Here is a 48,367-nt window from a genome sequence, read left to right on the forward strand (position 1 = left end):
ACAGATGGGCCTGGGTCAGGGTACGCAGACGGTAATCGACGCCAGCATCAACGTTCATGATGTCGCAATGCTCTTTAATCGCCGTGATAGCGGGCAGGAAACGAGCGCGTTGCAGGCCGTTTCGGTAGAGCTCATCCGGCGGAATGTTCGACGTCGCCACCAGGGTAATGCCCCGGGCAAACAGCGCTTTCATTAAGCCGCCCAGCAGCATGGCGTCGGTAATGTCCGAGACAAAAAACTCATCGAAGCACAGCACATCGGTTTCGGCTTTAAAGCGTTCGGCGACGATATCCAGCGGATCGCTCTGCCCCTGCAGAGCCGTCAGCTCCTCATGCACCCGCAGCATAAAGCGGTGAAAGTGCAGGCGCTGTTTACGCGTGCCGGGCAGGCTCTGATAAAACAGATCCATCAGCCAGGTTTTGCCGCGTCCGACGCCTCCCCACATATATAAGCCGCGTACCGGCGCCACACTCTGGGGCTCTTTCTTGCCCAGCAGTCGTCCAAATGCGGCTTTTAACCCCCCGGCAGGCGCGGCCTCAACCGGCTTTGTTGTCAGTGCATGCCAGATGCTGTCCAGACGACTTACCGCTTCACGCTGGACGTTATCTGGCTGATGGGTGCCCTCATTCAGGGCCTGTTGGTAACGCGATGTTGGGGAGAGGTTCTGCATGATGTTATTGTTATTCCTTCAATTAATACCCGTCAGACTGCGCAGTTGACGAAAAAAAGGCCGTTCTACAGTACGCGATGATGCGGCGGGATTCCACTTCTAAGGAAATAGCGGTTATAGTGGCATAATCAGGCCCTGGCATGGAGCCGAGCCAACACCCTACGGAACCACAAGACAACGGGAGAAGTTCATGACCTGGGAATATGCGCTAATTGGTTTAGTCGTCGGCATCGCTATTGGCGCCGTGGCCATGCGTTTTGGAAATCGCAAACTGCGTCAGCAACAGGCGTTGCAGTACGAACTGGAAAAGAACAAAGCTGAGCTGGAAGAGTATCGTGAAGAGCTTGTAAGCCACTTTGCTCAGAGCGCCGAGTTGCTGGACAACATGGCGCATGATTACCGTCAGCTTTATCAGCACATGGCGAAAAGCTCCAGCAGCCTGTTGCCGGAGATGAGCGCGGAAAACAATCCGTTCCGCAACCGTCTGGCGGAATCCGAAGCCGGTAACGATCAGGCCCCGGTCCAGATGCCACGTGACTACTCCGAAGGTGCATCCGGCCTGCTGCGCGGTGGCGCAAAGCGCGAATAATCGCATATCGAAAATAAATTTTACGGGCGCAGCCCTTGCGCCCGTCCTTTCTTCCCGACCCCAGCTATTATTTAGTCAAACACTTCATTGTTCAGCGTTTTAAAATTCAATAACATCAGACTGTTTTAGGGCCGTTATTCCTTCATTCCAGGTTGCGAGAGCCAGCATAAATGAACAAGAAAAATCAGCTGTTGAGCGCGTTAGCATTGAGCATCGGATTATCCCTGTCGGCCTCTTATCCGCTGGCCGCCGCACTCCCTTCGCAGGTTCCGGGCGAGGCCGCGCTGCCGAGCCTGGCCCCGATGCTGGAAAAGGTCCTCCCCGCTGTGGTGAGCGTGCAGGTCGAAGGTACCGCCGTGCAGAGCCAGCGCATTCCGGAAGAGCTGAAAAAATATTTTGGCGACGAAGCCCCCGACCAGGCGCAGCCTTTTGAAGGGCTGGGCTCCGGCGTGGTGATTGACGCCGCCAAGGGCTATGTCCTGACCAATAACCACGTTATCAGCCATGCCGATAAAATCAGCGTGCAGATGAACGATGGCCGGGAGTTCGACGCCAAACTGATTGGCGGTGACGATCAGAGCGACATCGCATTGCTGCAGCTGCAGAACCCCACCGGCCTGACGCAAATCGCTATTGCTGACTCCGATAAACTGCGCGTGGGTGATTTCGCGGTGGCGGTAGGTAATCCCTTCGGCCTCGGCCAGACCGCCACGTCCGGCATCGTCTCTGCGCTGGGTCGCAGCGGTCTGAATCTCGAAGGGCTGGAAAACTTTATCCAGACCGACGCCTCCATTAACCGGGGCAACTCCGGCGGCGCGCTGCTGAATCTCAACGGCGAGCTGATTGGTATTAACACCGCGATCCTCGCCCCTGGCGGCGGCAGCGTCGGGATTGGCTTTGCCATCCCCAGCAATATGGCCCGTACCCTGGCGCAGCAGCTGATTGAGTTTGGCGAAGTGAAGCGCGGCCTGCTGGGCATTAAAGGCACGGAAATGAGCGCCGATATCGCCAAAGCGTTCAACCTGAACGTGCAGCGCGGCGCCTTCGTCAGCGAAGTGCTGCCGAATTCCGGCTCTGCAAAAGCGGGCGTGAAATCCGGGGACGTCATTGTCAGCCTGAACGATAAACCGCTGAGCAGCTTTGCCGAACTGCGCTCGCGCATCGCCACCACCGAGCCTGGCGCCACGGTTAAGCTCGGCATTTTACGTGACGGAAAACCGCTGGATCTGCAGGTTACACTGGATAAAAGCACCTCGTCATCGGCCAGCGCAGAGATGATTGCCCCGGCGCTGCAGGGGGCGACCTTGAGTGACGGGCAGTTAAAAGACGGCACCAAAGGCATCACCCTTGATAGCGTCGAGAAGAGCAGCCCTGCCGCACAGGCGGGTCTGCATGAGAATGATGTGATTATTGGGGTGAACCGCGTTCGCGTGCAGTCTATCGCCGAAATGCGCAAAGTGCTGGAAACTAAACCGACCGTTATCGCCCTGCAGATCGTGCGCGGCAACGACACGCTCTATATCTTGCTGCGTTAAGCCTGTACCTGTCCGGACATCGACCCGTGTGATGTCCGGATAAGTCATGCTATGCTGCTTGCGTTCTCCCTTTAACGACGCCCGTATCATGGTTTTGAAGCTAATTCGTTCGGTCGCCATCGGCCTGGTTGTAGGTGGCCTGTTACTGGCCGCGATGCCCTCTTTACGTCAGTTCAATCAGCTGGCTGCGCCGCAGTTCGACAGCGCTGATGAAACGCCTGCCAGCTACAATCAGGCAGTACGCCGCGCCGCCCCTGCGGTGGTCAACGTTTATAACCGTGGGCTGAACAGCACCAGCCATAACCAGCTGGAGATCCGCACCCTGGGCTCCGGGGTGATCATGGATGAACGCGGCTACATTATTACCAACAAACATGTCATCAACGATGCCGACCAGATCATCGTTGCGCTGCAGGATGGCCGCGTCTTTGAAGCCCTGCTCGTTGGTTCAGACAGCCTGACGGATCTGGCGGTTCTCAAGATTAACGCCACGGGCGGTCTGCCGGTTATCCCCATCAATCGTAAACGGACGCCGCATATCGGCGACGTGGTGCTGGCGATTGGTAACCCCTATAACCTCGGGCAGACCATTACCCAGGGGATTATCAGCGCCACCGGGCGTATCGGCCTGAACCCTTCCGGACGCCAGAACTTCCTGCAAACCGACGCCTCCATCAACCACGGCAACTCCGGCGGCGCGCTGGTGAACTCGCTGGGCGAACTGATGGGCATCAACACCCTGTCGTTTGATAAAAGCAACGACGGCGAAACCCCCGAAGGTATCGGCTTCGCGATCCCGTTCCAGTTGGCCAACAAGATTATGGACAAGCTGATTCGTGATGGACGTGTGATCCGCGGCTACATTGGCATCGGCGGGCGTGAGATTGCTCCGCTGCACGCTCAGGGTGGCGGCATCGATCAGATTCAGGGGATTGTGGTGAACGAAGTCACCTCCGGCGGCCCGGCGGCAGAAGCAGGCATTAAGGTCAACGATGTGATCGTCTCGGTGAACGGTAAACCGGCGTTGTCGGCGCTGGAAACCATGGACCAGGTGGCGGAGATCAGGCCTGGCTCTATTATCCCGGTGGAAGTGATGCGTGATGATAAGAAACTGACCCTGCAGGTGACCATTCAGGAATACCCGGCCACCAACTGAGTCAGCAGGCATAAAAAAACCGGAGCATCGACTCCGGTTTTTTATTGCCCCGAGAGGAGAGCGTCGCTTACTTGTTAACGAACTCTTCGCCCAGAACGATATCGTTCTTCAGGGTGTCCAGCATGCCGGCCATCGCCTGCTGTTCAAACGCGCTCAGGGTGCCGATAGATTTACGCTCTTCGATACCGTTTTTACCCAGCAGCAGCGGCTGAGAGAAGAAGCGTGCGTGCTCGCCGTCACCTTCAACATACGCGCATTCCACCACGCCTTGCTCGCCCTGCAGGGCGCGTACCAGAGACAGACCGAAACGTGCCGCAGCCTGGCCCATAGACAGGGTTGCAGAACCGCCACCCGCCTTCGCTTCCACCACTTCGGTGCCGGCGTTCTGGATACGTTTGGTCAGGTCAGCCACTTCCTGCTCGGTGAAGCTCACGCCTGGGATCTGGGACAGCAGTGGCAGAATGGTCACGCCAGAGTGGCCGCCGATAACCGGCACGTCGAGTTCGGTTGGCTGCTTGCCTTTCAGTTCTGCAACAAAGGTGTTGGAGCGGATGATGTCCAGCGTGGTCACGCCAAACAGTTTGTTCTTGTCATACACGCCCGCTTTTTTCAGCACTTCTGCCGCGATAGCAACGGTGGTGTTAACCGGGTTAGTGATGATACCGATGCAGGCTTTCGGGCAGGTTGTCGCTACCTGCTGAATCAGGTTCTTAACGATACCCGCGTTCACGTTGAACAGGTCGGAACGATCCATACCTGGCTTACGCGCAACGCCTGCAGAGATCAGCACAACGTCCGCGCCTTCGAGGGCCGGGCGAGCATCTTCACCGGAGAAGCCTTTGATTTTGACAGCCGTAGGGATGTGGCTAAGGTCTACCGCCACACCAGGGGTTACCGGGGCGATATCATACAGAGAGAGTTCTGAGCCTGCAGGCAGCTGAGTTTTCAGTAGTAGGGCAAGCGCCTGGCCGATACCGCCAGCAGCGCCGAGGACTGCGACTTTCATCCTAAACTCCTTATTATGGTGAGCTAACTTTCTGTTACTCCGTCGCGGCGACCTTAATTCAGCAGATCAATAATTACAATCGTGGTGTTCTAAGAATTAGCGGTCACGCGCTTTTCGCATCTGCCGCAAGGCTATCGGGCGTTATGCGGTGACTAAGCAACGAATCAAGAGGTGGTTACAATACACCCTCGCAAGCCACCAAAACAACATCAATTTGATAACATTTAATTTACTTTTAAGCTTATTTGCGAGGCGTGACGCAGGCATGTTCCTTGATAACGAATTTTGATAAAATCACTCCCTTTCATAACATTATTTCAGCCTAAGATTGGGCAGATAATTTGCATAAAAATTCATCCATGTGCATAATAATGTTGTTTCTACCGCTATATTTCGGGTGATTTATGCGAATCTCTTCTAAACAAGAAGAATTGGTTAAAGCGTTCAAAGCGCTGCTTAAAGAAGAAAAATTTAGTTCTCAGGGTGAGATCGTCCAGGCCCTGCAGGAAGAGGGTTTCGAAAACATCAACCAGTCGAAAGTCTCCCGCATGTTAACCAAGTTCGGCGCGGTGCGTACCCGCAACGCCAAAATGGAGATGGTCTACTGTCTGCCTGCCGAACTGGGGGTGCCGACAACCTCGAGCCCGCTGAAGAACCTGGTGCTGGATATCGACTATAACGATGCCGTGGTGGTGATCCACACCAGCCCGGGTGCGGCTCAACTGATTGCCCGCCTGCTCGACTCGCTGGGTAAAGCGGAAGGTATCCTCGGCACCATCGCCGGTGACGATACTATCTTCACCACCCCGGCCAACGGTTTCTCGGTGAAAGACCTCTACGAAGCCATCCTGGTACTGTTCGAACAGGAACTCTGATCCCCTTCCCTGCTGCCGTCGCGGCGGGGAATCTTCTGCTCCCGCCTCGTTCACCCCTACAATCTGTTATCTGCAATTTAACAAATAGTGCGATTTTCTGCCCAAATACATTCACTCAGTGAATGATAAAACGCAAAATCGCACGAATAATCAAAGTCCCGTATCCCATTAATTTTATTAGAAATAAGTGACAAAACCCCGCTTAAACCCCGATTTTTTATTCCCTGTAGTTATAAAAATGCTTTTGCTTAATACGTGATTACACAAGAAACAATTAGCATGGTATTAATTTTTGCCGTTATTAGTGTATACTTGATTTTGTGATGAGGGTCACGAAACGAAGACCCCAGTAAAGAATATGACGAGGAAAAGAATCATGAAAATCAAAACTACCGTAGCCACGCTAAGCATTCTGTCTGTTCTCTCTTTCGGTGCCTTTGCCGCCGATTCAATCAACGCCGATCAGGCTCAGTCTCGTGAATCTATCGGTACCGTTTCAATCGGTGCAATCGGTACTTCGCCGATGGACATGAACCAGATGCTGAACAAAAAAGCCCAGGAGCAGGGTGCGTCTTCCTACCGCGTGATCGAAGCGCGTACCGGTGACCACTGGCATGCGACTGCTGAGCTGTACAAATAAGTTTTACCAGGCACGACCCGAACTACCCGATATCTCTGTTCAACGGCACCAGGCATAAAAATAGCAGCACAACCCTTCTCGCCGTTGAGCTTGCCCTGTAAGGAATAAAGACTATGAACACTAAATTAATCATCGCCGCAGGTTTCGCTTCCGTTCTCTCATTTGGTGCCAGCGCAGCTGTACATCAGGTGAATGCCGATCAGGCACAAAGCCTGCAACCAATGGGAAGCATCTCTGTAGGTGCAGTTGCTGGTTCTCCGATGGATGTCCGTGAGGCACTGGCAGCAAAAGCTGAAAAAGCGGGCGCCAGCAGCTACCGCGTTACCGAACTGAACACCGGCGACCACTGGCATGCGACCGCCGAGCTGTACAAATAAACCCTCGTCGTATTGATTTACGACTTGCCCCTGCTCCGCAGGGGCTTTTTTATGCCCTTCACTAACGTACGTTAAAGCGAATCTGCCCTTCCAGCTCCTCTTCCGCCTCATCAAACAGCAGGATCAGCGCGCCAAAACGCCTGCGCAGCTTTTCCGGCAAATGGATAAATTCGATTTCAAGCGGTAGCGGCAACTGACTGCTGGTGACGATGTCCCACAGGGAGTCCAGATCCGTCACGCTCTCCTGTCCCATGCCAAAGGCTCGTGAAAATTCACGGTAGAAGTCTTCCTGACTGTCGATTTCATCAAAATCAAACGTATAGATATTCATTGCCAGCCACCCGTCCAGGTGGGCGGCTTAAGCCGCCCTGTCGATTATAATCCCCCGATATGCAGGGTTTTCACTTCCAGGAACTCCTCCAGTCCCAGTACTGACCCTTCGCGACCCAGCCCCGACTCTTTCACCCCGCCAAAAGGCCCAAGCTCTGTAGAAACCGCGCATTCGTTAATCCCAATCATGCCGCTCTCAATGGCCTGCGACACGCGGAACACCCGCTGCAAATTCTGGGTATAGAAATAGGCGGCCAGGCCATAGGGCGTATTGTTGGCGCGCTGGATCACCTCCTCTTCCGAGGTAAAGCGGAAGCAGGCCGCCACGGGTCCAAAGGTCTCTTCGCTGGCAAGTGCCATCCCTTCATGGCAATCCCCCAGTACCGTTGGCTGCCAGAAGTTTCCACCCAGGGAATGAGCCTTGCCGCCCGCCAGCACCGTCGCCCCTTTGGCAACCGCGTCCTCAACGTGCTCGCGCACTTTTTTCACCGCGGAAGCTTCAATCAGCGGCCCGACAACGGTGCCCTCTTCCAGGCCATCACCGACTTTTAAGTCGTTTACGGCGGCGGCGAGTTTGCTGACGAACTCTTCGTACACCGACTCCTGAATATAGAAGCGGTTAACGCTGACGCAGACCTGGCCCGCATTGCGAAACTTGTTGGCAATCGCTCCTTTCACCGCAGCATCAATGTCGGCATCCTCAAAGACGATATAGGGCGCGTTGCCGCCCAGCTCCATCGACACTTTTTTCATGGTTTCTGCAGCATTGCGCATTAAGGTTTTGCCGACCGCCGTCGAGCCGGTAAAGGAGATTTTGCGCACCTCCGGACTAGACATGATCGCGTCGCTTATCTCAGCGGTATTGCCCGCCACTGCGTTAAGCACGCCGTCCGGTACGCCCGCTTTTTTAGCCAGCGTCAGTAGCGCAAAGGCGCTCAGCGGCGTGTTGTTGGCCGGTTTTATTACGCCGGTACAGCCAGCAGCCAGGGCCGGGCCCAGCTTGCGGGTCAGCATCGCCATGGGGAAATTCCACGGCGTGATGGCCGCCACGACGCCAATCGGTTCGCGGGTGGCAAGAATGCGGGAGCCGGGTTTAACCGGTGGGATGATTTCGCCGTTGACGCGTTTGGCCTCCTCGGCAAACCACTGGATAAAGCTCGCCGCGTACTCCACTTCCCCTTCCGCCTCTTTCAGCGGTTTGCCCTGCTCGGTGGTCATCAGCTGGCCAAGCCACTGCTTGTTTTCAATGATGAGTTCATACCAGCGATAGAGGATGGCCGACCGCTCTTTTGCGGTTCTGGCACGCCAGGCCGGGAAAGCACGGCTCGCGGCGGCGATAGCCTCTTCGGTCTCTTTTTTACCTGCTTTTGCCACCTGGGCGATCGCCGCCCCGGTAGCCGGGTTAAGAACATCGAATGTTGTATCGAGCGTTTTCCATACGCCATCGACTAAATATCCGGTCTGAAATAGCGCACTGTCCTGTAGAGCCTGGGTAGTCATGTATCCTCCCAATCCGGGTTTAAGTACTTGCCCGAATAAGTATAGCCATAAAAAAACCGACGCTTATGGCGTCGGTTTTCAGGAGGATCAGCTGTCGGTGAGGGCATTCTGGTAGCGATGCAGCATGCCCACCAGCCGCTGCACCGGTTCGGTCACCTGTCGCGGCGCCTCCCAGATGCGCAGTTTTTCCTGGTAGATCTCCAGTTCGCCCAGCAGCTGGGTAAAGTAGCGTCGGCGCTTGTCGTCGCTGGAGGCGGATATCACATGATCCGCAGTACGTCGCAGCTGGCGGTGGAACGCCGAGAGATCGTCATTCACCGGGATCGGGGCATTGCGCAGACGCTGGTGAGCGATGATCAGCGTCAGGGCCAGGCGGAATTTGGCGATATCCCCCGGGAACTTGGTCAGCAGTAAAAAGAGCTGCTGGTAGAGCGCAGGCAGGTGGTTCTCTTTGCGCCGGGCGGTGTTAGTCGTCATCGCCGAGACGGCAGCAGAAACAAACTGGTTCAGCAGCACGCGTCCGGTTCTGGCCTGCGAGTTATCGCGCACCAGCAGAATCACCATCATCGCCAGGAAACAGCCGACAATCTGCCCCAGCGCGCTGTCGAGAAACTGGCTGAAGTGGAAGGTCATCGGGTTATCCAGCACCAGAATATTGATGGTGCTGGCCAGCGCCCCCAGCGAACCCAGGCGGCGCTTCTGTACCTCGATACCAATAAAGAAGGCCATCACGGCAAGACTGATACAGAGCAGCAGCATGCTTTGCTGGGTCGAAGGAAGAACCACCAGGAAATAGAAGGCGCCAAGCGGCAGCGCTGCCAGGGTGCCGTACAGGAAATCGAGCGCCACCATCCGGGGATTTGGCAGACGCATCGCCAGCGAAGTCACCACCGCAATCATCACCATCGCGCCGCTGCCGGAGGTCCAGCCAGTCCACAGCCAGAACAATGTTCCGAGCATACAGGCGAGCGTAGTCCGCCAGAAGTTCACCATCGCATGGTGACGTTCTGCCGACTCGGCCTTAACCACCACTTCCCCCTGCAGCACCTCCTCTTCGGTGGCGCTGATTTTGGTATTGCCGATCACCCCACGTTTGAGCAGCAGGTAGCGCGTCGCCGCCCCGACCCAGGTATAGATGGTCACCGGGGTGTCGCGCTCGCCGGTCCAGGCGATGACCCGGCGCATACGTTTGAGCTGTTTATGCACATCCTGAACGGTGGTGACGGGGACGGCAAACTGCTCCCGGAAGGTATCGGTGATTGCCTCCGGGCGCGTGTTCTGGATCAGGTAGGTTTCGCAGGCCTGGGTGATCAGCGTTAAGGAGACGGTATTGAGCGCCTTCAGGCGGCGGTTTGCCCGCGACCAGCGGGACGACTCCATATTGAGGTTGCTGCGCATCCCTTCCAGGGCGGTGGTACGACGCACCAGCGCGCTCCAGGCGTTATCCACCTCTTCACTGTCGCCGTGCTTAATGCACAGCTGCATGAGCTGATACTGGGCGACGATCAGCGCGTCCAGTTCGCGATCCACTTCCTGTTTGATCGAGCGCGGGGAGAACAGCAGATCCGCCACGATCGCACAGACGATCCCCATGACGATCTCACTGCAGCGCTCCACGGCAAACTGCGGCGCCAGCAGAGGGTTGGTCTGGATGGTGATGATAATGATCAGCGCCGTATAGCCGGACAGGCCCCAGGCGTAGGAGTTATCCACCCGCACCAGGGAGGAGATCCAGGTACAAAAGCCGGCCCAGATACAGCACACCATCAGCATCAGCAGCGGGGTGCGGATCATCAGGATAACGATAGTCAGCGCGGCGATACAGCCGATAAAAGTGCCGACGATACGCAGCATCCCGCGATAGCGAATAGCGCCGGAGTAAGGTTCACCACCCGCTGCAAACGCCGGGCCCGCGGCGACAATCGCCGCCGTTAACACCGCCCAGCGGGGTGTTTCCAGCTGAAAGTGGAACCCGACAAACAGCGCCAGCACGATGGCGAAGGCCAGCTTAATCGCGAAGCGCAGGTGCTGGTTGGCGATGGAGAAGATACCCATGGCGATTAACCAAACTCACGCAGGCGGTGGGCAATTTTGCGGAACAGCGAGTCGTGGCTGGCATCCCGGTCTTTCTCACCGGTGATCACCACCGTCGCCGTTGTCCCCGCAGGCCACAGGTCACCCTGCTGTTCATCCAGACGAATGCGTACCGGCACGCGCTGGGCCAGACGTACCCACTCCAGATTGGAATCGACCGTCGCCATCCCCTTGCTGTCGCGGGTGGCGCTGGAGTTGGTCACCCCTGCCGACACGCTGTCGACGGTGCCTTTCAGCACCCGGTTGCTGCCAAGGGGGGTGATTTCCGCCCGGTAACCCGGACGAACGTTTTCCAGCTTGGTCTCTTCCATATAGGCGAGCACGTAGAAGGAGTGCTGTTTGACTAGCGCCACGGCGGTGGAGCCGCGGGTAATAAATTCGCCGGTGTAGACGTTAAGGTTGGTCACCCAGCCGTCGGACGGTGCGCGGATCACGGTACGCTCGAGATCGAGCTTCGCCAGATCGCGGGTCGCTTCGGCTTTCGCCTGTTGATGCAGAACGGTTTGCAGCACGTTGTTGGACTGGTCGATCTCCTCCCGGGACATCGCCTGCACCCCCAGCTTATTACGGCGTCCGGCTTCACGACGCTTTTCCGCCGCCAGCGCCTGGTAGTAGGAGACGTCCGCTTCGGCCTGTTCCAGCGCTTTCTGGTAACGTGGCTGGTCGATGGTGAACAGCACCTGATCTTTTTTGACCAGCTGGTTGTCATGCACGTTAACGGCGGTGATCAGCCCCGCCACGTCCGGGGCAATGGCCACGATGTCGGCGCTAAAGCGCGCGTCACGCGTCCACGGCGACTCGGTGTAATAGACCCACGCGCGGAAAATAGCGATGAACGCGAGGATGACCAGTGCCAGCGTAATGGCGGTACGGGAGATTTTTCTTGTTAGTGTTTTCACATCTACCTCAAACAAACATGCGCGATACAAGATAGAACAGGCAGCAATAGAGCGCGGAATTGAACAATGCAGGGTGCCAGACGAAATCATAGATCCCGGTTGGAGCCAGCACCTTTCGCACCAGCCAAAAAATTGCCAGTGATAAAAGTAGTTCGAAGAATATCGGTGGGAACGACAATCCGAACACCACGATAACGGGAAACAGACTCATGTTGACCTTGATTAGAGCGAGCAGGCGAAAGAATTATTCAGCGTACGGCACCGCAGAAGTGGCCAGAAAAGCCGGGCGAGAGTGGCGTAGCTATAATGTATTAATAATATATTAACGTAACTGTTATGCTGTTATCTATCATATGTGATCTAAATCACTTTTAACTCAGAGTGAATAATGGAACGTTTAAAACGGATGTCAGTTTTTGCCAAAGTCGTTGAGCTGGGCTCCTTTACCGCCGCGGCGAGGCAACTACAGATGAGCGTATCGTCGATCAGCCAGACCGTTGCCAAACTGGAAGATGACCTCCAGGTGAAGCTGCTCAACCGCAGCACCCGCAGCCTCGGCCTGACGGAAGCCGGCAAAATTTATTATCAGGGTTGCCGGCGAATGTTGTATGAAGCCCAGTCGGTGCATGAGCAACTCTACGCCTTCAACAACACCCCCATCGGCACGCTGCGCATCGGCTGCTCTTCAACTATGGCACAAAATGTCCTGGCCGAAATGACCGCCGATATGTTGCAGGAGTATCCGGGGCTGACGGTGAATCTGGTCACCGGCATTCCCGCCCCGGACCTGATTGCCGACGGGCTGGACGTGGTGATCCGCGTGGGTGCCCTGCAGGACTCCAGCCTCTTTTCGCGTCGTCTGGGCAGTATGCCGATGGTGGTATGCGCGGCGAAAAAGTACCTCGCCAGAGCGGGAAGCCCGGAGAAACCGGCGGATCTCAGCAATCACGCCTGGCTGGAGTACAGCGTGCGCCCGGATAACGAGTTTGAACTGGTCGCGCCGGAAGGGCTCTCGACCAAACTGCTGCCGCAGGGGCGCTTTGTGACCAACGATCCGATGACCATCTCCCGCTGGCTGGTGGCCGGGGCCGGGATCGCCTATGTGCCGTTGATGTGGGTGATCAACGAGATCAACAGCGGCGAGCTGGAGATCCTCTTCCCGCGCTATCAGTCGGATCCGCGTCCGGTGTATGCGGTCTACACCGAAAAGGACAAGCTGCCGCTGAAGGTGCAGGTGTGTATTAACTATCTGACGGACTATTTTGTGAAGGTGGCGGCGCTGTTTCAGGAGATGCGGGGAAGGAAGGAGTGACGCCTAACAATCCCCTCTCCCTTTGAGGGAGAGGGTTAGGGTAATAAATTTACGCGGTACCGCCGACGGTCAGGTTATCCACCTTCAGGGTTGGCTGGCCAACACCCACCGGCAGGCTCTGCCCCTCTTTACCGCAGACACCGACGCCGTTGTCCAGCTTCAGGTCGTTACCGACCATCGAAATCTGCTGCATCGCTTCGATACCGGAGCCAATCAGGGTGGCGCCTTTCACCGCTTTGGTCACTTTGCCCTTCTCGATCAGATACGCTTCTGAAGTCGAGAAGACAAATTTACCGGAGGTGATATCCACCTGGCCACCGCCGAAGTTCGGCGCATAGATCCCGTACTCAACGGATTCGATAATTTCCTGCGGCGTGGATTTGCCCGCCAGCATGTAGGTGTTGGTCATACGCGGCATCGGCAGGTGCGCATAGGATTCGCGACGGCCATTACCGGTTGGCGCAACGCCCATCAGGCGCGCATTCATTTTGTCCTGCATGTAGCCTTTCAGGATGCCGTTTTCGATTAGCACGTTGTACTGACCCGGGGTGCCTTCATCATCGATGGAGATCGAGCCACGACGATCAATCATCGTCCCGTCATCCACCACGGTGCAGAGCTCAGAAGCGACCAGCTCCCCAACCTGACCGCTGAATACGGAGGTTCCGCGACGGTTGAAGTCACCTTCCAGACCGTGGCCGACCGCTTCGTGCAGCAGCACGCCAGGCCAGCCCGCGCCCAGCACCACCGGCAGCGTACCCGCAGGTGCCGCGACGGCAGAAAGGTTCACCAGCGCCATACGCACTGCCTCTTTCGCCCAGGCGTCGGCACGGACTTCACCGTCCACCGGGTTCAGGAACCATTCGTAACCGAAACGTCCGCCGCCGCCGCTGGAGCCGCGCTCGCGTTTGCCGTCCTCTTCCACCAGCACGCTGACGGAGAGACGCACCAGCGGACGCACGTCGGCGGCCAGAGTGCCGTCCGTCGCCGCCACCAGGATCAGCTCGTACACGCCGCTCAGGCTGGCAGAGACTTCCTGCACGCGCTTGTCTTCCGCGCGGGCCACTTTGTCCACCCGACGCAGGATATCCAGCTTCTCTTCACGGCTCATGCCTTGCAGCGGATCGACGCTGGTATAGAGCGCGGAGTGCTGCACTTCGCCCAGGGTTTTCACCCGGCCATCACCGTGATCGCGCACGATGGTGCGGGCCGCCTGGGCGCTTTGCTCCAGGGCAGTCAGGCTGATCTGGTCCGCATAGGCAAAACCGGTTTTCTCACCGCTGATGGCACGCACGCCGACGCCCTGGTCGATGTTGTAAGAGCCATCTTTAATGATGCTGTCTTCTAAAACCCAGGATTCGTGATAGCTCGACTGAAAGTAGAGATCGCCGTAGTCGAGACGGCGTTCGGTCAGTTGACCAAGAATGGAAAACAGGTCCTGATGGCTCAGGCCGTTCGCTGCCAGCAGATGTTCACTTACCAGGTTCAGACTCATCGTTTTGCTACTCGTTCGTTGCCGTCCACAGGACGTATCTAAGATCTTATCTATTGAGAGTGAGGCAATTAATTGCCCGCGTCAAATCATTGCTGTGCATCTTTGCGTGGCTGACGCAGCACTTCATTAATCTGTGGTTTATCCACCGGGCCGGTGATGTGATAGCGCAGAATGGAGACTTTGCTCCACAGCGGCCCCAGCACTTTACTGGCGGCAAATACCGCCGCGCCGACAATCGGGTTAACGGCAAAGGCCGCCGCCACGCCCACGGTCGCGGAAATTTCCGGTGCCACCACGGCTTCCATATCCAGTTCACGCCGCACCAGATTGACGGAGCCTTTCATGGCGATATCCGCTTCCAGCCCGTCAACCAGCGTGTCGTCGGTGTGCAGCACCCCGTCTTTGATCCACGCGGTGCTGCGAATAGAGTCGAAGTAGAAGCCTTCATTAAAGGTATCGCTGAAGTCAAAACGCAGCTTGCGCAGCAGTGCGTCGAAACTGAGTAAACGCAGCAGCTGCCCGGCATGGCCTGTGCTGAGATCGGCAATTTCACCTTTACCCAGCCGCGCTTTCAGAATGCCGTTCAGCGATGCTTCGTCAGGCTTCCAGGGCATGTCGCGCCAGTGCAGATCGTAATCGACGTCAAACGATGAGCCGCGAACCGGAGTGGCGATGCCAAAATAGTTTGCGGCGGCATCCAGCTTGTTACCCTTGATTTGCCCCTTCAGGGAGGTGCGCTGCTCGCGGGCGCCGTTCACCCACTCGCCGTTAGCGGTCAGGCGTCCGAAGCCGGTATCAATCAGCCCGCCCGCCAGGGTCAGGGTATCGCCCTTGATGGTGAAATCGCCATTAATACGGCCATACTTCTGGCCCCACAGCCAGCACTCGGCACAGCGCAGCTGTAAGTCAGGCCAGCCGCTAAAATTCATCCGCGTAGTGCTGGCTAACGGTGAAACGTTATTGCCCTTTCCGCCCGTGACGGTGGCCGGGTTGTAATAGAGATAGCGGATATCTGCTTGCCACGGCGCGGTATCACGCATCAGCAGGCTGGCGTTGATCTCCCGCCCCTGGGCCTCGACCTTTGAACCGTTGATGGTGGGCTGCGAGACAATGCTCAGGTTGTTCCACTGCTGGCCACCCAGCGTCAGGGCTGGCGTGCGTACCGTGATGTGCTGCGGGAACTGCGCCGCATCATCCACATTTTCTCCTACTCCGCTCTGGAAAAGCGCCAGCCATTCTGCTCCGTCCAGCGGCGGGAGATTCAGCTCCACGCCCGCCTGCTCCGGCAGCGGCGGCAGGGTGCGGCTGTCGGTGGTCCAGATAGCCCTATCCAGCGTCAGCTTGCGGTTCAGCAGCCAGCGGCTGTTAAAGTGATTATCCCCACCGGCATTGCCGGTGAGGGTAAAGCTGTTGAGATCCCCGTCGACGTTCAGCTTCACCGGCAGCGGCTCGCCCGCGCTCTTGTTCAGCGGTGAAGGCAGATCGCTGCTGACGCTCTTCAGGTCGCTACTGATATCCACCCTGTAATGCGCGCTGCCACGGTAAGGCAGATCGATCGCCACCTTGCCGTTCCAGGGCACGCGACCTTCAAGGGACTGGCTGACCACTTTTGGCAGCACATCCATTCGCGCAGGCTGCCAGCTGGCATCCATATTGACCGCCACCTGGTAGGCTTTCTCACCTTCGGTGGTGGAGAAATCGATATTCACCGGCTGGCTGAACCAGTTTGCGGTCAGCGGCCCGCTTTTCAGATCGCCATTCACGAAGCTGAACTGGCCGGTCAGATTTTTCAGCGTGCTGTCCAGCGGCTTGATGAACAGGCTGTTGTTTTTCAGCCTGACGTCACCTTTGGCGGTGGTCATGGTGCCGTCAAACGGGATATCCAGATGTAAGCGAGCATTCACATCGCCATCTAACTGAAGCTGCTGGAGGGTAGCGCCCAGCGAATCATCCAGCGGCGTCTCTTCGAAGTACGGCCCGACGGCTTTTCCGGGCCCGTTGATATCGGCGTCGATCAGCAGTTTTTCTTTTGAGTAATCGGGGATCACCGCGGTCAGATTGCTGGCCTTCACGCCGCCCAGCGCCACACCGTCGGTTTTCATCCACAAGCCGTCGTTGATGAAGTTGAGCTCAATATCAAGGTTTTTAAGCGCCGGCCAGTCGGGCTGGAAGGCATAGGTGGCGTTGCGTAACGGCACCAGCACCTGGAACTGACCTTCGTTGTGCTTATAGGGGAACAGATGGGGATTGCCGCCATAGGCCAGGGTCGCGCTGTCCGCCTGCCCGCCCTGAATGGCGCCGCTCAGGTAATCCACCAGCGCTTTGCCCATCAGGTTTTCAGGAAAATAGCGCCAGGCCTGAGAGCCGTCATCGGTGCTGATGCCCGCCAGGATCCCCAGCCAGGGTTCATCGCCCGCCGGCTGCAGATAGCGGAAATCGCCCCGGGCGTGCACCGCTTTGGCCTTCACGTCGATGTCGCGCCCGTCGAGCTGGAAGCCTTTCTCGTTCTTCAGCCAGTGAAGGGTCGCCGTGCCTTTTTCGATCTCCAGCGGCGCGCGGAAGACGGTTTCATACGGCATTTTTGCATCGTTAATGTGGGCCACCAGACGGCCATCTTCCATGCTGCCTTCCAGCGTGCCGCTGAAGTGCTCGGCACCCGGCAGCATCTCCCACTGCTTCCAGGCGAGATCGGTCCAGGCGATGTTGAAGCGGGTCTTTTCCGTGGCCTGCAGCGGAATATCCAGCGCCAGAGCATTGATTGCTCCCACCGGCTGGGTGGCCTGCCAGACGTCGCCCAGCGCCGGAGAGAGTTTCGCCGCAATGGTCCGCAGCCCGTCGAGGCCGGACAGCTCCAGATTGCTGGCGCGAATACGCAGCTCATCGCTGCGTTTGCTGTCGGCCCCGCCCACGTCCTGCTCAGGGATCCAGGCCAGCGACAGCGCTCCGCGCGGCCATGCTTTGTCGTCCAGGGTAATACGGGTATCCGGAATGGCGAACTGCCAGCCCTCTTTCTCGCGGGTTACGTGGGCGGTGAGGTTATCAACAGAGAGCTCATGCTGACGCGTTTTGCCCGGCCAGGTGGCGCCGCCCTGCTTCAGCCAGAGATCCCCGCTGGCGATCTGACCGTTAGTGAGTGTCATCCAGCCTTCAATGCTGAACTGTGCGGTTTCAAGCTGCATATTCTGCTGCAGCCAGTCCCCCAGCCAGGGTTTGACGTCCACGTCATCGGCCTGCATCCATACTTTGCCGTTATTCAGCAGACCATTATCGTCACGCAGATCCATGCGCACCTGCATCACGCCGTGCTGACCGTTCAGGCTGGAGAGACTGACCTGTCCCTCTGCACGATGGCGCTCTTTGCCGTTAAGCCAGGTTAACTGGGGGATCGCCAGCTCGGCGCGCTGCCCTGAGAGGGTAATAAAGCTAATTTTGCTGTCACGCAGATCGAAATGATCGAACTGGCGCAGAAAAAGATCGCTGACACGGCTTGCTTCGAAGCCCTCACCCTGTTCGTTGCTGCGCAACGGGGAATTGGTCAGAAACTGCAGCTGATAGAAGGTGAGATCGCGAAACTGCCAGCGCAGGTGCAGCAGGCTTTGCCACACGTCCAGCGCCAGGGTCAAACGACTGATTTTAAGGTGGCCGCCGTCTTTCAGCTGCGCGTCAATGTCGCGCACTTCCAGCGTCGGGCCAAAATTCTGCCAGCTCGCGTCAAGCTGGCCTGCCGTAATGGGTAAGCCGGTTGCGGACTCTATCTTCGCCAGCAGCTGCGGGCGCCAGTTGTCCAGATGCGGCAATGCGAGACGCAGCCCGCTTACGAGCAACGCGACAATCACTATCAGCGTTGCCCCTGTAAGCAGTAAAATCCCCGGCAGTCGCCTCACGCCTCTCTCCTTGTCAGCCGTTTTCTCGCAGCACGCTGCGTGTTACATCATCACCACGTCAAACTGCTCCGGGTTATAGAGCGGTTCGATTTGTACTTTCACCTGTTTGCCGACAAAGATTTCCACTTCCGCAAGGGCGTGTGACTCTTCCCCTTTCAGGGCTTCCGCCACCGAAGGAGAAGCATAGACCAGGAAACGGTCGGAGTCGTAGGCGTGATGAACGCGGACGATCTCACGCATGATCTCATAGCAGACCGTTTCAACCGTCTTCACCGTGCCGCGGCCATGGCAGGTCGGGCACTCGTTGCACAGTACATGCTCCACGCTTTCGCGGGTGCGCTTGCGGGTCATTTCCACCAGCCCAAGCTGGGAGAAGCCGTTGATGCTGGTTTTGACGCGATCTTTACTCAGCGCCTGCTCCAGAGAATGCAGCACGCGGCGGCGGTGGTCTTCGTTACTCATATCGATAAAGTCGATGATGATGATGCCACCCAGATTGCGCAGACGAAGCTGACGCGCAATGGCCTGCGTCGCTTCAATATTGGTGTTAAAAATGGTGTCGTCCAGATTGCGATGCCCGACAAACGCCCCGGTATTGATATCCACGGTGGTCATCGCTTCGGTCTGATCGATAATCAGATAGCCGCCGGATTTGAGTTCGACCTTACGCTCCAGCGCGCGCTGGATTTCGTTCTCGACGTCATACAGATCGAAAATCGGCTGGCGTCCGGTGTAGTGCTCCAGCAGGCCCGGCATTTCAGGAATGTACTCGGCGGTAAACTCGAGCAACGCGTCATAGGTCAGACGGGAGTCGACGCGGATACGGTCCAGTTGGGCATCGGCGAAGTCGCGCAGCACACGCTGGGCCAGCGCCAGCTCGCCGTACAGCTGATAGCGCGTCTGGTTGCGTTTTTTACGCTCCATCACTTTGGTCCAGACGCGTTTCAGGTAGGCGGCATCCGAGGCCAGATCTTCTTCGCTGATCCCCTCTGCGGCGGTGCGAATAATAAAGCCGCCCTGCTCGTCGCAGTAAGCGCCCACCACCTTTTTCAGCCGCTCGCGCTCGCTTTCGCTCTCGATACGCTGAGACACGCCCACGTGAGAGGCGCCAGGCATAAAGACCAGATAACGGGAGGGTAAGGTGATGTCGGTGGTTAGACGCGCGCCTTTGGTACCCAGCGGATCTTTCACCACCTGCACCATAAGATCCTGGCCCTGACGCACCAGCTCGGAGATATCACGAACGGTGAACTGCTTTTGCTCTTCTCCTGCCACGCACTCGGTGTGCGGCATGATATCCGAGGCGTGCAGAAAGGCCGCTTTATCGAGTCCAATATCTACAAATGCCGCCTGCATACCCGGTAGTACACGACTGACACGACCTTTGTAGATATTGCCTACTATTCCGCGTCGCGCTTCACGCTCAATATGGATTTCCTGAAGAATGCCGCCATCAATGTAGGCCACACGGGTTTCCGAGGGCGTTACGTTTACCAACAATTCAGCCGTCATAATTATCCCTTCCCTCACGCAGTGAGTTAAAATTGCTCAGCAACTCATACGTTTCCACCAGCGGTAAGCCGACTACGGCGTGATAGCTGCCATTGATCTTCCTGACAAAACAGCCACCCAACCCTTGAATACCGTATGCACCTGCTTTATCCATAGGTTCACCGCTGGCGATATAACCGGCGATATCCTCATCAGTGAGTACTCTGAACGTGACCTCAGTGACAACCAGGCAATCGAGCACATGCTGACTGTCTGCCAGCGCGACGGCGGTCATCACCTGATGCGTTTGCCCGGACAATTTGCGCAGCATCCTGAACGCATGCTCGCTGTCGTGCGGTTTCTCGAGGACTTCACCGTTAAGGATCACGATGGTATCTGCGCCCAGCACCGGTAAATCACGCGGCACCTGCGCCACGCCTGCCTGGGCTTTCTCCCGCGCCAGGCGGGAAACATACTGCTGAGCACTTTCGCCCTCGGCACGTTTCTCTTCAATGCCGGTAACGATGCGTTCAAAAGATACCCCTAACTGTGTCAGGAGTTCCTGACGGCGTGGGGAGCCGGAAGCGAGATACAAAGACGTCATAGAAACCTTTTATTGCACGGCAAATTGCTGGCGGACCTTACGCATCAGCAGGAATAACCATGGCCAGAGCACACCGTTTACTACACTACTCCAGAACACTTCCGGACGGAAAGAGACGTTGATCACTAAAAACTCTGCCCAGAAAACAATGATATCCGCGGCCATAGATAACAACATCACCACCAGCGCCTGTTGCCAGAGCGCCAGATTACGAAAGAGCTGGAATTTCAGTGCGACCAGGTATGCGATGATACTCATGGACAGCGCGCGTACGCCAAGCGTCGAGCCACTGATCAGATCCAGTATGGCACCCATCACAAAACCTGTGCCCACATTTACGCGGTGCGGCAGGGCGAGGATCCAGTACAGCAAAATCAGCAGCACCCAGTTTGGCCGGAAAACGAGAATGTCATCCGGCCAGGGCATGACTTGCAGCAACAGCGCGATCAAAAACGAGAGCCAGATAACCCAGCGTCCCTGGCTACGGTAGCTTGCCACTATTGCCCTCCCGGGGAGAGTTGCGGTGGCGGCGGCGCATCAGGCGGTGGCTGGGTCAGCCCTGTTGCCGGCGCAGGAACTGGCGCTGGCGGCCCCATCGAGTTTGGCGCAGGCAGAACCTGCGGCATCATCTGCATCAGGCGTTCATTCGCCACGCGATGCACATCTTCCGGCGTCATTGGGTTGCTGCCGTTACGATCGGCACCCCACAACAGCAGCAGATAGCGCAGGCGCTGCAGACCCGCCGTTGGACGTGCCTGAATCACGGTGTAGGCGCGCTGGGTGTCCAGCTTCACAGAGGAGACCACCCCAACCGGATACCCTTCCGGGAAACGACCGCCCAGACCGGACGTTACCAGCACATCGCCCACGCGAATATCGGTATTCGCCGGCAGATGTTCCAGCTGCAGATCGTCCGTACAGCCGTTACCGGCGGCGATCACGCGGATGTCGTTACGCAGCACCTGAATCGGCAGCGCATGGGTCGCATCGCAAATCAGCAATACGCGGCTGGTGAGCTTGGCAACGGCCACCACCTGACCGACGACGCCTTTATCGCTGATAACAGGCTGGCCTTCGTATACGCCATTGACGCTGCCCTTGTCGATGACCACCTGATCGCTGTAGGGATCGTTAACGGTGGAGATCACCTGGGTCACCATCTTCTGCTCATCCTGACGCAGCGGGGAGCCTAAGAGTTCGCGCAGACGGGCGTTCTCCTGCTTGTACTGGCCAAGCATCAGCAGTTCGCTGTTTTTCAGCAGCAGTTCCTGGCGTAACGCGCGGTTTTCAAGTTCGAGTTGATCGCGTGAGGACAGGGTTTGCGAGACGCTGTCGAGTAATTCACGGGGACCATTTGATACAAAGTAGAAAGGACTGACGGCGGTATCCATGTACGTTCTGATCTGGCTGAACGTACCGAGGCGGCTATCGGCAATAATGACACCAAGCGCTACCAGCACCCCAAGGATGAGGCGAAACTGTAGCGACGGGCCACGGCTAAAAATTGGCTTCATAGGCTATGCGTACTCTCGCGTCAGAGAGAAAGGGTAGCCATCCGCTACCCTTTCACACCTGACTACTCTTCGCTGAACAAGTCGCCGCCGTGCATGTCGATCATTTCCAGCGCCTTGCCGCCGCCACGGGCTACGCAAGTCAGTGGATCTTCAGCAACTACGACAGGAATACCTGTCTCTTCCATCAACAGGCGGTCGAGGTTACGCAGCAGCGCACCACCACCGGTCAGAACCATACCGCGCTCGGAGATATCGGAAGCCAGTTCCGGCGGGCACTGCTCGAGGGCAACCATGACGGCGCTGACGATACCGGTTAACGGCTCCTGCAGCGCTTCGAGGATCTCGTTGGAATTCAGGGTAAAGCCACGCGGAACGCCTTCTGCCAGGTTACGGCCGCGAACTTCGATCTCGCGAACTTCGTCACCCGGGTAAGCAGAACCGATCTCGTGCTTGATACGCTCTGCGGTGGCTTCACCGATCAGAGAGCCGTAGTTACGGCGAACGTAATTGATGATCGCTTCGTCGAAGCGGTCGCCGCCGATACGTACGGAAGAGGAGTAAACCACACCGTTCAGGGAAATAACGGCCACTTCAGTGGTACCGCCACCGATATCGACGACCATGGAACCGGTTGCTTCGGAGACCGGCAGACCGGCACCGATTGCTGCAGCCATTGGCTCTTCGATCAGGAAGACTTCACGCGCACCAGCGCCCTGAGCGGATTCACGAATAGCACGACGTTCAACCTGGGTAGCGCCAACCGGCACACACACCAGAACACGTGGGCTCGGACGCATAAAGCTGTTGCTGTGCACTTGCTTGATAAAGTGCTGAAGCATTTTCTCAGTCACGAAGAAGTCAGCGATAACGCCGTCTTTCATCGGACGAATGGCAGCGATATTACCCGGCGTACGGCCAAGCATCTGCTTAGCGTCATGGCCTACAGCCGCTACGCTTTTCGGTGAACCAGCACGATCCTGACGAATGGCCACAACTGAAGGCTCATTCAGTACGATGCCTTGTCCTTTTACATAAATGAGGGTATTCGCGGTACCCAGGTCAATGGACAGGTCATTGGAAAACATGCCACGAAATTTTTTCAACATACTAAGGGATAATCCTGAAAGCTGGGGCGGAAAACAAAATCCGCTTACTTTACCAACCACACGCAGCAGCGACAAGGCGCAAAAATCGCCTGCTACGGTGAAAATTTGTGCAGCACGTTTCCTTTGTTACAAATCGTCGCCTGACTCCCTCAGGGCTGAGAAAAAACAGCCTTCCTCACGTTCATTTGTAACCCGTTAAAGGTCGTTCACTGTCATTTTGCTCGTCATACATCACGCTACAGGCGCGATATTCTACGTGAAAACTTACCAAACGGCAGGTTAAACAGAGTATCTTTGCGAATATTTTTTCACATTGCTGTCAAGAGGCTGAGAGGCCGCAAAAAAATCCCCCTGCCCCCCTGTCACGCCGCGCTCCGTCAACGTCTGCCATTCCGTTCGCGATCGCACACCTGTAGCAAATACACGTGTTTGCGTTCCTTTGCACGCTTCCACCAGGCTCTGCACCAGCAGCTGGTTTTCCGTGCGCTTTTCGATATTCCTTACCAGTCCCGGATGCAGCTTCAGTAACTCCACCTCCAGCGCCTTGATCCAGCTGGTGCTGACCAGCGTTAAACCCGCCTGCGTAACCGCCACGCGCGCGCCCAACGCATTAATCAACCGAACGACCGGCTGTAACCGACTGATGTGTTGACAAACATCCGCCTCTGCAAGTTCAAAAATAATCCGCTTGCGCTGCGATTTTTCACATTGCATCAACACATCCCGCAGCCAGCGCTGGAATCGCGGGCGGATCAGGGACTCAACCGTGACCTGCAATGCCAGGTGCTCTTCGGGCCAGAAGGATAAGAATGGCATCAATCGCGATATTTGCTGGCGATCGTACTCTTCGGACAGGCCAAACTGCAGCACCATCGGGAGATACTCCGCCGACACCACCTCTTCGTTGCCGTCGAAGATCCGGCACAGCAGCTCCCGGTGATGAACCTGGCCGCTGGTCAGCACCGCCGGTTTTTGATAAATCCGCGGCCCGCCGCGGGTAAGCATCTGCTCAATTAAGGTTCGCCAGCGCACGTTGCCGCGCCCTTTTTCAGGCAGGGAGTCATCATAAACCGCCCAGCCGTTCGCCCCCTGCAACACCGCATTGCGGGTGGCGGCTTCGGCATGCTCCATCACCTGCTCGGTGGACTGGCCCCCGCGCCAGGCGCAAATGCCAATATGCACCATGTCTTCGCGATCGAGCATTTTGCTCGGCGGCAGCGCATCCACTGATTTCAACAGCAGGCTGGCGATACTTTCGGACTCTTTCAGGGTGCGGTGCGGCAGTAACACGGCGTAATCACTGCGGTGATAGCGTGCCAGCAGTGCGCCGGGATAGCGCATAATAAAGGTGGAGAGCATATTGATGAGCGTAAACAGGTGCTCCTCTGCCACCGCCCGCCCCCAGTTATCTTTCAGCAGATCGAAGTCCGGCAGACGGACAATCATCACCACCCCATGGGTGCCCACGTTCTCCTGATCTTCCAGCAAGGTGCCCAGTTGGTTATCAAAGAACAGACGATTATTAAGGCCGGTTTTGTTGTCCTGGGCGGCATAGGAGCGGATCAGCGTGTCGATACGGCTACGCTGGTCGCTGGCAAACTGGATTTCGGAGAGCAGGACGTCCAGCGCGCTGCTGGTGCGCGATGGCCATTCATAAACCGAGCCGCGCACCTGCGCGCCGCGTTCCCCGTTGAGGATCCGCGCTGAACGCGACTCCAGCAACTCCTGTCCAGAGAGCTGACGCCGTAGCCAGCGCACCGCCAGGAAGATCAGCACCACCACGAAGAATACCGCCAGAGTCAGCGGCGCGGTGGTCATCATGGAACGAAAATAACTGGTCATTGGGTCCTGATAGACCAGGCTTATCGTCAGACCGGGATTTTTCAGGGAGGGGACGGTGAGCTCGAGCGTCTGGGGAGCAGAACCCGCCTGTCGGTAATAGGTTTGCCCGGTATGGCTTAGAAGGATGTGATCGCCCTGCTTAATCTCCACCCGCGTGATATCCACCGGGGCCATGAGTTCATCCAGCTCGCGGGTAAGTTCTGGAAAGGGGGTGCTGACAAGGCGGGCATCAATCACCGACGCCACGGAATGGACGCGGTTCGCAAGCTTCCCCTGGATCGCATTATAGAAACTGAGCGAGCAGCCAATAAAGATGACAAAAATGGTCATCCCGGTAAGCAAGGAGATAAAAGCGGAGAACTTCGTCGATAATCGCATCCTTGAGATTACTCCGTGAGTTGGTGAGGATAGCAAGTGAGTACTAACTTGCAATACGGCATCGGCATACTACCAAATCAGGTGTATCTGGCAATTTATTGCGTTAAATCGGCATCGCATGTCATTGAGCGAGTATAGTCTTCAAAAATTTTTTTCCAATCATCATCCCAGGTAAGGAATTCGTATGCAGGCTTTGATCTTAGAACAGCAGGAAGGCAAAACTCTTGCATCAGTGCAATCTATTGAGGAGAGCCGTCTGCCTGAAGGTGCCGTGACCGTTGACATCGACTGGTCCAGCCTTAATTACAAAGACGCCCTCGCCATCACGGGCACAGGCAAAATCATCCGCAATTTCCCAATGGTTCCAGGTATCGATTTTGCCGGGCGTGTACACGCCAGCGAAGATCCGCGTTTTCATGTGGGCCAGCAGGTGCTGCTGACCGGCTGGGGCGTGGGCGAGAATCACTGGGGCGGGCTGGCGGCACAGGCGCGCGTCAATGGCGACTGGCTGGTGCCAATGCCAGACGGGCTCGATGGCCGCAAAGCGATGATCATCGGCACCGCCGGTTTTACCGCCATGCTGTGCGTGATGGCGCTGGAAGAGGCCGGCGTACGCCCTGAATCTGGTGAAGTAGTGGTGACGGGCGCCAGCGGCGGCGTCGGCAGCACAGCGGTTGCCCTGCTGCATAAGCTGGGTTACCAGGTCGCGGCGGTATCCGGCCGCGAAAGCACCCACGACTATCTGCGAAGCCTTGGTGCCAGCCGCATTCTGGGCCGGGATGAGTTCGCCGAGACCCGTCCGCTGGAAAAACAGATCTGGGCCGGGGCCGTTGATACCGTGGGCGACAAAGTGCTGGCGAAAGTGCTGGCGCAGATGAACTACGGCGGCTGCGTGGCGGCATGCGGTCTGGCGGGCGGTTTTGCCCTGCCGACCACGGTGATGCCGTTTATTCTGCGCAACGTCCGTTTGCAGGGAGTCGATTCCGTGATGACCCCTGCTGAACGCCGGGCACAGGCCTGGGAGCGACTGGTTCGCGATCTGCCTGCCTCCTTCTACGCGCAAAGCGCCACGCAGATTAGCCTTGAACAGGCACCGGAGTATGCCGCGAAAATCATCAGCAACCAGATCCAGGGCCGTACCCTGGTGAAGCTCGCCTAATCTTCAAATTTTCGTGACATATTCGCTTTAACCCTTCTCCTCCGTCATGCTTAGAAAAATGCATGACGGAGGAAGCCATGAAAGTGAAACCCCTGACGGAAGCCGATATCACTGCGGAATCCGTTTTTATGCTCAAGCGCCGCCAGATCCTCAAGATGCTGGGGATAGGCGCCGGTGCGCTGACGCTCTCACCCCTCGCCCAGGCCGATCTGCTGGACTGGTTTAAGGGCAACGATCGTCCGAAAGCGCCCCCAGGAAAGCCCCTCACCTTTACCCAGCCCGCGCAGTGGCAAAGCCAGCTGGCGAAAACCCCGGAAGAAAAAGTGACGGGCTACAACAACTTCTATGAGTTTGGCCTGGATAAAGCCGACCCTGCCGCCAACGCCGGTAGCCTGAAAACCAACCCCTGGACGCTGAAAATCGACGGCGAAGTGGCAAAACCGCTGACCCTGGATTACGACGATCTCACTAAGCGCTTCCCGCTGGAGGAGCGCATCTACCGCATGCGCTGCGTCGAGGCCTGGTCGATGGTGGTGCCGTGGATCGGTTTTCCGCTGCATAAACTGCTGGCCCTGGTGGAGCCCACCAGCGATGCGAAGTATGTCGCCTTTGAGACCCTTTACGCCCCGGAAGATATGCCCGGCCAGAAAGACCGGTTTATCGGCGGCGGGCTCGATTACCCGTATGTAGAAGGGTTACGTATTGATGAGGCGATGCATCCCCTCACGCTGCTCACCGTCGGCGTGTATGGTAAAGCGCTCCCGCCGCAAAACGGCGCGCCCATCCGCCTGACCGTACCCTGGAAGTATGGCTTCAAGGGGATTAAATCTATCGTCAGCATCAAGCTGACCCGCGAGCGTCCGCCGACTACCTGGAACCTGGCCGCACCAAACGAGTACGGTTTTTACGCCAACGTGAACCCGCACGTCGATCACCCGCGCTGGTCGCAGGCCACGGAGCGCTTTATCGGCTCAGGCGGTGCGCTGGACGTGAAGCGCCAGCCCACGCTGCTGTTTAACGGCTATGCCGATCAGGTCGCATCACTCTATCGCGGCCTCGACTTAAAGGAGTTTTTCTAAGTGCGTCTGACGGCAAAACAGATTACCTGGCTGAAGGTGGCCCTGCATCTTGCAGGGTTGCTTCCTTTTATATGGCTGTTCTGGGCCGCCAGCCACGGCGGCTTCAGCGCCGACCCGGCCAAAGATATCCAGCACTTTACCGGCAGGACCGCGCTGAAGTTTTTACTGGCGACTCTGCTGGTGTCGCCCCTGGCGCGCTACGCAAAACAGCCGCTGCTGATCCGCACCCGCCGTCTGTTAGGCCTGTGGTGCTTCGCCTGGGCGACGTTACATCTCACCAGCTATGCGTTACTGGAGCTGGGCATTAATAATCTGGCCCTGCTGGGGAGCGAACTGGTGACCCGTCCTTACCTGACGCTCGGGATTGTTAGCTGGGTGATTTTGCTGGCATTAACCCTCACATCCACGCAGTACGCCCAGCGAAAACTGGGAAGGCGCTGGCAACTTCTGCATAATTTTGTCTATCTTGTCGCGATCCTCGCGCCCATCCACTACCTTTGGTCAGTGAAAATCCTCTCGCCGCAGCCGATCGTCTATGCGCTGCTGGCTGTAGGGCTTCTGGCATGGCGATATAAGAAGTTTCGCCAGTGGTGGCGATAATGAACGAAACTGTGCTTATTCCCACAGATCGTTTACCCTTCCCGGGCATTTATCCGAATGCTGTTGATAATCTTCCCTGATAAGACCAGTATTTAGCTGCCAAATGCTACGAAATCGTTATAATGTGCCACTTTGGTTTCCCCGACGGGTTTTTCGTAGCCTGAGAGGGTGACAATCGCGCATCGAAGGTATATTTTGTTTTTTACCGTAGATTCGCAGGAGATAGCGGCACAATGGCTGACAAGTTTCACATCTTAGTTTTGAACGGGCCGAACCTGAATATGCTCGGCACCCGTGAACCCGAGAAGTACGGCACGCTGACGTTAACCGAGATTGTTAACCGTTTGGATAGCGAAGCAGCGGCGCTTAATGTGGAACTTGACCATTTTCAGTCGAACGCGGAGTACGCACTCATCGACCGAATTCATCAGGCTAAAGACACCACGGACTATATCTTGATCAATCCGGCCGCGTTTACGCACACCAGTGTTGCTATTCGCGACGCGCTGCTGGCAGTGAGCATCCCGTTTATTGAGATCCACCTCAGCAACGTGCATGCGCGGGAGCCGTTCCGCCACCACTCCTACCTGTCGGATATCGCCGCTGGCGTTATCTGTGGACTGGGGGCTGACGGTTATTCATTCGCTTTACAGACAGCGGTAAAACGCCTGTCACAATCACACTAAACAAAGAGTACGGAACCCACTCATGGATATTCGTAAGATTAAAAAACTGATCGAGCTGGTTGAAGAATCAGGCATCTCCGAACTGGAAATTTCTGAAGGCGAAGAGTCTGTACGCATCAGCCGTGCAGCGCCAAACGCAAGCTTCCCGGTTATGCAACAAGCTTACGCTGCACCAATGATGCAGCAGCCAGCTCTGTCTAACGCTGTCGCGCCAGCGGCTACTCCAGCAATGGAAGCGCCAGCAGCAGCGGAAATCAGTGGCCACATCGTACGTTCCCCAATGGTTGGTACTTTCTACCGCACCCCGAGCCCGGACGCTAAAGCGTTCATCGAAGTGGGCCAGAAAGTTAACGCGGGCGATACCCTGTGCATCGTTGAAGCCATGAAAATGATGAACCAGATCGAAGCTGACAAGTCAGGTACTGTGAAAGCGATTCTGGTCGAAAGTGGTCAGCCGGTTGAATTTGACGAGCCGCTGGTCGTCATCGAGTAACGAGGCGAACATGCTGGATAAAATTGTTATCGCCAACCGCGGCGAGATTGCCCTGCGAATCCTTCGTGCCTGTAAAGAACTGGGCATCAAGACCGTCGCTGTGCACTCAAGCGCGGACCGCGATCTGAAACACGTATTACTGGCGGATGAGACGGTCTGTATTGGCCCGGCTCCGTCCGTAAAAAGCTATCTGAATATCCCGGCAATCATCAGCGCCGCTGAAATCACCGGCGCGGTGGCTATTCACCCGGGTTACGGCTTCCTCTCTGAGAACGCCAACTTTGCTGAACAGGTAGAGCGTTCCGGCTTTATCTTCATCGGTCCGAAAGCTGACACCATCCGCCTGATGGGCGACAAAGTGTCTGCGATCACCGCCATGAAGAAAGCAGGCGTTCCTACCGTACCAGGCTCCGACGGCCCACTGGGCGACGATATGGATGCTAACCGTGCCCATGCAAAACGCATTGGCTACCCGGTTATCATCAAAGCGTCCGGCGGCGGCGGCGGTCGTGGTATGCGCGTTGTGCGCAGCGACGCTGAACTGGCCCAGTCCATCTCCATGACCAAAGCGGAAGCAAAAGCAGCTTTCAGCAATGACATGGTTTATATGGAAAAATACCTCGAAAACCCACGCCACATCGAAATTCAGGTGCTGGCAGACGGTCAGGGTAACGCTATCTATCTGGCAGAACGTGACTGCTCCATGCAGCGTCGTCACCAGAAAGTGGTCGAAGAGGCACCAGCACCGGGCATCACCCCGGAACTGCGTCGCTACATCGGCGAGCGCTGCTCTAAAGCCTGTGTGGATATCGGCTATCGCGGTGCAGGTACTTTCGAGTTCCTGTTCGAAAACGGCGAGTTCTACTTCATTGAGATGAACACCCGTATTCAGGTTGAACACCCGGTTACCGAAATGATCACCGGCGTTGACCTGATTAAAGAGCAGCTGCGTATCGCTGCGGGTCAGCCACTGTCCATCAAACAGGAAGAAGTGATCGTCAAAGGCCATGCGGTGGAATGCCGTATCAACGCCGAAGACCCGAACACCTTCCTGCCAAGCCCGGGTAAAATCACGCGTTTCCACGCGCCGGGTGGTTTTGGTGTGCGCTGGGAGTCTCATATCTACGCCGGTTACACCGTACCGCCGTACTATGACTCAATGATCGGCAAGCTGATCTGCTACGGCGAATCCCGTGACGTGGCGATTGCCCGCATGAAGAACGCCCTGCAGGAGCTGATCATCGACGGCATCAAAACCAACGTCGATCTGCAGATGCGTATTATGACTGACGAGAACTTCCAGCATGGTGGCACCAACATCCACTATCTGGAGAAGAAACTCGGTCTTAATGAAAAATAAGCACAGATAAGCAGCAAAAGGCCGGTTAATCCGGCCTTTTTTATTTCTGGGGGTTGCGAAGCCCCATAAGGTACAATCCCCGCTTTCTTTTTCCACAAGGGACAAAAAATGGACAAACGTTTTGTTCAGGCCCATAAAGAAGCGCGATGGGCGCTGTGGTTAACCCTTCTTTATCTCGCTGCATGGTTAGTGGGCGCTTACCTACCTGGTTCTGCAATTGGTATCACCGGTCTCCCTCACTGGTTTGAGATGGCCTGCCTGCTGATCCCGCTGGTGTTTATTGTGCTCTGCTGGGCGATGGTGAAATTCATCTATCGCGATATTCCGCTGGAGGATGACGATAATGCAGCTTGAAGTGATCCTGCCCCTCGTCGCGTATCTGTTCATTGTTTTTGGCCTGTCCGTTTACGCCATGCGCAAACGTACCACCGGCACCTTCCTGAACGAGTATTTCCTCGGCAGCCGCTCAATGGGCGGCATTGTGCTGGCGATGACCCTGACCGCCACCTATATCAGCGCGAGTTCCTTTATTGGCGGCCCGGGTGCGGCCTATAAATATGGCCTGGGCTGGGTGCTGCTGGCGATGATCCAGCTGCCCGCCATCTGGCTTTCGCTCGGCATTCTGGGGAAAAAATTCGCTATCCTGGCGCGTCGCTACAATGCCTTGACCCTCAACGACATGCTGTTTGCCCGCTATCAGAGCCGCCTGCTGGTCTGGCTTGCCAGCCTGAGCCTGCTGGTGGCCTTCGTGGGCGCCATGACCGTACAGTTCATCGGCGGCGCGCGCCTGCTTGAAACCGCAGCCGGTATTCCCTATGAAACGGGCCTGCTGATTTTTGGTATCAGTATCGCGCTGTACACTGCCTTTGGCGGCTTCCGCGCCAGCGTGCTCAACGACACCATGCAGGGCATGGTAATGCTAATTGGCACCATCGTGCTGCTGGTGGGCGTGGTCCATGCGGCGGGCGGGTTAACCCACGCGGTGGAAACCCTGCAGACTATCGACCCGAAACTGGTTTCACCGCAGGGCGCGGACGACATTCTGTCCCCGACCTTTATGACCTCCTTCTGGGTGCTGGTCTGCTTCGGAGTGATTGGCTTACCGCATACCGCCGTGCGCTGCATCTCCTATAAAGACAGTAAAGCGGTGCATCGCGGGATTATCATTGGCACCATCGTGGTGGCGATCCTGATGTTCGGTATGCACCTTGCCGGCGCTCTGGGCCGGGCGGTGATCCCGGACCTGACCGTGCCGGATCTGGTCATTCCGACCCTGATGGTAAAAGTGCTGCCCCCTTTTGCTGCCGGGATCTTCCTTGCCGCGCCAATGGCGGCGATCATGTCGACAATTAATGCTCAACTGCTGCAAAGTTCCGCTACGATCATTAAAGATCTCTACCTGAACATGCACCCGGAGCAGATGAACAACGAGCGCCGCCTGAAGCGGATGTCCGCTGCAATCACCCTGGTTCTGGGCGCGTTGCTGCTGCTGGCCGCGTGGAGACCGCCAGAGATGATCATCTGGCTGAACCTGCTGGCGTTTGGCGGCCTGGAAGCCGTATTCCTCTGGCCGCTGGTGCTGGGGCTGTACTGGGAGCGCGCCAATGCTGCCGGTGCGCTGAGCGCGATGATCGTCGGTGGCGTGCTGTATGCCGTGCTCGCCTCCTTTAAGATCCAGTACCTGGGCTTCCATCCGATTGTGCCTTCGTTACTGCTAAGTTTGCTGGCGTTTGTGGTGGGGAACCGTTTCGGTCAACCCGCTCCGCAGACCGCCGTCATTTCTACTGATAAATAAAGAGTTTTGCCATGCCGTGGATCCAACTGAAACTGAATACGACCGGCGCTAACGCCGAAGAGATGAGCGATGCGCTGATGGAGGCTGGTGCGGTCTCAATCACCTTCCAGGACACGCATGACACGCCGGTGTTTGAACCGCTGCCGGGTGAAACGCGCCTGTGGGGGGATACCGACGTCATCGGGCTGTTTGATGCTGAAACCGATATGGCCGACGTGGTCATGATTCTGGAAAATCATCCGCTGCTGGGCGCAGGTTTTGCGCACAAGATCGAGCAGCTGGAAGATAAAGACTGGGAACGCGAGTGGATGGATAACTTCCACCCGATGCAGTTCGGCAAGCGTCTGTGGATCTGCCCAAGCTGGCGTGACGTGCCGGATGAAAATGCGGTAAACGTGATGCTCGATCCGGGCCTCGCGTTTGGCACTGGCACGCACCCGACGACCTCTCTGTGCCTGCAGTGGCTGGATGGTCTGGATCTGGACGGTAAGACGGTGATCGACTTTGGCTGCGGCTCCGGGATCCTCGCCATTGCCGCCCTGAAGCTGGGCGCGGCAAAAGCCATCGGGATCGACATCGATCCGCAGGCGATTCAGGCCAGCCGCGATAATGCCGAACGCAACGGCGTCTCCGACCGTCTTGAACTTTATCTACCGAATGACCAGCCACAGGCCATGAAAGCCGACGTGGTGGTCGCAAACATTCTGGCCGGTCCATTACGTGAACTGGCGCCGTTAATCAGCGTGCTGCCCGTTGAGGGCGGTCTGTTGGGCCTTTCCGGTATTCTCGCCAGCCAGGCTGAGGGCGTATGCGAGGCGTACGCCGATCTGTTCACTCTCGATCCGGTGGTGGAGAAAGAAGAGTGGTGCCGCATAACCGGTCGTAAAAAATAGAGGGTTATTCGTTTGCCTGTTTTTTAAACCGCTCCTATGGTTAAAGACCAGGCAACCCATAGACGAAGATCATGTTCTAAAATGAGACGCAGATCGCAAAGAACCGGGGAAATCTGCTGTTAAAAACAGCAGATTATTCGGCTTTAGGTTTCATTAATTAAGAAAAAACGAGAAGTTTTAGGAAATTGTAAGCGGCCATAAAATCGCCACTCACATTTAAGTGAATGATTTATATCGCATATAATTTTGGCTGTTGTGCTTTGTCCCTGATTCCATGATCTGTAACAGGGGATTGTTCAAAGTTTGGCCTTTCATCTCGTGCAAAAAATGCGTAAGATACGCCGCCTTGCAGTCACAGTATGGTCATTTCTTAACTCATGCGCATCGGAAACCACCAGCTCAGAAATCGCCTGATCGCAGCACCTATGGCAGGTATTACCGACCGACCATTCAGGACGCTGTGCTATGAGATGGGAGCAGGACTAACCGTTTCAGAGATGATGTCGTCTAACCCGCAGGTTTGGGAAAGCGATAAATCCCGTCTTCGGATGGTGCATATTGACGAACCAGGTATCCGCACCGTGCAAATCGCCGGGAGCGTGCCTGAAGAGATGGCAGATGCCGCGCGTATCAACGTGGAGAGTGGCGCCCAGATTATTGATATCAATATGGGTTGCCCGGCCAAAAAAGTGAATCGCAAGCTTGCAGGTTCAGCCCTTCTGCAATACCCCGACCAGGTGAAGTCAATCCTGACGGCGGTTGTCAGCGCAGTGGACGTTCCTGTTACGTTAAAGATTCGCACGGGTTGGTCGCCGGATCACCGTAACTGTGTAGAGATTGCCCAACTGGCCGAAGACTGTGGCATTCAGGCCCTGACCATACATGGACGCACACGCGCCTGTTTGTTCAACGGCGAAGCTGAATACGACAGCATTCGGGCAGTTAAGCAGAAAGTTTCCATTCCGATTATCGCGAATGGCGACATTACTGACCCGCTTAAAGCCAGAGCTGTGCTCGACTATACAGGGGCTGATGCTCTGATGATAGGACGTGCGGCTCAGGGAAGACCCTGGATCTTTCGGGAAATCCAGCATTATCTGGACACTGGGGAGCTGCTTGCCCCGCTGCCTCTGGCAGAGGTTAAGCACTTGCTATGCGCACATATTCGGGAACTGCACGACTTTTATGGTCAGGCTAAAGGGTACCGAATCGCGCGTAAACACGTATCCTGGTATCTCCAGGAACACGCTCCGGATGACCAGTTTCGGCGCACATTCAACGCCATAGAGGATGCCAGCGAACAGCTGGAGGCGTTGGAGGCATACTTCGAAAATCTTGCGTAATGAAATAAAGAGCTGACAGAACTATGTTCGAACAACGCGTAAATTCTGACGTACTGACCGTTTCCACCGTTAACTCTCAGGACCAGGTAACTCAAAAGCCCCTGCGTGACTCGGTTAAACAGGCACTGAAGAACTATTTTGCTCAACTGAATGGTCAGGACGTCAACGACCTGTATGAGCTGGTACTGGCTGAAGTTGAACAGCCCCTGTTGGACATGGTGATGCAATACACCCGTGGTAACCAGACCCGTGCTGCTCTGATGATGGGCATCAACCGTGGTACGCTGCGTAAGAAACTGAAAAAGTACGGCATGAACTAATTTCGATTAGCTAAATGCTTGTATAAAAAGGCGCTACTCGGCATGGGGACGCGCCTTTTTTTATGCCCCGCTTTCCCCCATTTTTTAACCCCCGTGACGCCGTTTCAAAGCGAAACGTAAACATCCGTCTGCCCACTTCTCAGCCGCTATTTTTCGTGTATATTTCCTGCACTCTTGTCAATTGTTCCCGGAAATTCCGAATGATCCGTAAGTATTGGTGGTTAGTCGTCTTCGCGATTAGCGTTTTCCTTTTCGATGCGCTGTTAATGCAGTGGATTGAGTTGATGTCTACGGAAACAGACCAATGCCGCAACATGAATTCGGTGAATCCACTCAAGCTGGTCAATTGCTCAGATCTGGATTAAATACCCGTTTTTCCTCGAAAAATGTGCGGATTTAAAACCCTTTGAGGCATCTCCATTGGATGATAATGTCTCAGCCCGTCTCACCCGGTATCACGTAATACCCCACTGTGTATGAGTTGATGAGATCATGCTGGTTAGCCAATACGACCAACTTCTTGTGGTTATCTCCTTTGTTGTCGCGATCCTTGCATCCTATACCGCGCTGAATATGGCAGGGCGGGTTGCCGGCAGCACCGGCGTCGCGGCACATGTCTGGCTGACGGGCGGCGGTATCGCCATGGGGATCGGGATCTGGGCCATGCACTTTATCGGCATGCTGGCGATGGATATCTCCATGCGGATGAACTACGACCTGCTGATAACCGCTCTCTCCATGCTGATTGCCATCTTCGCCTCTCTGTTCGCCCTCTGGCTGGTGAGCCGCGACCATTTACGCAGGCGGCGCTTGTTTACCGGTGCGGTGATTCTGGGTGCGGGCATCGTGGCGATGCACTACACCGGCATGGCCGCATTACAGGTTGAGCCTGTCATCGTCTGGCACATGCGCTGGGTTGCGCTGTCGGTGGTTATCGCCCTGCTCGCCTCGCTGGCTGCCCTGTGGCTGACGTTTCGTCTGCGTCGCGATGCTGCCCAGGTCGCGCTGATGCGTGCGGGCGCCGCCGTGCTGATGGGCGTTGCCATTGCCGGCATGCACTATACCGGCATGAAGGCCGCCCAGTTCCCGTTGCAGGTGCATATGCATCATCAGGGAGTGAACGGCAGCTGGCTGGCGGTGCTGGTGAGCGTCGTCGCGCTCTCTATTCTGGGCATCACGCTGCTGGTCTCGATGTTTGATGCCCGACTGCAGGCCCGCACCTCCCTGCTCGCCTCATCGCTGGCGGAAGCCAACCGCGAGCTGGCACAGCTGGCACTGCACGATACGCTGACCCGCTTGCCGAACCGCGTGCTGCTGGAGGACCGTCTCGATCAGGCGATCAACAAAGCCGATCGCGAAGGGAAACTGTTTGCCCTGCTGTTTATGGATCTGGATGGCTTCAAAGCCGTTAACGATGCCTACGGACATGATACGGGCGACAAGCTGCTGGTGGCGGTCACGGAGCGTCTCGAACAGCCGCTGAAGGGCCAGTACACCCTCGCCCGCATTGGTGGCGATGAGTTTGTGCTGCTCGCCGAGATCGACGCGCCGAACGATGCCGCATCGCTTGCCAGCTCGCTGGTGCATGTTATCGATCAGCCCTTCAGCCTTGAGCTGTACGATCTGGTGGTGACCCTCAGCGTGGGGATTGCCATCTATCCCCACGATGGCAAAAACCAGCGCGAGCTGATGTTTAACGCCGATGCGGCGATGTATCACACCAAGCATATGGGGCGTAACGGCTACCACTTCTTCCAGCCGTCGATGAATGCCCTGGCACAAAATCAGCTGCAGCTGATGAACGATCTGTGGCTGGCGCTGGAGCGCAAGGAACTGCATCTGGTGTATCAGCCCAAGTTCCAGGCACCGGTTGGCCCCATTGTCGGCTTTGAAGCCCTGCTGCGCTGGCAGCATCCTACGCAGGGTCTGTTATCTCCCGATCAGTTCCTGCCGATGGCGGAAAAGAGCGGGCTGATCATTCCTATCGGCAACTGGGTGATTGATGAGGCCTGTCGTCAGCTGCGCGCCTGGCATCTTGAAGGCCATAGCGAATGGTCGATGGCGGTGAACCTCTCCACGCTGCAGTTTGAGCAGCCCCAGCTGGTTGACACGGTAATGGGCAGCCTGGCGCGGCACGCTATTCCACCGCATACCCTGATTCTGGAAGTGACCGAAACCACGGCTATGAACAACCCTGATGAGAGCGTACGGGTGCTGACGGAACTGACCCAGGCCGGGGTAAAAGCCTCAATCGATGATTTCGGCACCGGCTATTCCAGCCTGCTGTATCTGAAAAAGCTGCCCGCCTGCGAGCTGAAAATCGATCGGGCGTTTGTGAAAGATCTCAACAGCGCGGGTGATGATGCGACTATCGTGTCTGCCATTGTCGCGTTGGCAAAGACGCTCAACCTGAAGGTGGTGGCCGAAGGGGTGGAAACCGAGGAGCAGCAGAACTTTTTGACCGAACTCGGATGCAATACGCTGCAGGGCTATCTGCTGGGTAAACCCGTCTCGGCGCAGACCATCAACGCCCTGAGCCACGATCCGCAGGCGATGCTGGCACAGCAAATGTAACGCGATGCCGCTACGATGCGGCGTCGTATAACCTGTGTGGTCGGTGGGCAACCGGTAAGGTTGAGAAGATATTGTCCACCAGCTCAGGAGCCTGCTGATACAGATCCACTCTTTCTGGGTTCATTAACCAGTTTTTAATGAGCCCGGAAAAAAAACCATGAAAAACAATTAACGTCGTGTCGATATTGATCTCTGCGGAGACGCTACCGAGAATAATGCATTGCTGCAACATTTCACGAACGTTTTCATAGTTGAAACCGATCCTTTCCCGAATTTGACTCTCTAAAATCATCCCCCGATCAAATTCACATTTGTGATAGAGGATCTGCAATAAAGCTCGCTGGCGACGATCCCGGGCAATATATTGCAAAGCCATAACAAACTGCTCACGCAAAATTAATAACGGATCGCTTTGTTCAACCTGCGATAGCCGGCCATGAATTATCTCGCGCAGCGGTCGTTGCTCCTGCCAGATAGCGTTGAATATTTCGGCTTTACTGGTGAAGTGCCAGTAAACGGCCCCCCGCGTCAGGCAGGCGGCATCGGCGATATCCGTCAGCGTGGTGCTGGCAACGCCCCGCGCGGCAAACTGTTCTATCGCAGCCTCAATCAGTAACTGACGTGTCTTCTGTGCCTCGGCCTTGGTTTTGCGCGCCATAGAAAATCGCTCATTTAACAGGTTAATGACTTTTACAGAACAACGGTGATGACCGTCAGAGGGCCAATTATCCATCAGTCTGGAAAATAATGATGAACAAAAAAAGTTAACTCAATTAATTTATAAATCACCGTGATGTTTACTCTATATTTAATTCATAAAATATATGAACCCATCTAAAGCAAAAGTGGCAGCGATACATAGCCAGACGTGCTATACCGTTGTTTACTCTCACTCCGCGCCAATTTTTTTATCCTCATTTCATTCTCAGCACTTATAAATCAAAAACTCGCCCGGCCATTCTTTATTATGGCGCCCGCCGTTTTCCGTTTACCTCTCCTTAACGCTTAACCCTGTGGGTTAATGCGGATTGATGATTTTGAAGGAATAGTCATGACGCCTAATTTCAGGTTTTTACCTTTATCCGGTTTTATCATCGGTGCCGCATTGCTCGTGGGTTGTGACGATCATGCCGGACAGGCACAGCTGCCGCCGACGCCGCAGGTGATGGTACATGTAGTGAAAAGCGCCCCCCTGGCGGTGACCACCGAGCTGCCAGGCCGGACCGACGCTTACCGCGTCGCCGAAGTTCGCCCGCAGGTCAGCGGCATTGTGCTGAAGCGCAACTTCACGGAAGGCAGCGATGTAAAAGCCGGTGAGTCGCTATATCAGATCGATCCGGCCACCTACCAGGCGGCCTATGACAGTGCTATGGGCGAGCTGGCCAAAGCCAAAGCCGCCGCCAGCATTGCCCACCTGACGGTGAAACGCTATGTCCCCCTGGTCGGTACGCAGTACGTCAGTAAGCAGGAATATGACCAGTCCGTGGCTAACGCCCGCCAGGCTGATGCCTCGGTGATGGCGGCTCAGGCTGCGGTCGAAACTGCACGCATCAACCTGGCCTACACCAAAGTGACGTCGCCCATCAGCGGGCGGATTGGTAAATCCAGCGTCACCGAGGGGGCGCTGGTCGCTAACGGACAGGCCACGGCGCTGGCCACGGTCCAGCAGCTCGATCCGATTTATGTCGATGTCACGCAGTCCAGCAACGATTTTATGCGCCTCAAGCAGTCCAGCCTGCAGACCGGCGAAGGCACCAGCAGCGTACAGTTGCTGATGGAGAATGGTCAGCCGTACCCGCTGAAAGGCTCGCTGCAGTTCTCAGATGTCACCGTGGATGAGAGCACCGGCTCAATTACCCTGCGGGCGATTTTCCCCAACCCGCAACACATCCTGCTGCCCGGCATGTTTGTCCGCGCGCGCATCAATGAAGGTACCCAGCCGCACGCGATCCTGGTTCCACAGCAGGGCGTTACCCGCACCCCACGCGGTGAGGCCAGCGTGATGGTGGTGAACGCTAAAAACCAGGCCGAAGCCCGTAACGTTGTCGCCCCTCAGGCGATTGGCGATCAATGGCTGGTCACGGACGGCTTACACGAAGGCGATCGGGTGATTATCAGCGGGCTGCAAAAAGTGCGTCCTGGCGTCGCGGTAGTGGCAACGCCGGACACCGCCGCGCAGAAAGCGGGATAAGGAACAGAGCATGGCTAACTTCTTTATTCAGCGCCCGATCTTTGCGTGGGTGCTTGCCATCATCCTGATGATGGCGGGCGGGCTGGCGATCCTGAAGCTGCCGGTGGCGCAGTATCCCACCATCGCGCCCCCTGCCGTGGCTATTTCGGCCACCTATCCCGGCGCGGATGCTCAGACGGTGCAGGACACGGTGACCCAGGTTATCGAGCAGAACATGAACGGCATCGATAACCTGATGTACATGTCCTCCACCAGCGACTCTGCGGGCAGCGTGACCATCACCCTTACCTTCCAGTCCGGCACCGACCCTGATATTGCCCAGGTGCAGGTGCAGAACAAACTTCAGCTGGCGATGCCCTTACTGCCGCAGGAAGTGCAGCAGCAAGGGATTGGCGTGGAGAAGTCGAGCAGCAGCTTCCTGCTGGTGGCCGGTTTTGTCTCGGACAATAAAAACCTGAGCCAGGACGATATCTCTGACTATGTGGCCTCTAACGTCAAGGATGCGATCAGCCGCACCTCCGGGGTGGGCGACGTTCAGCTGTTTGGCGCCCAGTATGCGATGCGTATCTGGCTGGATGCGAATAAGCTGAATGCCTACCAGCTGACGCCAGTAGACGTGATTAACCAGTTAAAAACCCAGAACAACCAGATTGCGGCCGGTCAGCTTGGCGGTACGCCGTCGGTGCCGGGCCAGCAGCTCAACGCCTCGATCATCGCCCAGACGCGACTGAAAACCGCCGAAGAGTTCGGCAACATCACCCTGAAGGTCAACCAGGACGGGTCGATGGTGCATCTGAAAGATGTCGCCCGCATTGCGCCCGGCGGTGAAAACTACAACATGGTGACCAAAATCAATGGTCAGGCGGCGACCGGGCTTGGCATCAAGCTGGCTACCGGTGCCAACGCGCTGGATACCGCCGCGGCGATCAAAACCAAGCTGGCGCAGCTGCAGACCTTCTTCCCGCAGGGGCTGAAGGTGGTCTATCCCTATGACACCACGCCGTTTGTGAAGATCTCCATTCATGAAGTGGTGAAGACGCTGTTTGAAGCCATCATTCTCGTTTTCCTCGTGATGTACCTGTTCCTGCAAAACCTGCGCGCCACGCTGATCCCGACCATTGCCGTACCGGTGGTGCTGTTGGGTACTTTTGCGGTGCTGGCGGCGTTTGGCTTCTCAATAAACACCCTGACCATGTTTGGCATGGTGCTGGCGATAGGCTTGCTGGTGGATGATGCCATCGTGGTGGTGGAGAACGTCGAGCGCGTCATGGTGGAGGAGAAGCTCCCGCCGAAAGAGGCGACGCAAAAATCGATGTCGCAGATTCAGGGTGCGCTGGTAGGGATCGCCATGGTGCTGTCGGCGGTATTTATCCCGATGGCCTTTTTCGGCGGTTCCACCGGGGCGATCTATCGCCAGTTCTCCCTGACCATCGTCTCGGCGATGGCGCTTTCGGTGCTGGTGGCGTTGATCCTGACGCCCGCTCTGTGTGCCACCCTGCTTAAAGCCCCCAGCGAGCATCATGAGAACAAAGGCGGCTTTTTCGGCTGGTTCAACGCCCTGTTCGACAAGAGCGTGGCGCATTACAGCAATAGCGTCAGCCATATTCTGCGCAAGACCGGTCGCTATCTGGTGGTCTATGTCCTGATTGTCGGCGGCATGGCGGTGCTGTTCCTGCGACTGCCAACCTCGTTCCTGCCGGAAGAGGATCAGGGCGTCTTTATGACGATGGTGCAGCTCCCGGCGGGTGCCACCCAAACCCGCACCCAAAAGGTGCTGGATCAGGTTGAGCACTACTATCTCAACAATGAGAAGGCCAACGTGGCGTCGGTCTTTACCGTTAACGGTTTTAGCTTCAGCGGCCAGGGCCAGAATGCCGGGGTGGCGTTTATCAGCCTTAAGCCCTGGGAGGAGCGCCCGGGTGCCGAAAATAGCGTCGGGGCAATCGTCAGCCGGGCAACGCGGGCCTTCAGCCAGATCAAAGACGGGCTGGTCTTCCCGTTCAACCTGCCCGCAATCATCGAACTGGGTACCGCAACGGGCTTCGATTTTGAACTGATCGACCAGGCCAACCTGGGTCATAACCAGCTGACGCAGGCCCGAAACCAACTGCTGGGCATGATTAAAGAGCATCCCGATATGCTGGTGCGCGTGCGGCCCAATGGCCTGGAAGATACCCCGCAGTTCAAGCTGGATATCGATCAGGAGAAAGCGCAGGCGCTGGGCGTCAGCGTGGCGGACATCAACCAGACCATCTCCACCGCGCTGGGTGGAACTTATGTGAACGACTACATTGACCGTGGCCGGGTGAAAAAGGTCTATGTCCAGGCGGATGCCCGCTTCAGGATGCTGCCGGAGGATATCAATCGCCTGTATGTTCGCAGCACCAGTGGTCAAATGGTGCCGCTCTCGGCGTTCAGCCAGTCGCACTGGATCTACGGCTCGCCGCGCCTGGAGCGCTATAACGGCTCCCCTTCGATGGAGATCCTCGGCGAAGCCGCACCCGGGAAGAGTACCGGTGAAGCCATGGTGCTAATGGAAAAACTGGCGGCGAAACTGCCGACCGGGATTGGCTACGACTGGACGGGCATGTCTTATCAGGAGCGGCTCTCCGGCAACCAGGCACCCGCCCTGTATGCCATCTCGCTGGTGGTGGTGTTCCTCTGTCTGGCGGCGCTGTATGAGAGCTGGTCGATTCCGTTCTCGGTAATGCTGGTGGTGCCACTGGGGGTGGTGGGTGCTCTGCTGGCCGCTTCCCTGCGTGGGCTGAATAATGATGTCTATTTCCAGGTGGGGCTGCTCACCACTATCGGCCTGTCGGCGAAGAACGCCATCCTGATTGTCGAGTTTGCCAAAGATCTGATGGAGAAGGAGGGCAAAAGCATTATTGAAGCCACGCTGGAGGCGTCACGTATGCGTCTTCGTCCCATCCTGATGACCTCGCTGGCGTTTATCCTTGGCGTATTGCCGCTGGTTATCAGCCACGGGGCGGGCAGCGGCGCGCAAAACGCCGTCGGTACCGGGGTGATGGGCGGCATGCTTTCGGCAACCCTGCTGGCGATATTCTTTGTGCCGGTCTTCTTTGTAGTGGTGCGAAGACGCTTTACGCGTCATCATGAGCAGTAACAGATAAAGGCGCTTCGGCGCCTTTTCTTATGATAATAAACAGAGAGTTAGGCTTACCTATTTATTTAACTTATTAATTAGCGGCACAATGAATTGTTTGCTTATGGATTTAAGAGTCTTCTTTTTAATCTTCCGCTCTCCCTAATCTCTCCATTTTTAACGCGTCAGGCTGGGTATTTCTCCATATTTTTTACAATCCAAATAATTTGAGATTATTCACTCTACATGGCGAATTTGCAGCGGTGGTAAAATAGCCACCAGCTTTGCAGAAGACGTTCCTGACTATATCGCAAAGTTAGATTTCATTTTGAGGTAACACCATGAAAAGATTCATTTCGGTTGCACTCCTTGCTGCGTTGCTTGCTGGTTGCGCGCATGATTCTCCGTGCGTACCGGTATACGACGATCAGGGCAGACTGGTTCACACCAATACCTGTATGAAGGGCACCACGCAGGATAACTGGGAAACCGCCGGGGCGATCGCAGGTGGCGCAGCGGCCATTGCAGGCCTGACACTGGGTATCATTGCCGTATCCAAGTAATCCAGAAAGCGCGGCTCCGGCCGCGCTTTTGCTTTTCAAATTTAGGTTAATTAATAAATCTGAATCTGCTCACATCTTTTTCCCGCATTATTTTCTTTCGCTATTCACGCACTAAATCATCACGTCATTAATGTGTTTCATCATCCGACTTTTGCTCTGATTTGTGGCGCAGGTTGTAATTTCGCACCATTTCAGGGCGCTCGATTTAATTATCACTGTCTACACTCTGCTTTACGCGTTGCGTAATCAATTCTTACGTTAAATGCAAAAACTGGCATCACGTTTGCTTTATTAACGTCGGCCACAGCCACAGACAGGTTAAAGCGTTTATAAACGCCTCACTATAACGATAATTTTCGCCACACAGGATGCATTATGAAAAAGATGATGATGGCCAGCCTCGCCGCTGCAGGTGTGCTTATTGCGATTTCCGGCCAGGCTCAGGCGGGTGCGACTCTGGACGCGGTTAAGCAGAAAGGTTTTGTGCAGTGCGGGATCAGTGACGGCCTGCCAGGTTTCTCTTACGCAGACGCCAACGGTAAGTTCTCCGGTATTGATGTCGACGTATGTCGCGGCGTTGCCGCTGCGGTATTTGGCGATGATACGAAGGTAAAATATACCCCGCTGACGGCTAAAGAGCGCTTTACCGCCCTGCAATCCGGCGAAGTGGATATGCTTTCACGTAATACTACCTGGACCTCATCACGTGATACCGGAATGGGCATGTCATTCACCGGCGTGACCTATTACGACGGCATTGGTTTCCTGACGCACAATAAAGCGGGCCTGAAAAGTGCGAAAGAGCTGGATGGTGCGACGGTTTGTATTCAGGCTGGCACTGACACTGAACTGAACGTCGCCGATTATTTCAAAGCCAATAACATGAAATATACCCCGGTGACCTTCGACCGATCTGACGAATCCGCCAAAGCGCTGGAATCGGGTCGCTGCGATACTCTCGCGTCGGATCAGTCACAGCTGTACGCGCTGCGGATCAAGCTGAGCAATCCGGCAGAATGGATTGTGCTGCCAGAAGTGATCTCCAAAGAGCCGCTGGGCCCGGTGGTCCGCCGCGGTGATGACGAATGGAACTCGGTGGTTCGCTGGACGCTGTTCGCCATGCTCAACGCCGAAGAGATGGGCGTTAACTCGAAGAACGTCGATGAGAAAGCCGCCAATCCGACCACGCCGGATATGGCCCATCTGCTGGGTAAAGAGGGTGACTACGGCAAGGATCTGAAGCTGGATAACAAGTGGGCGTACAACATCATTAAAAAAGTGGGTAACTACGCGGAAATCTTCGAGCGCAACGTGGGTTCTGAGAGCGCGCTGAAGATCAGCCGTGGTCAGAACAACCTCTGGAACAATGGCGGCATCCAGTACGCGCCGCCAGTACGCTAAGCATCTTGCTGTAACGGGCACTGCCAGCGCGGTGCCCAGTCCAGAGTCATGGTTACCCGAGGTTTTATATGTCCCATCGCCGCTCAGCCCTGAAAGGAGCCCTCTCCTTTTCTAATCCTTCGGTTCGCGCCTGGCTGTTTCAGATCCTCGCTGTTCTCGCTGTTCTGGCCGTCGCGATCTACCTGTTCCACAACACTGTTACCAACCTGAGCACACGCGGCATTACGTCGGGCTTTGCCTTCCTGGACCGTAGCGCAGGGTTTGGCATTGTTCAGCATCTTATTGATTACAGTGAAGGCGATACCTACGGCCGCGTATTCCTGGTTGGCCTGATGAATACCCTGCTGGTCTCAGCGCTATGCATTGTGTTTGCTTCCCTGCTGGGCTTTTTCCTCGGGCTCGCGCGTCTCTCTGATAACTGGCTGCTGCGTAAGCTCTCCACACTTTATATTGAGACGTTCCGTAACATCCCGCCGCTGCTGCAGATCTTCTTCTGGTATTTTGCCGTACTGCGCAACCTGCCTGGCCCGCGTCAGGCAGTAGATGCTTTCGATCTGGCCTTTTTAAGCAACCGCGGCCTCTATATACCGGCGCCGCAGATTGCCGAAGGGATGCTGGCATTGCTGGCCGCGCTGGCGTGCACGATCATGGTGTCGGTTGCGCTGTTTCGCTATAACCGCATGCATCAGATTAAAACCGGGCAGCTCCGGCGCACCTGGCCTGTCACACTGGCCTTGCTGGTGATCCTGCCATGGATTGCACATACGGTATTCGGCCCGGCGATACACTGGGATGTTCCGCAGCTGAAAGGATTTAACTTCCGCGGCGGCATGGTATTGATCCCCGAGCTGGCTGCTCTGACGCTGGCGCTCTCGATCTATACCTCGGCCTTTATCGCAGAAATTATTCGCGCCGGTATCCAGGCCGTTCCGCATGGTCAGCATGAGGCCGCACGCTCGCTTGGGCTTCCGAACCCGGTCACCCTGCGCCAGGTCATCATTCCCCAGGCGCTGCGGGTGATCATTCCGCCGCTGACCAGTCAGTATCTCAATATCGTGAAAAACTCGTCCCTCGCGGCTGCGATTGGCTATCCCGATATGGTCTCGCTGTTTGCCGGAACCGTTCTTAACCAGACCGGACAGGCCATCGAAACCATCGCCATTACGATGTCGGTTTACCTGATTATCAGCCTGACCATTTCACTGTTGATGAATATCTATAACCGTCGCATCGCTCTGGTTGAACGCTAAGGAACCATGATGACAAAAGCCGTCTTGTCTCACCCTGCGCGTCCGGCCACAACCGGCAACGGACGCGCCATTACATGGGCTCGTAAAAACCTGTTTTCTAGTTGGGGCAACAGCTTGCTGACTTTGCTGTGCTTCTGGCTGATGTGGGAACTCATCCCGCCGCTCATCAACTGGGCATTTTTGCAGGCTAACTGGGTCGGAACCACCCGCGCCGACTGCACGAAAGAGGGAGCCTGCTGGGTCTTTATTCACCAGCGCTTCGGCCAGTTTATGTATGGGCTTTACCCGCACGACCAGCGCTGGCGCATCAATCTCGCGCTGCTTGTCGGACTGCTCTCCATTGTCCCCATGTTCTGGAAGGGGTTGCCGCAGCGTGGACGCTACATCGCCTGTTGGGCGGTGATCTATCCCCTGATCGTCTGGGGACTGTTATATGGCGGCATTCTGGGGCTGGATCGCGTTGAAACCCGCCAGTGGGGCGGCCTGACGCTGACGCTGATTATTGCCTCGGTGGGGATTGCCGGCGCACTGCCATTAGGGATTTTGCTGGCGCTGGGACGCCGGTCAACCATGCCGGTCGTGCGCGTCCTCTCGGTCATTTTCATCGAGTTCTGGCGCGGCGTTCCGCTTATCACCGTGCTGTTTATGTCTTCGGTGATGCTGCCGCTGTTTATGGCGGAAGGCACCACCATCGACAAACTGATCCGTGCTTTGGTCGGCGTCATTCTGTTCCAGTCCGCCTATGTTGCCGAGGTCGTGCGCGGCGGGTTGCAGGCGCTGCCAAAGGGCCAGTATGAAGCCGCCGAATCGCTGGCGCTGGGTTACTGGAAAACGCAGGGACTGGTGATCCTGCCCCAGGCGCTGAAGCTGGTGATCCCGGGCCTGGTGAATACCATCATTGCGCTGTTCAAGGACACCAGTCTGGTGATCATCATCGGATTATTCGATCTTTTCAGTAGCGTGCAGCAGGCTACCGTCGACCCTGCCTGGCTGGGCATGTCGACAGAAGGCTATGTTTTTGCAGCACTTATCTACTGGATTTTCTGTTTTAGCATGTCGCGCTACAGCCAGCATCTGGAAAAGCGCTTTAACACCGGGCGTACACCGCACTGAGGAACCTATGAGCCAGATAACTATGACCCCCGCTGACGCGATGATTACGCTGGATAATGTGAATAAGTGGTACGGGCAATTTCACGTTCTGAAAGACATTAACCTGAAGGTACAACAAGGCGAGCGTATTGTCCTTTGTGGACCTTCAGGGTCGGGTAAATCAACAACTATTCGCTGTATCAACCATCTGGAAGAGCATCAGCAGGGACGGATTGTGGTGGATGGTATCGAGCTGAACGACGATATTCGCAACGTTGAGCGTGTCCGCCAGGAAGTGGGTATGGTGTTCCAGCATTTCAATTTATTCCCCCATCTGACCGTGCTGCAGAACTGCACTCTGGCGCCCATTTGGGTGCGTAAGATGCCGAAAAAGGAGGCTGAAGCACTCGCCATGCATTACCTGGAGCGGGTACGCATTGCAGAACATGCCCACAAGTTTCCGGGGCAGATTTCAGGTGGACAGCAGCAGCGCGTGGCCATCGCCCGCTCTCTGTGCATGAAACCTAAAATCATGCTGTTTGATGAACCCACCTCAGCGCTCGATCCTGAGATGGTTAAAGAGGTGCTGGATACGATGATAGGGCTGGCGCAATCGGGAATGACCATGCTCTGCGTCACGCACGAGATGGGTTTCGCCAGAACCGTTGCAGACCGGGTGATCTTTATGGATCGCGGAGAGATTGTTGAGCAGGCCCCGCCGGAGGAGTTTTTCTCCAATCCAAAATCAGAACGTACGCGGGCATTTTTGTCGCAGGTTATTCACTAATGCTAGCCGGCCCGGTGGCGCATACGCCCCGGGCTTTACGCTTTTAGGGCGCAGAAATGCAAAAAGGCCATCCTTGCGGATGGCCTTTTCACTTAATTGATGTCTGGCAGTTCCCTACTCTCGCATGGGGAGACCCCACACTACCATCGGCGCTACGGCGTTTCACTTCTGAGTTCGGCATGGGGTCAGGTGGGACCACCGCGCTACAGCCGCCAGACAAATTCTTTTACTTCTTGCCGAACTTTAACCTAAGTATAAAGTGGTGCTGATACCCAGAGTCGAACTGGGGACCTCACCCTTACCAAGGGTGCGCTCTACCAACTGAGCCATATCAGCACGCTAAATTTGATGCCTGGCAGTTCCCTACTCTCGCATGGGGAG

The 48,367-nt window shown here is 56.1% G+C and carries 43 protein-coding genes, 1 tRNA gene and 1 rRNA gene (1 of these 45 running past the window's edge); 27 read left to right on the forward strand and 18 right to left on the reverse strand.

Going from position 1 to position 48,367, the window contains the following annotated elements:
- Nucleotides 1–670, reverse strand: partial view of a cell division protein ZapE gene (gene zapE, locus ACOYA6_RS18860; protein WP_138370320.1) — the 5' portion only. It extends 455 nt beyond the left edge of the window; 670 of the gene's 1,125 nt are visible here — the first part of the coding sequence; the start codon lies at nucleotides 668–670; its stop codon lies off the left edge, out of view.
- A gap of 190 nt (nucleotides 671–860) precedes the next feature.
- Between zapE and zapG the strand changes: the two genes are divergently transcribed.
- From zapG to degS, 3 genes are all read left to right on the forward strand, one after another.
- Nucleotides 861–1,259 carry a Z-ring associated protein ZapG gene (zapG, locus tag ACOYA6_RS18865; RefSeq protein WP_039031604.1) on the forward strand — a complete coding sequence of 133 codons (399 nt, stop codon included), beginning with the start codon at nucleotides 861–863 and terminating at the stop codon, nucleotides 1,257–1,259.
- Between the two features lie 170 nt (nucleotides 1,260–1,429).
- Complete coding sequence (gene degQ, locus ACOYA6_RS18870) at nucleotides 1,430–2,794, forward strand: serine endoprotease DegQ (protein ID WP_039031603.1); 1,365 nt, start codon at nucleotides 1,430–1,432, stop codon at nucleotides 2,792–2,794.
- Nucleotides 2,795–2,882: 88 nt separating this feature from the next.
- The gene (gene degS, locus ACOYA6_RS18875) at nucleotides 2,883–3,950 is read left to right on the forward strand and encodes an outer membrane-stress sensor serine endopeptidase DegS (RefSeq protein ID WP_039031831.1); all 1,068 of its coding nucleotides are present in this window, start codon (nucleotides 2,883–2,885) and stop codon (nucleotides 3,948–3,950) included.
- Between the two features lie 67 nt (nucleotides 3,951–4,017).
- On the opposite strand, the gene mdh is transcribed toward degS, so the two are convergent.
- Nucleotides 4,018–4,956 (reverse strand): malate dehydrogenase, encoded by a 939-nt coding sequence (gene mdh, locus ACOYA6_RS18880; RefSeq protein ID WP_039031602.1) that lies wholly within the window; start codon nucleotides 4,954–4,956, stop codon nucleotides 4,018–4,020.
- A 404-nt stretch (nucleotides 4,957–5,360) separates the two neighbouring features.
- Here mdh and argR point away from each other — a divergent pair, with 404 nt between their 5' ends.
- The 3 genes from argR to yhcN (ACOYA6_RS18895) all read left to right on the forward strand — a co-directional run bounded on the left by argR (nucleotide 5,361) and on the right by yhcN (ACOYA6_RS18895) (nucleotide 6,848).
- Entirely contained in the window at nucleotides 5,361–5,831 is a 471-nt protein-coding gene (argR, locus tag ACOYA6_RS18885) for a transcriptional regulator ArgR (RefSeq protein WP_032614540.1), read from the forward strand.
- Between the two features lie 376 nt (nucleotides 5,832–6,207).
- Nucleotides 6,208–6,471, forward strand: a complete 264-nt coding sequence (gene yhcN, locus ACOYA6_RS18890) for a peroxide/acid stress response protein YhcN (protein WP_039031600.1) — start codon at nucleotides 6,208–6,210, stop codon at nucleotides 6,469–6,471.
- A gap of 113 nt (nucleotides 6,472–6,584) precedes the next feature.
- The gene (yhcN, locus tag ACOYA6_RS18895) at nucleotides 6,585–6,848 is read left to right on the forward strand and encodes a peroxide/acid stress response protein YhcN (RefSeq protein ID WP_039031599.1); all 264 of its coding nucleotides are present in this window, start codon (nucleotides 6,585–6,587) and stop codon (nucleotides 6,846–6,848) included.
- Between the two features lie 61 nt (nucleotides 6,849–6,909).
- On the opposite strand, the gene ACOYA6_RS18900 is transcribed toward yhcN (ACOYA6_RS18895), so the two are convergent.
- The 5 genes from ACOYA6_RS18900 to aaeX form a co-directional block, all read right to left on the reverse strand.
- A complete protein-coding gene (locus tag ACOYA6_RS18900; RefSeq protein ID WP_039031598.1) occupies nucleotides 6,910–7,179 on the reverse strand; it encodes a barstar family protein in 270 nt (89 codons plus the stop codon).
- Nucleotides 7,180–7,223: 44 nt separating this feature from the next.
- Entirely contained in the window at nucleotides 7,224–8,678 is a 1,455-nt protein-coding gene (locus ACOYA6_RS18905) for an NAD-dependent succinate-semialdehyde dehydrogenase (protein ID WP_422655198.1), read from the reverse strand.
- An 87-nt stretch (nucleotides 8,679–8,765) separates the two neighbouring features.
- The gene (aaeB, locus tag ACOYA6_RS18910) at nucleotides 8,766–10,733 is read right to left on the reverse strand and encodes a p-hydroxybenzoic acid efflux pump subunit AaeB (RefSeq protein ID WP_422655199.1); all 1,968 of its coding nucleotides are present in this window, start codon (nucleotides 10,731–10,733) and stop codon (nucleotides 8,766–8,768) included.
- A gap of 5 nt (nucleotides 10,734–10,738) precedes the next feature.
- Nucleotides 10,739–11,671 (reverse strand): p-hydroxybenzoic acid efflux pump subunit AaeA, encoded by a 933-nt coding sequence (aaeA, locus tag ACOYA6_RS18915; RefSeq protein ID WP_250586327.1) that lies wholly within the window; start codon nucleotides 11,669–11,671, stop codon nucleotides 10,739–10,741.
- Between the two features lie 7 nt (nucleotides 11,672–11,678).
- The gene (gene aaeX / locus ACOYA6_RS18920) at nucleotides 11,679–11,882 is read right to left on the reverse strand and encodes a p-hydroxybenzoic acid efflux pump operon protein AaeX (RefSeq protein WP_072036688.1); all 204 of its coding nucleotides are present in this window, start codon (nucleotides 11,880–11,882) and stop codon (nucleotides 11,679–11,681) included.
- 177 nt (nucleotides 11,883–12,059) lie between these two features.
- On the opposite strand from aaeX, the gene aaeR reads away from it, so the two are divergent.
- A complete protein-coding gene (gene aaeR / locus ACOYA6_RS18925) occupies nucleotides 12,060–12,983 on the forward strand; it encodes an HTH-type transcriptional activator AaeR (protein ID WP_039030635.1) in 924 nt (307 codons plus the stop codon).
- A gap of 49 nt (nucleotides 12,984–13,032) precedes the next feature.
- On the opposite strand, the gene tldD is transcribed toward aaeR, so the two are convergent.
- The 8 genes from tldD to csrD form a co-directional block, all read right to left on the reverse strand.
- Nucleotides 13,033–14,478, reverse strand: a complete 1,446-nt coding sequence (gene tldD, locus ACOYA6_RS18930) for a metalloprotease TldD (protein ID WP_422655200.1) — start codon at nucleotides 14,476–14,478, stop codon at nucleotides 13,033–13,035.
- 86 nt (nucleotides 14,479–14,564) lie between these two features.
- Nucleotides 14,565–18,362, reverse strand: a complete 3,798-nt coding sequence (gene yhdP, locus ACOYA6_RS18935) for an AsmA2 domain-containing protein YhdP (protein ID WP_422655201.1) — start codon at nucleotides 18,360–18,362, stop codon at nucleotides 14,565–14,567.
- A gap of 42 nt (nucleotides 18,363–18,404) precedes the next feature.
- Entirely contained in the window at nucleotides 18,405–19,874 is a 1,470-nt protein-coding gene (gene rng, locus ACOYA6_RS18940; RefSeq protein ID WP_039030638.1) for a ribonuclease G, read from the reverse strand.
- On the reverse strand, nucleotides 19,864–20,457 hold the full coding sequence (locus ACOYA6_RS18945; protein ID WP_039030639.1) for a Maf family protein: 594 nt from the start codon (nucleotides 20,455–20,457) through the stop codon (nucleotides 19,864–19,866). The genes rng and ACOYA6_RS18945 overlap by 11 nt, the downstream gene beginning before the upstream one ends.
- 9 nt (nucleotides 20,458–20,466) lie before the next feature.
- Nucleotides 20,467–20,955, reverse strand: coding sequence for a rod shape-determining protein MreD (mreD, locus tag ACOYA6_RS18950; protein WP_032614566.1), 489 nt, complete (start codon nucleotides 20,953–20,955; stop codon nucleotides 20,467–20,469).
- Complete coding sequence (gene mreC, locus ACOYA6_RS18955; RefSeq protein WP_039030640.1) at nucleotides 20,955–21,971, reverse strand: rod shape-determining protein MreC; 1,017 nt, start codon at nucleotides 21,969–21,971, stop codon at nucleotides 20,955–20,957. Before mreC ends, mreD begins: the two co-directional genes overlap by 1 nt.
- A gap of 62 nt (nucleotides 21,972–22,033) precedes the next feature.
- Entirely contained in the window at nucleotides 22,034–23,077 is a 1,044-nt protein-coding gene (gene mreB / locus ACOYA6_RS18960) for a rod shape-determining protein MreB (protein WP_000913396.1), read from the reverse strand.
- A gap of 279 nt (nucleotides 23,078–23,356) precedes the next feature.
- Nucleotides 23,357–25,297, reverse strand: a complete 1,941-nt coding sequence (gene csrD, locus ACOYA6_RS18965) for an RNase E specificity factor CsrD (protein ID WP_039030641.1) — start codon at nucleotides 25,295–25,297, stop codon at nucleotides 23,357–23,359.
- Nucleotides 25,298–25,481: 184 nt separating this feature from the next.
- On the opposite strand from csrD, the gene acuI reads away from it, so the two are divergent.
- The 13 genes from acuI (at nucleotide 25,482) to ACOYA6_RS19030 (ending at nucleotide 37,599) form a co-directional block, all read left to right on the forward strand.
- Entirely contained in the window at nucleotides 25,482–26,456 is a 975-nt protein-coding gene (gene acuI / locus ACOYA6_RS18970; RefSeq protein WP_138370326.1) for an acrylyl-CoA reductase (NADPH), read from the forward strand.
- A gap of 77 nt (nucleotides 26,457–26,533) precedes the next feature.
- Nucleotides 26,534–27,535 (forward strand): protein-methionine-sulfoxide reductase catalytic subunit MsrP, encoded by a 1,002-nt coding sequence (gene msrP / locus ACOYA6_RS18975; protein WP_422655202.1) that lies wholly within the window; start codon nucleotides 26,534–26,536, stop codon nucleotides 27,533–27,535.
- On the forward strand, nucleotides 27,536–28,135 hold the full coding sequence (gene msrQ / locus ACOYA6_RS18980; RefSeq protein ID WP_039030644.1) for a protein-methionine-sulfoxide reductase heme-binding subunit MsrQ: 600 nt from the start codon (nucleotides 27,536–27,538) through the stop codon (nucleotides 28,133–28,135). It begins immediately after the preceding gene.
- Between the two features lie 233 nt (nucleotides 28,136–28,368).
- The gene (gene aroQ / locus ACOYA6_RS18985) at nucleotides 28,369–28,821 is read left to right on the forward strand and encodes a type II 3-dehydroquinate dehydratase (RefSeq protein ID WP_139563721.1); all 453 of its coding nucleotides are present in this window, start codon (nucleotides 28,369–28,371) and stop codon (nucleotides 28,819–28,821) included.
- A gap of 22 nt (nucleotides 28,822–28,843) precedes the next feature.
- Nucleotides 28,844–29,314, forward strand: a complete 471-nt coding sequence (gene accB / locus ACOYA6_RS18990) for an acetyl-CoA carboxylase biotin carboxyl carrier protein (RefSeq protein ID WP_039030646.1) — start codon at nucleotides 28,844–28,846, stop codon at nucleotides 29,312–29,314.
- Nucleotides 29,315–29,324: 10 nt separating this feature from the next.
- Complete coding sequence (accC, locus tag ACOYA6_RS18995; RefSeq protein WP_039030647.1) at nucleotides 29,325–30,674, forward strand: acetyl-CoA carboxylase biotin carboxylase subunit; 1,350 nt, start codon at nucleotides 29,325–29,327, stop codon at nucleotides 30,672–30,674.
- Nucleotides 30,675–30,782: 108 nt separating this feature from the next.
- Entirely contained in the window at nucleotides 30,783–31,028 is a 246-nt protein-coding gene (locus ACOYA6_RS19000; RefSeq protein ID WP_039030648.1) for a YhdT family protein, read from the forward strand.
- Nucleotides 31,018–32,469, forward strand: a complete 1,452-nt coding sequence (gene panF, locus ACOYA6_RS19005) for a sodium/pantothenate symporter (RefSeq protein ID WP_138370329.1) — start codon at nucleotides 31,018–31,020, stop codon at nucleotides 32,467–32,469. The genes ACOYA6_RS19000 and panF overlap by 11 nt, the downstream gene beginning before the upstream one ends.
- Nucleotides 32,470–32,480: 11 nt before the next feature.
- On the forward strand, nucleotides 32,481–33,362 hold the full coding sequence (gene prmA, locus ACOYA6_RS19010) for a 50S ribosomal protein L11 methyltransferase (RefSeq protein WP_138370330.1): 882 nt from the start codon (nucleotides 32,481–32,483) through the stop codon (nucleotides 33,360–33,362).
- 377 nt (nucleotides 33,363–33,739) lie between these two features.
- A complete protein-coding gene (gene dusB, locus ACOYA6_RS19015; RefSeq protein ID WP_039030651.1) occupies nucleotides 33,740–34,705 on the forward strand; it encodes a tRNA dihydrouridine synthase DusB in 966 nt (321 codons plus the stop codon).
- A gap of 23 nt (nucleotides 34,706–34,728) precedes the next feature.
- The gene (gene fis, locus ACOYA6_RS19020; protein WP_000462905.1) at nucleotides 34,729–35,025 is read left to right on the forward strand and encodes a DNA-binding transcriptional regulator Fis; all 297 of its coding nucleotides are present in this window, start codon (nucleotides 34,729–34,731) and stop codon (nucleotides 35,023–35,025) included.
- A gap of 200 nt (nucleotides 35,026–35,225) precedes the next feature.
- Nucleotides 35,226–35,390 (forward strand): DUF2556 family protein, encoded by a 165-nt coding sequence (locus ACOYA6_RS19025; protein ID WP_039030652.1) that lies wholly within the window; start codon nucleotides 35,226–35,228, stop codon nucleotides 35,388–35,390.
- A 127-nt stretch (nucleotides 35,391–35,517) separates the two neighbouring features.
- Nucleotides 35,518–37,599 (forward strand): putative bifunctional diguanylate cyclase/phosphodiesterase, encoded by a 2,082-nt coding sequence (locus ACOYA6_RS19030; RefSeq protein WP_422655203.1) that lies wholly within the window; start codon nucleotides 35,518–35,520, stop codon nucleotides 37,597–37,599.
- Between the two features lie 10 nt (nucleotides 37,600–37,609).
- Here ACOYA6_RS19030 and envR read toward each other — a convergent pair whose 3' ends face one another.
- Nucleotides 37,610–38,257: an acrEF/envCD operon transcriptional regulator gene (envR, locus tag ACOYA6_RS19035; RefSeq protein ID WP_422655204.1), complete on the reverse strand. Its 648-nt coding sequence runs from the start codon at nucleotides 38,255–38,257 to the stop codon at nucleotides 37,610–37,612.
- A gap of 393 nt (nucleotides 38,258–38,650) precedes the next feature.
- Here envR and ACOYA6_RS19040 point away from each other — a divergent pair, with 393 nt between their 5' ends.
- The 7 genes from ACOYA6_RS19040 (at nucleotide 38,651) to ACOYA6_RS19070 (ending at nucleotide 47,986) form a co-directional block, all read left to right on the forward strand.
- The gene (locus ACOYA6_RS19040; RefSeq protein WP_039030655.1) at nucleotides 38,651–39,790 is read left to right on the forward strand and encodes an efflux RND transporter periplasmic adaptor subunit; all 1,140 of its coding nucleotides are present in this window, start codon (nucleotides 38,651–38,653) and stop codon (nucleotides 39,788–39,790) included.
- A 10-nt stretch (nucleotides 39,791–39,800) separates the two neighbouring features.
- Complete coding sequence (locus ACOYA6_RS19045) at nucleotides 39,801–42,914, forward strand: efflux RND transporter permease subunit (RefSeq protein ID WP_039030656.1); 3,114 nt, start codon at nucleotides 39,801–39,803, stop codon at nucleotides 42,912–42,914.
- Between the two features lie 320 nt (nucleotides 42,915–43,234).
- Entirely contained in the window at nucleotides 43,235–43,456 is a 222-nt protein-coding gene (locus ACOYA6_RS19050) for a lipoprotein (protein ID WP_039030657.1), read from the forward strand.
- A 375-nt stretch (nucleotides 43,457–43,831) separates the two neighbouring features.
- Nucleotides 43,832–44,857, forward strand: a complete 1,026-nt coding sequence (locus tag ACOYA6_RS19055; protein WP_039030658.1) for an amino acid ABC transporter substrate-binding protein — start codon at nucleotides 43,832–43,834, stop codon at nucleotides 44,855–44,857.
- 68 nt (nucleotides 44,858–44,925) lie between these two features.
- Nucleotides 44,926–46,107 carry an amino acid ABC transporter permease gene (locus ACOYA6_RS19060; RefSeq protein WP_422655205.1) on the forward strand — a complete coding sequence of 394 codons (1,182 nt, stop codon included), beginning with the start codon at nucleotides 44,926–44,928 and terminating at the stop codon, nucleotides 46,105–46,107.
- Between the two features lie 9 nt (nucleotides 46,108–46,116).
- Complete coding sequence (locus ACOYA6_RS19065; RefSeq protein WP_422655206.1) at nucleotides 46,117–47,220, forward strand: amino acid ABC transporter permease; 1,104 nt, start codon at nucleotides 46,117–46,119, stop codon at nucleotides 47,218–47,220.
- A 7-nt stretch (nucleotides 47,221–47,227) separates the two neighbouring features.
- Complete coding sequence (locus tag ACOYA6_RS19070; RefSeq protein ID WP_138370334.1) at nucleotides 47,228–47,986, forward strand: amino acid ABC transporter ATP-binding protein; 759 nt, start codon at nucleotides 47,228–47,230, stop codon at nucleotides 47,984–47,986.
- A gap of 101 nt (nucleotides 47,987–48,087) precedes the next feature.
- Here the strand turns inward: ACOYA6_RS19070 and rrf are convergent.
- Both rrf and ACOYA6_RS19080 read right to left on the reverse strand, forming a co-directional pair.
- Nucleotides 48,088–48,203: ribosomal RNA gene (gene rrf, locus ACOYA6_RS19075) — 5S ribosomal RNA — on the reverse strand.
- Between the two features lie 43 nt (nucleotides 48,204–48,246).
- Nucleotides 48,247–48,322: transfer RNA gene (locus tag ACOYA6_RS19080), tRNA-Thr, on the reverse strand.
- Nucleotides 48,323–48,367: the final 45 nt, after the last annotated feature.

Origin of the sequence: Leclercia barmai, assembly GCF_049312895.1 — a bacterium.
GTDB lineage: Bacteria > Pseudomonadota > Gammaproteobacteria > Enterobacterales > Enterobacteriaceae > Enterobacter > Enterobacter barmai.

Bases quoted from the DNA above. Each gene is read 5' to 3' on its own strand.
- zapG (WP_039031604.1), top strand. From the start codon at position 861: ATGACCTGGGAATATGCGCTAATTGGTTTAGTCGTCGGCATCGCTATT.
- degQ (WP_039031603.1), top strand. From the start codon at position 1,430: ATGAACAAGAAAAATCAGCTGTTGAGCGCGTTAGCATTGAGCATCGGA.
- degS (WP_039031831.1), top strand. From the start codon at position 2,883: ATGGTTTTGAAGCTAATTCGTTCGGTCGCCATCGGCCTGGTTGTAGGT.
- mdh (WP_039031602.1), bottom strand. From the start codon at position 4,956: ATGAAAGTCGCAGTCCTCGGCGCTGCTGGCGGTATCGGCCAGGCGCTT.
- argR (WP_032614540.1), top strand. From the start codon at position 5,361: ATGCGAATCTCTTCTAAACAAGAAGAATTGGTTAAAGCGTTCAAAGCG.
- yhcN (WP_039031600.1), top strand. From the start codon at position 6,208: ATGAAAATCAAAACTACCGTAGCCACGCTAAGCATTCTGTCTGTTCTC.
- yhcN (WP_039031599.1), top strand. From the start codon at position 6,585: ATGAACACTAAATTAATCATCGCCGCAGGTTTCGCTTCCGTTCTCTCA.
- ACOYA6_RS18900 (WP_039031598.1), bottom strand. From the start codon at position 7,179: ATGAATATCTATACGTTTGATTTTGATGAAATCGACAGTCAGGAAGAC.
- ACOYA6_RS18905 (WP_422655198.1), bottom strand. From the start codon at position 8,678: ATGACTACCCAGGCTCTACAGGACAGTGCGCTATTTCAGACCGGATAT.
- aaeB (WP_422655199.1), bottom strand. From the start codon at position 10,733: ATGGGTATCTTCTCCATCGCCAACCAGCACCTGCGCTTCGCGATTAAG.
- aaeX (WP_072036688.1), bottom strand. From the start codon at position 11,882: ATGAGTCTGTTTCCCGTTATCGTGGTGTTCGGATTGTCGTTCCCACCG.
- aaeR (WP_039030635.1), top strand. From the start codon at position 12,060: ATGGAACGTTTAAAACGGATGTCAGTTTTTGCCAAAGTCGTTGAGCTG.
- tldD (WP_422655200.1), bottom strand. From the start codon at position 14,478: ATGAGTCTGAACCTGGTAAGTGAACATCTGCTGGCAGCGAACGGCCTG.
- rng (WP_039030638.1), bottom strand. From the start codon at position 19,874: ATGACGGCTGAATTGTTGGTAAACGTAACGCCCTCGGAAACCCGTGTG.
- ACOYA6_RS18945 (WP_039030639.1), bottom strand. From the start codon at position 20,457: ATGACGTCTTTGTATCTCGCTTCCGGCTCCCCACGCCGTCAGGAACTC.
- mreC (WP_039030640.1), bottom strand. From the start codon at position 21,971: ATGAAGCCAATTTTTAGCCGTGGCCCGTCGCTACAGTTTCGCCTCATC.
- mreB (WP_000913396.1), bottom strand. From the start codon at position 23,077: ATGTTGAAAAAATTTCGTGGCATGTTTTCCAATGACCTGTCCATTGAC.
- csrD (WP_039030641.1), bottom strand. From the start codon at position 25,297: ATGCGATTATCGACGAAGTTCTCCGCTTTTATCTCCTTGCTTACCGGG.
- acuI (WP_138370326.1), top strand. From the start codon at position 25,482: ATGCAGGCTTTGATCTTAGAACAGCAGGAAGGCAAAACTCTTGCATCA.
- msrP (WP_422655202.1), top strand. From the start codon at position 26,534: ATGAAAGTGAAACCCCTGACGGAAGCCGATATCACTGCGGAATCCGTT.
- aroQ (WP_139563721.1), top strand. From the start codon at position 28,369: ATGGCTGACAAGTTTCACATCTTAGTTTTGAACGGGCCGAACCTGAAT.
- accB (WP_039030646.1), top strand. From the start codon at position 28,844: ATGGATATTCGTAAGATTAAAAAACTGATCGAGCTGGTTGAAGAATCA.
- accC (WP_039030647.1), top strand. From the start codon at position 29,325: ATGCTGGATAAAATTGTTATCGCCAACCGCGGCGAGATTGCCCTGCGA.
- ACOYA6_RS19000 (WP_039030648.1), top strand. From the start codon at position 30,783: ATGGACAAACGTTTTGTTCAGGCCCATAAAGAAGCGCGATGGGCGCTG.
- panF (WP_138370329.1), top strand. From the start codon at position 31,018: ATGCAGCTTGAAGTGATCCTGCCCCTCGTCGCGTATCTGTTCATTGTT.
- prmA (WP_138370330.1), top strand. From the start codon at position 32,481: ATGCCGTGGATCCAACTGAAACTGAATACGACCGGCGCTAACGCCGAA.
- dusB (WP_039030651.1), top strand. From the start codon at position 33,740: ATGCGCATCGGAAACCACCAGCTCAGAAATCGCCTGATCGCAGCACCT.
- fis (WP_000462905.1), top strand. From the start codon at position 34,729: ATGTTCGAACAACGCGTAAATTCTGACGTACTGACCGTTTCCACCGTT.
- ACOYA6_RS19025 (WP_039030652.1), top strand. From the start codon at position 35,226: ATGATCCGTAAGTATTGGTGGTTAGTCGTCTTCGCGATTAGCGTTTTC.
- ACOYA6_RS19030 (WP_422655203.1), top strand. From the start codon at position 35,518: ATGCTGGTTAGCCAATACGACCAACTTCTTGTGGTTATCTCCTTTGTT.
- envR (WP_422655204.1), bottom strand. From the start codon at position 38,257: ATGGCGCGCAAAACCAAGGCCGAGGCACAGAAGACACGTCAGTTACTG.
- ACOYA6_RS19040 (WP_039030655.1), top strand. From the start codon at position 38,651: ATGACGCCTAATTTCAGGTTTTTACCTTTATCCGGTTTTATCATCGGT.
- ACOYA6_RS19045 (WP_039030656.1), top strand. From the start codon at position 39,801: ATGGCTAACTTCTTTATTCAGCGCCCGATCTTTGCGTGGGTGCTTGCC.
- ACOYA6_RS19050 (WP_039030657.1), top strand. From the start codon at position 43,235: ATGAAAAGATTCATTTCGGTTGCACTCCTTGCTGCGTTGCTTGCTGGT.
- ACOYA6_RS19055 (WP_039030658.1), top strand. From the start codon at position 43,832: ATGAAAAAGATGATGATGGCCAGCCTCGCCGCTGCAGGTGTGCTTATT.
- ACOYA6_RS19060 (WP_422655205.1), top strand. From the start codon at position 44,926: ATGTCCCATCGCCGCTCAGCCCTGAAAGGAGCCCTCTCCTTTTCTAAT.
- ACOYA6_RS19065 (WP_422655206.1), top strand. From the start codon at position 46,117: ATGACAAAAGCCGTCTTGTCTCACCCTGCGCGTCCGGCCACAACCGGC.
- ACOYA6_RS19070 (WP_138370334.1), top strand. From the start codon at position 47,228: ATGAGCCAGATAACTATGACCCCCGCTGACGCGATGATTACGCTGGAT.